General features: G+C 67.2%; 51 protein-coding genes and 1 pseudogene (1 of these 52 only partly in view). 33 read left to right on the top strand and 19 right to left on the bottom strand.

Going from position 1 to position 55983, the window contains the following annotated elements; all coding sequences use genetic code 11:
• The 4 genes in view from ACCD11_RS20010 to ACCD11_RS19995 are tightly spaced (at most 22 nt apart) and all read left to right on the top strand, a layout consistent with a single transcriptional unit that may run on beyond the window.
• On the top strand, window positions 1–940 hold the 3' portion of the coding sequence (locus ACCD11_RS20010; RefSeq protein WP_413315172.1) for a sugar ABC transporter substrate-binding protein. The gene continues 71 nt to the left of window position 1, outside the view; the window shows 940 of its 1011 coding nt (coding positions 72–1011); its start codon lies off the left edge, out of view; it ends in the stop codon at window positions 938–940.
• Window positions 941–962: 22 nt separating this feature from the next.
• A complete protein-coding gene (locus ACCD11_RS20005; protein WP_413315171.1) occupies window positions 963–1922 on the top strand; it encodes an ABC transporter permease in 960 nt (319 codons plus the stop codon).
• The gene (locus tag ACCD11_RS20000) at window positions 1922–2719 is read left to right on the top strand and encodes an ATP-binding cassette domain-containing protein (RefSeq protein ID WP_007828054.1); all 798 of its coding nucleotides are present in this window, start codon (window positions 1922–1924) and stop codon (window positions 2717–2719) included. Before ACCD11_RS20005 ends, ACCD11_RS20000 begins: the two co-directional genes overlap by 1 nt.
• Window positions 2712–3935 (top strand): ROK family transcriptional regulator, encoded by a 1224-nt coding sequence (locus ACCD11_RS19995; protein WP_413315170.1) that lies wholly within the window; start codon window positions 2712–2714, stop codon window positions 3933–3935. The genes ACCD11_RS20000 and ACCD11_RS19995 overlap by 8 nt, the downstream gene beginning before the upstream one ends.
• Before the next feature lie 16 nt (window positions 3936–3951).
• Here the strand turns inward: ACCD11_RS19995 and ACCD11_RS19990 are convergent, their stop codons facing one another.
• The 5 genes from ACCD11_RS19990 to ACCD11_RS19970 all read right to left on the bottom strand — a co-directional run bounded on the left by ACCD11_RS19990 (window position 3952) and on the right by ACCD11_RS19970 (window position 9013).
• On the bottom strand, window positions 3952–4959 hold the full coding sequence (locus tag ACCD11_RS19990) for a Bug family tripartite tricarboxylate transporter substrate binding protein (protein ID WP_413315179.1): 1008 nt from the start codon (window positions 4957–4959) through the stop codon (window positions 3952–3954).
• 19 nt (window positions 4960–4978) lie between these two features.
• On the bottom strand, window positions 4979–6400 hold the full coding sequence (locus ACCD11_RS19985; RefSeq protein ID WP_413315169.1) for a sensor histidine kinase: 1422 nt from the start codon (window positions 6398–6400) through the stop codon (window positions 4979–4981).
• 44 nt (window positions 6401–6444) lie between these two features.
• On the bottom strand, window positions 6445–7110 hold the full coding sequence (locus ACCD11_RS19980) for a response regulator (RefSeq protein ID WP_007828058.1): 666 nt from the start codon (window positions 7108–7110) through the stop codon (window positions 6445–6447).
• A gap of 25 nt (window positions 7111–7135) precedes the next feature.
• The gene (locus tag ACCD11_RS19975; protein ID WP_413315168.1) at window positions 7136–8146 is read right to left on the bottom strand and encodes a Bug family tripartite tricarboxylate transporter substrate binding protein; all 1011 of its coding nucleotides are present in this window, start codon (window positions 8144–8146) and stop codon (window positions 7136–7138) included.
• Between the two features lie 72 nt (window positions 8147–8218).
• Window positions 8219–9013 (bottom strand): IclR family transcriptional regulator C-terminal domain-containing protein, encoded by a 795-nt coding sequence (locus ACCD11_RS19970; protein WP_007828060.1) that lies wholly within the window; start codon window positions 9011–9013, stop codon window positions 8219–8221.
• 199 nt (window positions 9014–9212) lie between these two features.
• Between ACCD11_RS19970 and ACCD11_RS19965 the strand changes: the two genes are divergently transcribed.
• From ACCD11_RS19965 to ACCD11_RS19910, 12 genes are all read left to right on the top strand, one after another.
• The gene (locus tag ACCD11_RS19965; protein ID WP_413315167.1) at window positions 9213–10136 is read left to right on the top strand and encodes a shikimate dehydrogenase family protein; all 924 of its coding nucleotides are present in this window, start codon (window positions 9213–9215) and stop codon (window positions 10134–10136) included.
• A 29-nt stretch (window positions 10137–10165) separates the two neighbouring features.
• Window positions 10166–10999, top strand: coding sequence for a shikimate dehydrogenase family protein (locus ACCD11_RS19960; protein ID WP_413315166.1), 834 nt, complete (start codon window positions 10166–10168; stop codon window positions 10997–10999).
• Window positions 11000–11015: 16 nt separating this feature from the next.
• On the top strand, window positions 11016–12227 hold the full coding sequence (gene pcaB / locus ACCD11_RS19955) for a 3-carboxy-cis,cis-muconate cycloisomerase (protein ID WP_413315165.1): 1212 nt from the start codon (window positions 11016–11018) through the stop codon (window positions 12225–12227).
• Window positions 12224–12646 carry a carboxymuconolactone decarboxylase family protein gene (locus ACCD11_RS19950; protein WP_007828066.1) on the top strand — a complete coding sequence of 141 codons (423 nt, stop codon included), beginning with the start codon at window positions 12224–12226 and terminating at the stop codon, window positions 12644–12646. Before pcaB ends, ACCD11_RS19950 begins: the two co-directional genes overlap by 4 nt.
• Window positions 12647–12726: 80 nt before the next feature.
• On the top strand, window positions 12727–13866 hold the full coding sequence (locus ACCD11_RS19945; protein WP_237726028.1) for a multidrug effflux MFS transporter: 1140 nt from the start codon (window positions 12727–12729) through the stop codon (window positions 13864–13866).
• Window positions 13863–14627, top strand: a complete 765-nt coding sequence (locus tag ACCD11_RS19940) for an alpha/beta fold hydrolase (RefSeq protein WP_413315164.1) — start codon at window positions 13863–13865, stop codon at window positions 14625–14627. The genes ACCD11_RS19945 and ACCD11_RS19940 overlap by 4 nt, the downstream gene beginning before the upstream one ends.
• Window positions 14628–14760: 133 nt before the next feature.
• The gene (locus ACCD11_RS19935; RefSeq protein WP_413315163.1) at window positions 14761–16644 is read left to right on the top strand and encodes a bifunctional sugar phosphate isomerase/epimerase/4-hydroxyphenylpyruvate dioxygenase family protein; all 1884 of its coding nucleotides are present in this window, start codon (window positions 14761–14763) and stop codon (window positions 16642–16644) included.
• A gap of 28 nt (window positions 16645–16672) precedes the next feature.
• Window positions 16673–18082 carry an MFS transporter gene (locus tag ACCD11_RS19930; RefSeq protein WP_413315162.1) on the top strand — a complete coding sequence of 470 codons (1410 nt, stop codon included), beginning with the start codon at window positions 16673–16675 and terminating at the stop codon, window positions 18080–18082.
• Window positions 18083–18128: 46 nt separating this feature from the next.
• Window positions 18129–18812 (top strand): DsbA family oxidoreductase, encoded by a 684-nt coding sequence (locus ACCD11_RS19925; protein ID WP_007828076.1) that lies wholly within the window; start codon window positions 18129–18131, stop codon window positions 18810–18812.
• A 118-nt stretch (window positions 18813–18930) separates the two neighbouring features.
• The gene (locus tag ACCD11_RS19920) at window positions 18931–20493 is read left to right on the top strand and encodes a DUF1800 domain-containing protein (RefSeq protein WP_413315161.1); all 1563 of its coding nucleotides are present in this window, start codon (window positions 18931–18933) and stop codon (window positions 20491–20493) included.
• A 145-nt stretch (window positions 20494–20638) separates the two neighbouring features.
• Complete coding sequence (locus ACCD11_RS19915; RefSeq protein WP_007828080.1) at window positions 20639–21850, top strand: DUF1501 domain-containing protein; 1212 nt, start codon at window positions 20639–20641, stop codon at window positions 21848–21850.
• 73 nt (window positions 21851–21923) lie between these two features.
• Window positions 21924–23048, top strand: a complete 1125-nt coding sequence (locus ACCD11_RS19910; RefSeq protein ID WP_413315160.1) for a 3-deoxy-7-phosphoheptulonate synthase — start codon at window positions 21924–21926, stop codon at window positions 23046–23048.
• A 16-nt stretch (window positions 23049–23064) separates the two neighbouring features.
• Here ACCD11_RS19910 and ACCD11_RS19905 read toward each other — a convergent pair.
• Window positions 23065–23416: pseudogene (locus ACCD11_RS19905) on the bottom strand (tyrosine-type recombinase/integrase); the annotation flags it as partial.
• A gap of 224 nt (window positions 23417–23640) precedes the next feature.
• Between ACCD11_RS19905 and ACCD11_RS19900 the strand changes: the two are divergent.
• A complete protein-coding gene (locus ACCD11_RS19900; RefSeq protein ID WP_413315159.1) occupies window positions 23641–24333 on the top strand; it encodes a hypothetical protein in 693 nt (230 codons plus the stop codon).
• Window positions 24334–24910: 577 nt separating this feature from the next.
• On the opposite strand, the gene ACCD11_RS19895 is transcribed toward ACCD11_RS19900, so the two are convergent.
• Window positions 24911–26359, bottom strand: coding sequence for an IS1182 family transposase (locus ACCD11_RS19895; protein ID WP_413315158.1), 1449 nt, complete (start codon window positions 26357–26359; stop codon window positions 24911–24913).
• On the opposite strand from ACCD11_RS19895, the gene ACCD11_RS19890 reads away from it, so the two are divergent.
• Together ACCD11_RS19890 and ACCD11_RS19885 are read left to right on the top strand one after the other, a co-directional pair.
• A complete protein-coding gene (locus tag ACCD11_RS19890; protein WP_413315157.1) occupies window positions 26358–26906 on the top strand; it encodes a hypothetical protein in 549 nt (182 codons plus the stop codon). The genes ACCD11_RS19895 and ACCD11_RS19890 overlap by 2 nt on opposite strands.
• Before the next feature lie 97 nt (window positions 26907–27003).
• Entirely contained in the window at window positions 27004–28038 is a 1035-nt protein-coding gene (locus ACCD11_RS19885; protein ID WP_413315156.1) for an RNA methyltransferase, read from the top strand.
• Here ACCD11_RS19885 and ACCD11_RS19880 read toward each other — a convergent pair.
• Window positions 28035–28301, bottom strand: a complete 267-nt coding sequence (locus ACCD11_RS19880; RefSeq protein WP_042672889.1) for a helix-turn-helix domain-containing protein — start codon at window positions 28299–28301, stop codon at window positions 28035–28037. The genes ACCD11_RS19885 and ACCD11_RS19880 overlap by 4 nt on opposite strands.
• Window positions 28302–28331: 30 nt before the next feature.
• On the opposite strand from ACCD11_RS19880, the gene ACCD11_RS19875 reads away from it, so the two are divergent.
• Window positions 28332–29078 (top strand): tRNA-uridine aminocarboxypropyltransferase, encoded by a 747-nt coding sequence (locus tag ACCD11_RS19875; RefSeq protein ID WP_413315155.1) that lies wholly within the window; start codon window positions 28332–28334, stop codon window positions 29076–29078.
• Here ACCD11_RS19875 and ACCD11_RS19870 read toward each other — a convergent pair.
• Window positions 29073–29999, bottom strand: coding sequence for a LysR substrate-binding domain-containing protein (locus tag ACCD11_RS19870; protein ID WP_413315154.1), 927 nt, complete (start codon window positions 29997–29999; stop codon window positions 29073–29075). The two genes, ACCD11_RS19875 and ACCD11_RS19870, sit on opposite strands and share 6 nt — an antisense overlap.
• Before the next feature lie 131 nt (window positions 30000–30130).
• On the opposite strand from ACCD11_RS19870, the gene ACCD11_RS19865 reads away from it, so the two are divergent.
• Window positions 30131–30535: a RidA family protein gene (locus tag ACCD11_RS19865; RefSeq protein WP_413315153.1), complete on the top strand. Its 405-nt coding sequence runs from the start codon at window positions 30131–30133 to the stop codon at window positions 30533–30535.
• 47 nt (window positions 30536–30582) lie between these two features.
• On the opposite strand, the gene ACCD11_RS19860 is transcribed toward ACCD11_RS19865, so the two are convergent.
• The gene (locus ACCD11_RS19860; protein WP_413315152.1) at window positions 30583–31254 is read right to left on the bottom strand and encodes a TetR/AcrR family transcriptional regulator; all 672 of its coding nucleotides are present in this window, start codon (window positions 31252–31254) and stop codon (window positions 30583–30585) included.
• Window positions 31255–31380: 126 nt separating this feature from the next.
• On the opposite strand from ACCD11_RS19860, the gene ACCD11_RS19855 reads away from it, so the two are divergent.
• Both ACCD11_RS19855 and ACCD11_RS19850 read left to right on the top strand, forming a co-directional pair.
• The gene (locus ACCD11_RS19855; protein WP_007830036.1) at window positions 31381–31890 is read left to right on the top strand and encodes a DinB family protein; all 510 of its coding nucleotides are present in this window, start codon (window positions 31381–31383) and stop codon (window positions 31888–31890) included.
• Window positions 31891–31986: 96 nt separating this feature from the next.
• A complete protein-coding gene (locus ACCD11_RS19850) occupies window positions 31987–33624 on the top strand; it encodes an alpha-amylase family glycosyl hydrolase (RefSeq protein ID WP_413315151.1) in 1638 nt (545 codons plus the stop codon).
• 4 nt (window positions 33625–33628) lie between these two features.
• Here ACCD11_RS19850 and ACCD11_RS19845 read toward each other — a convergent pair whose 3' ends face one another.
• Genes ACCD11_RS19845 through ACCD11_RS19830 form a run of 4 tightly spaced genes read right to left on the bottom strand, consistent with a single transcriptional unit; the run spans window position 33629 to window position 40354 of the window.
• Window positions 33629–35920: a CocE/NonD family hydrolase gene (locus ACCD11_RS19845; protein WP_413315150.1), complete on the bottom strand. Its 2292-nt coding sequence runs from the start codon at window positions 35918–35920 to the stop codon at window positions 33629–33631.
• Window positions 35917–37677 (bottom strand): ABC transporter ATP-binding protein/permease, encoded by a 1761-nt coding sequence (locus tag ACCD11_RS19840; protein WP_007830041.1) that lies wholly within the window; start codon window positions 37675–37677, stop codon window positions 35917–35919. Before ACCD11_RS19840 ends, ACCD11_RS19845 begins: the two co-directional genes overlap by 4 nt.
• Before the next feature lie 2 nt (window positions 37678–37679).
• A complete protein-coding gene (locus tag ACCD11_RS19835) occupies window positions 37680–39050 on the bottom strand; it encodes a glycoside hydrolase family 15 protein (RefSeq protein WP_413315149.1) in 1371 nt (456 codons plus the stop codon).
• An 8-nt stretch (window positions 39051–39058) separates the two neighbouring features.
• Window positions 39059–40354 (bottom strand): glucoamylase family protein, encoded by a 1296-nt coding sequence (locus tag ACCD11_RS19830; protein WP_413315148.1) that lies wholly within the window; start codon window positions 40352–40354, stop codon window positions 39059–39061.
• 128 nt (window positions 40355–40482) lie between these two features.
• Between ACCD11_RS19830 and ACCD11_RS19825 the strand changes: the two genes are divergently transcribed.
• Window positions 40483–42630: a glycoside hydrolase family 3 N-terminal domain-containing protein gene (locus ACCD11_RS19825; protein ID WP_413315147.1), complete on the top strand. Its 2148-nt coding sequence runs from the start codon at window positions 40483–40485 to the stop codon at window positions 42628–42630.
• A 309-nt stretch (window positions 42631–42939) separates the two neighbouring features.
• Window positions 42940–43449 carry a DUF1993 domain-containing protein gene (locus ACCD11_RS19820; protein ID WP_413315146.1) on the top strand — a complete coding sequence of 170 codons (510 nt, stop codon included), beginning with the start codon at window positions 42940–42942 and terminating at the stop codon, window positions 43447–43449.
• 252 nt (window positions 43450–43701) lie between these two features.
• Here the strand turns inward: ACCD11_RS19820 and ACCD11_RS19815 are convergent, their stop codons facing one another.
• Window positions 43702–44265, bottom strand: a complete 564-nt coding sequence (locus tag ACCD11_RS19815; RefSeq protein ID WP_101488608.1) for a hypothetical protein — start codon at window positions 44263–44265, stop codon at window positions 43702–43704.
• A 355-nt stretch (window positions 44266–44620) separates the two neighbouring features.
• Between ACCD11_RS19815 and ACCD11_RS19810 the strand changes: the two genes are divergently transcribed.
• The 3 genes from ACCD11_RS19810 (at window position 44621) to ACCD11_RS19800 (ending at window position 46709) form a co-directional block, all read left to right on the top strand.
• Window positions 44621–45088: a hypothetical protein gene (locus ACCD11_RS19810; protein ID WP_413315145.1), complete on the top strand. Its 468-nt coding sequence runs from the start codon at window positions 44621–44623 to the stop codon at window positions 45086–45088.
• A gap of 20 nt (window positions 45089–45108) precedes the next feature.
• The gene (locus ACCD11_RS19805) at window positions 45109–45837 is read left to right on the top strand and encodes a DUF2625 domain-containing protein (protein ID WP_413315144.1); all 729 of its coding nucleotides are present in this window, start codon (window positions 45109–45111) and stop codon (window positions 45835–45837) included.
• A 365-nt stretch (window positions 45838–46202) separates the two neighbouring features.
• Complete coding sequence (locus ACCD11_RS19800; RefSeq protein ID WP_042673553.1) at window positions 46203–46709, top strand: O-acetyl-ADP-ribose deacetylase; 507 nt, start codon at window positions 46203–46205, stop codon at window positions 46707–46709.
• A gap of 64 nt (window positions 46710–46773) precedes the next feature.
• On the opposite strand, the gene ACCD11_RS19795 is transcribed toward ACCD11_RS19800, so the two are convergent.
• The 3 genes from ACCD11_RS19795 to ACCD11_RS19785 form a co-directional block, all read right to left on the bottom strand.
• Window positions 46774–47352: a dihydrofolate reductase family protein gene (locus ACCD11_RS19795; protein WP_413315143.1), complete on the bottom strand. Its 579-nt coding sequence runs from the start codon at window positions 47350–47352 to the stop codon at window positions 46774–46776.
• A gap of 88 nt (window positions 47353–47440) precedes the next feature.
• Window positions 47441–47620 carry a hypothetical protein gene (locus ACCD11_RS19790; protein ID WP_413315142.1) on the bottom strand — a complete coding sequence of 60 codons (180 nt, stop codon included), beginning with the start codon at window positions 47618–47620 and terminating at the stop codon, window positions 47441–47443.
• A gap of 191 nt (window positions 47621–47811) precedes the next feature.
• Window positions 47812–48225 (bottom strand): GFA family protein, encoded by a 414-nt coding sequence (locus ACCD11_RS19785; protein ID WP_413315141.1) that lies wholly within the window; start codon window positions 48223–48225, stop codon window positions 47812–47814.
• A 257-nt stretch (window positions 48226–48482) separates the two neighbouring features.
• Between ACCD11_RS19785 and ACCD11_RS19780 the strand changes: the two genes are divergently transcribed.
• The 5 genes from ACCD11_RS19780 to ACCD11_RS19760 all read left to right on the top strand — a co-directional run bounded on the left by ACCD11_RS19780 (window position 48483) and on the right by ACCD11_RS19760 (window position 53040).
• Window positions 48483–49784, top strand: coding sequence for a UDP-N-acetylglucosamine 1-carboxyvinyltransferase (locus ACCD11_RS19780; RefSeq protein WP_413315140.1), 1302 nt, complete (start codon window positions 48483–48485; stop codon window positions 49782–49784).
• An 88-nt stretch (window positions 49785–49872) separates the two neighbouring features.
• Entirely contained in the window at window positions 49873–50925 is a 1053-nt protein-coding gene (locus ACCD11_RS19775) for an NAD(P)H-dependent flavin oxidoreductase (protein WP_007834432.1), read from the top strand.
• 10 nt (window positions 50926–50935) lie between these two features.
• A complete protein-coding gene (locus tag ACCD11_RS19770) occupies window positions 50936–51613 on the top strand; it encodes an alpha/beta hydrolase (RefSeq protein ID WP_413315139.1) in 678 nt (225 codons plus the stop codon).
• Window positions 51614–51742: 129 nt separating this feature from the next.
• Window positions 51743–52663: a DUF3014 domain-containing protein gene (locus ACCD11_RS19765; protein ID WP_413315138.1), complete on the top strand. Its 921-nt coding sequence runs from the start codon at window positions 51743–51745 to the stop codon at window positions 52661–52663.
• A gap of 95 nt (window positions 52664–52758) precedes the next feature.
• Complete coding sequence (locus ACCD11_RS19760; protein WP_007834440.1) at window positions 52759–53040, top strand: hypothetical protein; 282 nt, start codon at window positions 52759–52761, stop codon at window positions 53038–53040.
• 18 nt (window positions 53041–53058) lie between these two features.
• Here the strand turns inward: ACCD11_RS19760 and gcvP are convergent, their stop codons facing one another.
• Complete coding sequence (gcvP, locus tag ACCD11_RS19755) at window positions 53059–55968, bottom strand: aminomethyl-transferring glycine dehydrogenase (protein ID WP_413315178.1); 2910 nt, start codon at window positions 55966–55968, stop codon at window positions 53059–53061.
• Window positions 55969–55983 lie beyond the last annotated feature (15 nt).

The raw sequence follows: 55983 nt of genomic DNA, 5'->3' as shown, positions 1-55983 counted from the left end.
CGCCGCCGACCAGCCCGTCATCGGCCTCGTCACCAAGACCGAAACCAACCCCTTCTTCGTCAAGATGAAGGAAGGCGCGCAGGAAGAGGCCAAGAAGCTCGGCGCCAAGCTGCTCTCGGGCGCTGGCAAGGCCGACGGCGACAACGCGGGCCAGATCACGGCGATGGAGAACATGATCGCCGCCGGTGCCAAGACCATCCTCATCACGCCGAGCGACGCCAAGGCGATCGTGCCCGCGATCAAGAAGGCGCGCGACAAGGGTGTGATGGTGATCGCGCTCGACAGCCCGGCCGATCCGCCGGATGCGACCGACGCGCTCTTCGCCACCAACAACTACACCGCCGGCGTGCTGATCGGCGAATACGCCAAGGCCGCGATGGCCGGCAAGCCCGCGAAGATCATCGCGCTCGACCTGCTGCCGGGCCACCCGGTGGGCGCGCAGCGCCACAACGGCTTCATGAAGGGCTTCGGGCTTGCCGCCAACGACGCCAAGTCGAACGAGCTGTCGAAGACGCCCGAGATCGTCTGCATGGCCGACAGCTACGGTGACCAGGCCAAGGCGCAGACGGTGATGGAAAACTGCCTGCAGAAGGCACCTGACGTGAACCTGGTCTACACCATCAACGAGCCCGCCGCGGCCGGTGCGTACAACGCGCTGAAGCGCGCTGGCAAGGAGAAGGGCGTGATGATCGTCTCGGTCGACGGCGGCTGCCAGGGCATCAAGGACACGGCCGCCGGCATCATCGCCGCGACCTCGCAGCAGTACCCGCTGAAGATGGCCGCCATGGGCGTGGCCGCGGGCGTGGAGTTCGCCAAGACGGGCAAGAAGGCCTCGGGCTACGTCGACACGGGTGTCACGCTGATCGCCGGCAAGAGCGTGGCCGGCGTCGACAGCAAGGACACCAAGACCGGCACCGAGCTGTGCTGGGGCAAGAAGTAATCGGAAGCATCAGGACGAAGCCATGGTGAAGTCTCCAACGCACCACATTCCGTGGGGCGCCCTCGGGCCGTGGCTGGCTCTTCTCGGCGCGTGCATCTTCTTTGCGACCCAGTCGGATCGCTTTCTCACCGGCGGCAATCTCTCGCTGATCCTGCAGCAGGTGATGGTGGTCGGCGTGATCGCCATCGGCCAGACGCTGATCATCCTCACGGCGGGCATCGACCTGTCGTGCGGCATGGTGATGGCGCTGGGCGGGATCATCATGAGCAAGTTCGCGACCGAACTGGGCATGCCCGCACCGGTGGCCATCCTTTGCGGCATCGGCGTGACGACGCTGTTCGGCCTGCTCAACGGGCTGCTGGTCACACGCATCAAGCTGCCGCCTTTCATCGTGACGCTGGGCACGCTGAACATCGCCTTTGCGATCACGCAGCTGTATTCGTCGTCGCAGACCATCACTGATTTGCCCGGCGGCCTCACGGGCCTGGGCACCACCTTCGCCATCGGCAATGCCGAAGTGGCATGGGGTTCGGTGCTGATGCTCGTGCTGTACCTGCTCGCGTGGTTCGTGCTGCGCGAGACGGGAGCCGGCCGGCACATCTATGCGGTGGGCAACAACGCCGAGGCCACGCGGCTGGTCGGCATTCCGACGCAGCGCGTGCTGCTGGGCGTGTACGTCGCGGCGGGCGTGCTGTACGGCGTTGCCTCGCTGCTGTCGGTGGCGCGCACCGGCGTGGGCGACCCGAACGCGGGGCAGACCGAGAACCTCGACGCCATCACGGCCGTGGTGCTCGGTGGCACCAGCCTGTTCGGTGGGCGCGGCATCGTGCTGGGCTCGCTGATCGGCGTGCTGATCGTGGGCGTGTTCCGCAACGGGCTCACGCTGATGGGCGTGTCGTCGATCTACCAGGTGCTGGTGACGGGCGTGCTCGTGATTCTTGCGGTAGCGGCCGACCAACTCTCGCGCAGGGGAGCCCGCTGATGAACATCATCGCCAACCCCAAGATCGTGATGCAGGCCAAGGGCCTGGTGAAGCGCTACGGCCAGGTCACGGCGCTCGACGGTGTCGACTTCGAGCTGCGCGAAGGAGAAATCCTCGCGGTGATCGGCGACAACGGCGCAGGCAAGTCCTCGCTCATCAAGGCGCTGTCGGGCGCGGTGGTGCCCGACGAAGGGCAGATCCTGCTCGACGGCAAGGCAGTGCATTTCCGCAATCCGCTGGATGCGCGCCGCGCCGGCATCGAGACGGTCTATCAAGATCTCGCCGTGGCCCCGGCCATGACCATCTACGAGAACCTGTTCCTCGGCCGCGAGCTGCGCCGCCCCGGCTTCCTGGGCAACGTGCTGCGCATGCTCGACAAGAAGCAGATGCTGAAGGAAAGCACCGCCCGCATGGCCGACCTGAAGGTCGGCATCCAGTCGATGACGCAGGCGGTCGAAACGCTCTCGGGCGGCCAGCGCCAATGTGTGGCCGTGGCGCGCAGCGCGGCCTTCGCGCGGCACGTGGTCATCATGGACGAACCGACCGCCGCGCTCGGCGTGAAGGAGGGCAACATGGTGCTGGAGCTGATCCGCCGCGTGCGCGATCGCGGCCTGCCCGTGGTGCTCATCAGCCACAACATGCCGCACGTGTTCGAGGTGGCCGACCGCATCCACGTGGCCCGCCTCGGCCGCCGCGCGGCCGTGCTCAACCCGAAGAAGATCAGCATGAGCGACACGGTCGCCGTGATGACCGGCGCCATGACGGCCGACCAGTTGCCCGCGGAGGCGCATGCCTGATGCGGACGTGCCTGCACGCACGCCCGACCTGTTGCGGCCCCGCGGCTCCAACCAGGTCGGCATGCGCCAGTTCAACGAGCGCACGGTGCTGCAGGCGCTGCGCGTCCACGGCAGCCTGCCCAAGGCCGACCTCGCGCGGCTGACGGGGCTCAGCGCGCAGACCATCGGGCTCATCACCGCGCGGCTCGAGGAAGACGGGCTCATCGTCAAGCAGAGCCGCGTGCGCGGACGCATCGGGCAGCCGTCGGTGCCGCTGGCGCTGAACCCCGACGGCGCCTTCGCCATCGGCATCAAGGTGGGGCGGCGCGGCGCCGAATGGCTGCTGATCGACTTCGCCGCGCAGGTGCGCGAGCGCCACGCGATCAGCTACGACTTTCCCGATGCGGACGAGCTGCTGCCCGCCATCGCGCAGCACATCCACCGGCTGCGCGACGGGCTGGGACCGCTGGCCGCGCGCAACGTGGGCGCGGGGCTGGCCGCGCCGTTCCAGCTCGGCGGCTGGCACCGCACGCTGGGGTTGTCGAAGGCGCAGTCCGACCTGTGGAACCAGATGGACCTGGCGGCCGAGGTGCGCGCGCGCACCGACGTGCCGGTGAGCTTCGCGCGCGACACGGTGGCCGCCTGCGTGGCCGAGCTGGTCGGCGGGCGAGGGCACGACCTGAAGAGCTTCCTGTACATCTTCGTCGACACCTTCGTGGGCGGCGGGCTGGTCATCAACTCGCACCTGCACACTGGTGCGCACGGCAACGCAGGCGCGCTCGCTTCATTGCCGATGCAGCCTCCGGGCAGCCGCGGTGCACTGCCGCCGCAGCTGGTTGCGCAGGCGTCGCTCTGGGAGCTGGAGCAGCGCCTGGCCGGCGAGGGCCTCGACGCCATGGCCGCATATGACGACCGCGCCCTTCAGCCGCCCTATGCCGCCACGACGCAAGCCTGGCTGGAAAGCGCCTCGCAGGCGCTGGCGCATGCCATCGTGAGCGGCACCGCCATGCTCGACCTGCCCGACGTGGTGGTGGACGGCTCGATGTCGCGCGCGCTGCTGCAGGCGCTGCTCGATCAGACCCGTGCCGCGCTGGACGGCTGCAACTGGGAAGGCCTCTGGCAGCCTCGGCTGCATGGCGGCAAGGCGGGTGCGCAAGCGTGTGCGCTGGGCGGCGCGATGCTGCCGCTGCACGCCAATTTCGCGCCCGACCATGACGTGTTCCTGAAGGCGGCCTGACAGGACCGCCCGGCGTTCAGGAAGGCCAGCGCCGCAGGCCCAGTTCGTCCGCCAGCCGCCGATAACTCTTGATCTGCGCCTGCACGTAGTCGTCGAGCGCGGCGCCGGTGAGCGCAAAGGGGTACAGGCCGTGCCGCTCGCGCAAGGCAGCGAAGCCGGACGCCGCGCTCGCCTCGCGAAACGCCGCGGTCCACGCGTGCACGGCCGATTCCGGCACGGCCGCGCTCAGGTAAAGGCCGCGTACGGTGGGCCACACCACATCGACGCCTTGTTCGCGCGCGGTCGGCACCCCGGTGAGTGCGCCGCCGAGCCGGTTCTCCGACAGCACGGCAAGCAGGCGCACGGCCGCGCCGCCGGCAATGGCCTGCAGCGCCTCGGCCGCGTCGCCCGGAAAGGCGTCGACATGCTTGCCCTGCAGCGCGCCGAGCGCATCGCCCCCGCCTTCGAACGACACGAAGCGCATGGCCTTGTGGTCGCGCCCCGCGGCGCGCACCAGCAGCGCGGCCTTCACCCAGTCCTGGCTGCCGACCGTGCCACCGGCGCCGAAGGCGATGCGCGACGGGTCCTGCCGCAGCGCCGCGACGAGGTCCTGCAGGCGCTTGTAGGGCGAATCGCGATGCACGGCGATCACGCCGTAGTCGGTTCCGAGCGTCGTGATCCAGCGCACAGCCGAGGGCGAATGCGGCCCGAAGCGGCCCTGCGCAAGGTTGAGCAGCGAGCCGCTCGAGAACGCCACCAGCGTGCCCGGGCCGCCGAGGCGGCCGGTGGCGATGCGGTCGAAGGCCACGGCGCCGATGCCGCCCGGCAGGTAGCGCTGGGCGAGCGGCGGGCGCGTGGGGCGCACGGCCTGCAGCGCATCGCGCGCGAGCGCGCAGGTCAGTGCGAAGCCGCCGCCGGCCTTGGCGGGGATCACACAGTCGGCAGCGTCTTCGGAGGGATCGTTGGCAGTAGCCTTCGCGCCCGCGCCCCAAGGCATCAGCAGCGCGGACAGCGTGCGAAGTGCGTGGCGGCGGGTAGGTCGCATGGGCATGGCGGCGGGCTTGTCAGGTGGCCGCCGCAGCTTGGGTGCGGGGCCACCAGATGATCGCATGCAGCCCCGTGCCTGCCTCGCGCGCTTCCAGCCGCAGCTCGCCCCGATGCCGCTGCGCGATGGAGCGCGCAATGGCCAGCCCGAGCCCGAAGCCGCCCTTGCCGGCGCGCGCGCCGCGCCGGAAGCGCTGGCCGAGCGCGGCGCGCTCCTCGTCGCCGATACCGGGGCCGTTGTCTTCCACGTTGAGGCTCCAGCCCGCCGCGTCGCCCGCGGCAAAGAGCGTGATCGTGCCTTCGGCGGGCGTGTAAGCGATCGCGTTGGCCACCAGGTTGCCCAGCGCCTCGCGCATCAGCGATCGATCCGCCACGGCAAGGAATTCAGGCACGGGCGAATGAATGCCCAGGTCGATGCGCTTGGCGCGCGCCAGCGGCAGCAGGTCGACCGCCACCTCGCGCAGCAATGCCGCCACGTCGAACTCGGCAGGCTCCACCGACACCGTGTCGCTGCGGCCCAGCGCCAACAGCTGCTGCGCGCTGCGCGTCGCGCGGCCGATCTCGATGCCGAGCGCGTCGAGCGCCACCTGCACCTGCGCCGGGTCCTGCTCGCGCCGCGCGTAGTCGGCCTGCATCTGCAGCGTGGTCAGGTGTGTGCGCAGCTGGTGCGAGGCATCGTCCAGGAACTGGCGCTGCTGCGTGACGAGTTCCTGCGTGCGCGACATCTGCTGGTTGACCGCGGCGACCAGCGGGCGCACCTCGGCGGGCAGGTCGGTTTCCGCAATGCGCGTGAGGTCGTCCGGCGTGCGCGCCTGGACTTCGCGCGCCAGCCGTGACAGCGGCCGCAGCGCCGCCGCCAGCGCAATGGCAGTGCCGCACAGCAGTATCGCCAGCACCAGCGCATCGCGCAGCGCCGCGCTGCGCACGAAGCGCGCGCTGAACTCCTGCCGCGAGCGAGTGCTCTCGCCCACCTGGATCAGCACGCTGCGCCCGGTGCTGCCGGCCGGCGCGCGATCGAGGTCGCGCCGGTAGGCCGCGAGCCGTACCGATTCTCCGAAGTAGGCCGCGTCGTAGAAGGCCGGCACGCCCATCGCCAGTTCGGCGGGCGGCGCGGGCAGGTCCGCGCTGCCGAGCTCGACCAGCCCGTCGGACGTGGACACGCGAAAGAACACCTGCCCGCTCGCCGTGAGCTCGAAGAACTCGAACATCGTGTACGGCAACTCGACCGACAGGCCGCCCGAGGCGGTCGAGATGTTGGCGTCGATGGATTTGAGCGCGCCCAGCAGCGAGCGGTCGTAGGCCGCGTTGGCGGCGGCGAGCGCGTCGTGCCGGGTCATCCACAGCTCGAGGCCGGTTACCACCAGCAGGGCGGGGAACAGCAGCAGCGCGAGCCGCTGCCACAAGCTGGTGCGGCGCAGGCGGTTGCGCAGGCGCGTCAACACGTCCACTCAGCCCGAAGTGCTCGAAGACTGGGAGTGAGCTTCATTCAGTCTGTTTCCAGCACGTAGCCAAGTCCGCGCAGCGTGACGATGCGAACCCCGGTGCCGTCGAGCCGCTTGCGCAACCGGTAGATGAAAACCTCGACCGCCTCGGGGTGCACGTCTTCGTCGTCGGAGAACACGCGCTCGAGGATCTGCTGCTTCGACAGTGGCTCGCCGCTGCGCTGCACCAGCACGCGCAGCACGGCCAGTTCGCGCGGCGAGAGCGCCAGCGCCTCGCCGTTCAGCGTGAAGTGCCGGCGCGCGCCGTCGTACACCAGCGGGCCGCAGGCCAGACGCGGATGCTCGATGCCGCGCGCACGCCGCACCAGCGCGTGCAGCCGCGCTTCGAGCTCGGCCAGCGCGAAGGGCTTGGCGAGGAAGTCGTCGGCGCCCGCGTTGAGCGAGGCGACACGCTCATTCAGCGAGTCGCGCGCCGTGAGGATCAGTGCCGGCAGCCGCTGGTCGCGTTCGCGCAGCCGCTGCAGCACCGTGTGCCCGTCGAGCCCGGGCAGGCCCAGGTCGAGCACCAGCGCGTCGTGGTCGCGCTGCTGCAGCGCCCGGTCGGCCAGGCGCCCGTCGTCCACCCATTCGACCTGGATGCCCGCGTGCTCCAGCGCCTTGCACAGCCAGGTGCCCAGGGTGTGTTCGTCTTCGGCGAGGAGGATGCGCATGGGCCGATGCTAGGGCCGGCAGGGCTCAATCCGGCTTGATGTTTGCCCTTGCAATCACCTTCTGCCAACGAGCTTGCTCGGAGGCGATGAACTGTGCGAACTGCTCGGGCGTGCCGCCCACCGCTTCGGCGGCATCGGCCGTCAGCCGCTGCATCGAATCGGGCGACTTCACGGCTTTCATCGTCTCGGCGGAAAGCTTGGCCAGGTTGGCAGGCGCGATGTTGGCCGGCGCCAGCATGCCGTACCACTGCGTCATCTCGAAACCTGGAAAGCCCTGCTCGGCCACGGTCGGCACGTCGGGCAACTGCGCGAGGCGCTTGGCCGAGCCGGTCGCGATGCAGCGCACCTTGCCCGCCTTGATGAACGGAATGATCGCCGCCGCGCCGATGGCCGAGGCGTCGAGCCGGCCCGAGAGCAGGTCGGTCACCATCGGGCCGGTGCCGCGGTAGGGCACGTGCAGCATGAACACCTCGGCCGTCATCTTCAGGTACTCGAAAGCCAGGTGGCCCGCGCTGCCGTTGCCCGCCGAGCCATAGCTGAGCTTGCCGGGCTTCGACTTGGCATACGCAATGAACTCCTTGAGGTTTTTCGCCGGCACGTCGGGGTGCACCACGTAGAGGCTGGGCACCTTGGCCAGCAGGCTCACGGGCTTGAAGTCCTTGTTCGCGTCGTAGGGCAGCTTGGCGAAGATGTACGGATTGACCGCCAGCGTGCCGATGTGGCCGAGGATGATCGTGTGCTGGTCGGTGCTGCGCGCTACCTCGCTCATGGCGATGTTGCCGGCGGCGCCCGGCTTGTTGTCGACGAACACGCTCTGGCCCAGCGTGCGCGAGAGCTCGGCGGCGGTCGAGCGCGCGACGATCTCCGAACTGCCGCCCGGCGCGAAGGGCACGACGAAGCGGATCGACTTGCTGGGCCAGGTGTCCTGCGCCGAGGCCAGGGAGGGGAGCAGGCCTCCGAGGGCCGCGGCGCCGCCGGCTTGCAGCAGGCCGCGGCGGCTCAGGCGGGTGTCGTCGGGAACGAAGAGGTCGGACATGGTGCTTGTCTCCAGCGCTTTTGGATTGAAAGTGCGCATGGTGCCCGACGGTTGCTGTCGGAAAGCTGTCAGTCAGATCAGGTTGCGCATCGCCTGCGCCGTTTCGCGCAGCACCGGCAGCACGCGCGCCACCGCGTCCTCCGAGCTTTCATGCCCCATCGGCATCGTGATGTTCAGCGCCCCGACCAGCGTGCCGTGCCGGTCGCGCAGCGGCACCGCAATGCCGCGCGAGTTCAGGTCGAGCTGCTGCTCGGAAAGGGCCCAGCCCTGGGCCCGGATGCGGGCGAGTTCGAGCTTCATGCGCTCCATGCTCGCAATCGTGTGCGAGGTGAACACCGTGAGCTGCCGAGTCGTCAGCCATTCGTTCAGCTCGGCATCGCTGCGCAGAGACAGCATCAGCATGCCCGAGGCCGTGACCTGCGCCGGCACGCGCGCGCCGAGCACATAACCGGTGCTCATGCTGCGATTGGGGCCGTTGCGCGCGATGTAGACCACCTCGTCGCCGTCCATCACGCTGAGGTAGGCGATCTCGTTGGTGCCGGCGGCCACCCGCTGCAGGAAGGGCTGCACCACGCGCGGCAGCCGCGCCGACTCCAGGTACGACTGGCCCAGCCGAAGCACGCGCGGCGTGAGCCAGAACAGCTTGCCGTCGCTCGCTACGTAGCCCATGTGCTGCAGGGTCAGCAGGTAGCGCCGCGCGGCGGTGCGGGTCATGTTCGTGCGCTGGCCGGCCTGGCTGGCGGTGAGGCGCGGGTTGGCGTCGTCGAACGCCTCGATGATGCTCACGCCGCGCTCCAGGCCGGCGATCCAGTCGCGCTTGTCCAGGCCGGGCGGGGGCGCGGAGTCGTCCTTGCTGTCCTTGCTCATGGCGGGAAGTGTGCCTTCGTGGGAGGGTTCGAGAGCTGCATTGAATGCAGGTGAAAACCCTTGAATTGAGCGATAAACGATCTTTAAAGTTCGATGATCGCTCGTTTGGCGGGTGAAAGAAGTGCGGGACTTCGGTGAAGCGACTATAAAGCTCGGCATCCGGTCTCGAAAAGAGCGATTGACGAACGGAAGCAAGCACATGAGCCATTCCATCCGCGGCAGCACCCAGGCTTACCTGATTCCCGGCGACCCGGTTCGCAACGTGCGGCTGCCGCGCATGTTTAACGCCGCCTTCGAGCGTTTCGGCATCGATGCCGTGCTGCTGCCCATGCAGGTGCCGGTGCGCGACTTCGCGGTGTTCTTCAAGTCGGCCTTTCTCGCGCGCAACCTGCGCGGCATGGTGATCGCGCCGCCGCACAAGCCGCTGGTGGTCGACCTGCTCGACGGCTGCGGCCTCTTCGGCCGTGTGGCCGGCTCGGTCAACGTGGTGCGCCGCACCGAGGGCGACCAGCTCGAAGGCGACCTGTTCGACGGCGAAGGCCTGATCGGCGCGCTCGACCACTGCAACATCCCGTTCCGCGGCAAGCGCGTGCTGATCCTCGGCGCGGGCGTGAGCGCCGCGGCCATCGGCGTGGCGCTGGCCGAGGGCGGCACGGTGAACGGCGCGGAGTACATCGCGTTCTACGACAGCGCCGCAGGCAAGGCGGCCGGCGTGGCGGCCAAGCTCGATGCGTTTTTCGACGCGACTGTCGCCTCGGTGGACAGCAACGCACCCGAAGGCTTCGACCTCGTGATCAACGCCACGCAGCTCGGGCTGGTCGATGGCGATGCATTGCCGGTCGACGTGGCGCGCATGGAAAGCCATGCGACGCTGTTCGACATTCTTCTGCGCAACCAGCCCACGCCGCTGGTGCGCGCGGCCCGCGACCGCGGGCTCAACGCGCAGGCGGGCTTCGAGATGCTGATCCAGCAGATGCCCCACTATTTCCGCTACTTCGGCCATCTGGACGCGGCCGCCGCGATGCAGGCCGACTCGAACTTCCTGCGCGAAATCATCTATCCGCCGGCGATGCACGCCGAAATCGCGCAGCCGCTGCGCTACCACTCCCCCAGCGTGGCCTGACCGCGCCTTCCTACAGAAACACGAACGACATGATTTCCGGCAAGACCACACTCATCGCCCACATCGGCTATCCCACCGAAGCCTTCAAGGCGCCGATGATCTACAACCCCTGGTTCGACAAGCACGGCATCGACGCCGTGGTCGTGCCCATGGGCGTCAAGCCCGAGGACTACGCGGCCTCGCTGCCGCAGATCTTCAGGTTCAGCAACATCCGCGGCGCGCTGGTGACCATGCCGCACAAGGTCACGACGATGTCGCTGGTCGACGAGGTGACGCCCACGGCGCGCGTCGCGGGCGCCTGCAACGCGATCCTCAAACGGCCCGACGGCACACTGCTGGGCGACCAGTTCGACGGCGCGGGCTTCGTGCGCGGCGTGGAGCGCAAGGGGCGCCTCTTCAAGGGCACGCGCGTGCTGGTGTCGGGCACTGGCGGCGTGGGCTCGGCCATTGCGGCGTCGATTGCCGCGGCAGGCGCTGCCGAACTGATGCTGTTCGACATGAGCGAGGCTTCGGCCGGCGCACTGGCCGCGCGGCTGCGCGAGCACTACCCGCAGATGAAGGTGGCCACCGGCTCGAAGGACCCGGCCGGCTACGACGTGGTCGTCAACGCCACGCCGCTCGGCATGAAGGAGGGCGATCCGCTGCCCTTCGACGTGGACCGCATCAACCCGAACACCTTCGTCGGCGAGGTCGTCATGAAGACCGAGTACACGCCGCTGCTGCAGGCGGCCAAGGCCAAGGGCTGCCAGGTGCAGGTCGGCACCGACATGCTGTTCGAGATGATTCCCGCGTACCTCGAGTTCTTCGGCTTCGGCACAGCCTCGCCGGAAGAGCTGCGCGCCGTGGCCCAACTGAAGTACTGAAAGGCCGGGTCGCCCCATGAGTATTTTCGAAGGCTTCCTCTCCACATCCGAAACGCTCGGCGCCTTCAGCGACCGCGCCTTCGTCGACGCCATGCTGCGCTTCGAGGCCGCGCTCGCGCGTGCGCAGGCGGCCGAAGGGCTGATCCCCGAAAGCGCCGCGCATTCGATCGTGAGCAGCTGCAAGGTCGAACTGTTCGACGTGGCCAAGATCGTGCGCGAGAGCGGGCGCGCGGGCAGCGTCGCGATTCCGCTGGTGAAGGCGCTGCGCGAAGCCGTGGGCCTCTTCAATGCCGAGGCCGCGCCCTTCGTGCACTTCGGCAGCACCAGCCAGGACGTGATCGACAGCGCGATGGCGCTGGTCACGCGCGAGGCGGTCGCGCTCGTCGAAGCCGATCTCGCCAAGGCCGCCGATGCACTGCTGCGCCTGGCCGTCGCGCACGCCGAAACGCCGATGCTCGCGCGCACGCTGATGCAGCCGGCCTCGGTCACCAGCTTCGGTTTCAAGTGCGCGGGCTGGGCCGCGCCGCTGGTGCGCAGCCGCATCCGCCTGCGCGACGCCGCGAGGCACGCGCTGCAGCTGCAGCTCGGCGGCGCCGTCGGCACGCTGGCGCAGATGAAGGGGCAGGGCGCGGCCGTACGCCAGCGCATGGCCAAGGAACTGGGACTGGGCGACCCCGGCGCGACATGGCACACGCAGCGCGACGAATGGGTCGCGCTCGGCTGCGAATTGGGCCTTGTCACCGGCAGCCTCGGCAAGATCGCGGTCGACATCGCGCTGCTCGGGCAGTACGAAGTCGGCGAAGTTGCAGAGCCCAGCGAGCCCGGCCGCGGCGGCTCGTCGGCGATGCCGCACAAGCGCAACCCGGTGGCCTCGATGGTCGCCATTGCCGCCGCGCACCGCGCACCGCAGCGCGTGGCCGCACTGCTCGGCGCCATGCCGCAACAGCACGAGCGCGCGCTCGGCGCCTGGCAGGCCGAGCTGGCCGAATGGCCGCAGCTGTTGATGTCGGCGCACGGCAGCGTGCGCGCAATGGCGGGCGCCTTGCCCGGCCTGCAGGTCGACGCTGCGCGCATGCGCGCCAACATCGACCGGCTGCGCGCCGAACTCCCGCGCGACGCGGCCGACGAATGGTTCGACCCCGCGCTCGCCCACAACGCCGGGCAGACCGCCCTCGCCGAAGTGAAGGCGCTGCAGGCCCGGCTCAACGACAAGGAACTCCCGCAATGACCGCCCCCGAAACTCCCGCCGAAGGCTACGAAGCCGGCCTCGTCAACCGCCGCCGCGTGCTCGGCGATGCCTGGGTCGACAAGTCGCTCGCCAACCGCAACGGCTTCAACGCCGAGTTCCAGGAACTGATCACGCGCCACGCCTGGAACGACATCTGGGGCCGCCCCGCGCTGGGCGACAAGACGCGCCGCTACATGGTGCTGTCGATGATGCTGGGCATCCATGCGTACGAAGAATTCGCCATGCACGTGCGCGCCGCGCTCGACGGGCCGCCCGAGTCGCGCCTCACGCCCGAGGACATCAAGGAAGTGATCATGATGGCCGCCATCTACTGCGGCGTGCCGGTGGCCAACCATGCCTTCGGCATCGCGGCCGGCATCCTGCGCGAGAAGGGCTTGCTGCCTGCGCTGCCCCAGTGAGCACGCCGGTCGCCAGGCGGACAGGCCGGTTCGACGCCAGCTTCACCTTGCTGCTGCCACTGCTGCTGGCGGCGCAGCCGATGGCCACCGACAGCTACCTGCCGGCGCTGCCGGCCATTGCGAAGGAACTCGGCTCCGCCAGCACCAGCCTCACGCTGTTCGTGCTGGCCTTCGGCTTCGCGCAGCTGCTGTGCGGCCCGCTGGCCGACCGCTTCGGGCGCCGACCGGTGCTGCTGGCGGGGCTCGGCTGCTACGTGCTCGCGGCATTGGGCGGCGCGCTCGCGGGCAGCGTGACGCTGCTTGCGGGCTGGCGCGCGCTGCAGGGCTTCTCGATGGCGGCGATCCTCGTGTGTTCGCGCGCGGCGGTGCGCGACCTGTACCCCGCGCACGAAGGTCCGCATGTGATGGCGCGCGGCCTGACCGGGCTGGGCGTGGTCGGCCTGACGGCGCCGCTGCTCGGCGCGTGGCTGGTGCAGGGCGCGGGCTGGCGCTGGGTGATGGTCGCGATGGCGGTGTATGCCTCGGTGCTGTTCGCGCTGTGCTGGCGCTCGTTCGGCGAAACGCGCAAGCCGCCGGGCGAGGGCGAGTCGTCCGCGCCGCGCGGCAGCACGCGTGCCGTGTTCGCAAGCCGGTCCTTCCGCGCCTGGGCCTCGCTGGCGGCGGCGACGTGGGGCGGGCTGTTCTGCTTCCTGCTGCTGTCGCCGATGGTCTACATCGGCTACCTGGGCTGGTCGCCCGCGTGGTACGGATGGATCCCGGCCGGCGGCTCGCTGGTCTACATCTTCAGCACCACCATGTGCCGCACGCTGCTCCGGCGCTATGGACCGGTGCGCACCGTGCGGCTGGGCGCTTCGCTGAGCCTGGCAGGGGCGCTCGTCCAGGCGCTCGGCTGCTGGCTGATGCCGCTGAGTGCCGTGCCGCTGCTGCTCGGCCATGCCGTGTATTGCCTCGGCCATGGCATCCACCAGCCCTGCGGACAGGCGGGCGCGGTGGGTGATTTGCCGCATCTGGCGGGCCGGGCCGTATCGTGGTCCGGCTTCGGCATGATGATGGTCGCGTTCTGCGTGGGCCAGGCGGCCTCGCATTTCGTCGACGCCGATTTTTCCCATGGCGCCTGGCCGATGGTCGTGCCCATGCTGCTGGCCGGCAGCGTGCTGGTGGCCATCGCGTTCCTCTGGCTGCCGCGTCTTCAACACCCGAAAAAGGAAACCACACCATGACCCGTCTGAATGTCGTCCGCGAAGGCGATGGTCCCATCGTCGTGCTCAGCCATGCGCTCGGCTGCGACCTGAGCATGTGGAACGGCGTGGCCGCCCAGCTCGCGCGCGCCCACACGGTGCTGCGCTACGACCATCGCAACCACGGCGCGTCGGAAGTGGTGCCAGGCGCGCTGCGCGTCGAGACACTGGCGCAGGACGTGGCCGAGCTCATCGAGCGCGAGGCGGGCGGCGAGCCGGTGCACTTCGTCGGCCTATCGATGGGCGGCATGACGGCGCAGGCGCTGGCGGTGCGGCATCCCGAATTGCTGAAGACGGTGGTGATCGCCAATTCGGCCGCGCACTACCCCGATCAGTCCCCCTGGCGCGCGCGCGTCGAGACGGTGGCCGCCAAGGGTGTGGCCGCCATTGCCCCGGGCGCCGTGGCGCGCTGGCTCACGCCGGCCTACGCGGGCACGCCCGAGGGCGCGGCCGCCGCGAAGGCGCTGCACGACGTGCTGGTGCGCACCGACGTGCAGGGCTACATCGAGAGCTGCAACGCCGTCGCGGCCATCGATTTCCGCGAGAGCAACCACCGCATGGCGGTGCCCACGCTGGTGATCGGCGGACTGCAGGACGAGGCCACGCCGATGGCGATGTCGCAGGCCATGGCCGGTGCCATTCCGGGCGCGCGCCTCGTCACCATCGACGCCGCGCACCTGAGCGCCGTCGAACGCCCGCTGGAGTTCACGCAGCTGCTGATCGATTTCTGGCGCAGCCTTTGAAGGCCGCCAGCCGGGCCTGGAGCCTAGGTGTATCCCGTATTTCGTGCGAATGATGAACGCATGTGATCGATCATCGATCAGTCGGCCTCGGAATTGATTGTGGCGAGGGCTGGGTATTCCTAAAGTCCACCCCATGCACCGCTCCATCGCCACCGTCTCGCTCAGCGGCACGCTCCGCCAGAAGCTCGAAGCCGTCGCTGCCGCCGGCTTCGACGGCATCGAGCTGTTCGAGGCCGACTTCATCAACTTCAAGGGCACGGCGGCAGAGCTGGGCCGCATTGCAGGCGACCTTGGCCTGAGCATCGACCTGTACCAGCCGTTCCGCGATTTCGAGGGCATGCCCGAGCCGCAGTTCCGCCGCAGCCTGGAGCGAGCCGAGCGCAAGTTCGACCTGATGGAAGCCATGGGCGCGCCGACGGTGCTGTGCTGCTCGAACACCTCGCCGCTGTCGGTGAACGACCCGGCGCTTGCCGCCGCGCAGCTGCACGAACTGGCCGAGCGCGCCGCGCGCCGCAACCTGCGCGTGGGCTTCGAGGCACTGGCCTGGGGCCGCCACACCTCGCTGTACGGCCAGGCCTGGGACATCGTGCGGCGCGCCGATCATCCGCACCTGGGCCTGATCCTCGACAGCTTCCACACGCTCTCGCTGAAGGACGACCCGACCGGCATCGCCGCCATTCCGGGCGACAAGATCTTCTTCCTGCAGATGGCCGATGCGCCGCTGCTGTCGATGGACGTGCTGCAGTGGGCGCGCCACCACCGCTCGTTCCCGGGGCAGGGCGACTTCGACGTGGTCGGCTTCTTCGAGCAGGTGCTGCGCGCGGGCTACACCGGGCCGCTGTCGCTCGAGATCTTCAACGACATCTTCCGCGAGACGCCGAACCGCCGCACCGCGGTGGACGCCATGCGCTCGCTGCTGTACCTCGAAAGCGAAGCGCGCGGGCGGTTGGTTGCCGAAGCCCCGATGCAGCCACTGCAGGTGGAGCTGTTCAACCCGCCGCCGGTGTCCGCGCTGTCGGGCCTGTCGTTCATCGAGTTCGCGGCCGACGAGGCTTCGGCCGCAACGCTGGACACGCTGGTGAAGCAGCTCGGCTTCCGCCGCATCGGCAAGCATCGCTCCAAGGCCGTGACGCTGTACCGCCAGGGCGAGATCAACCTGATCGTCAACGCACAGCCCGATTCGTTCGCGCGCGGCCGCTTCGAGGCGCATGGCACCTCGGTGTGCGCGCTGGGCGTGCGCTGCGGCGACCCGCTCGCGGCCGTGGACCGCGCCACCGCCATGCGTTCGCAGCGGCACGACAGCCCGGTCGGTCCCCACGAACTGCACGTGCCCGCCATCGTCGCGCCGGGCGGCAACCTCATTCACTTCGTGCCCGAGGCGCTGGGTGCCAACGGCCTGTACGAGGCCGACTTCGTCCTGCAGGACGAGGGCGCCGATGCCAACGACGCCGGCCTGCAGCGCATCGACCACGTGGCCCTGGGCCTGGCGGTCGACCAGCTCGACACCTGGGTGCTGTTCACACGCGCCGTGCTCGGCCTGGAACCCGGCGAAAGCCTGGAGCTGGCCGATCCCTTCGGCCTGATCCGCAGCCGCGGCGTCGCCAACGCGGACCGCAGTGTGCGGCTGGTGCTCAACGTGTCGCTGAGCCAGCGCACCCGCACCGCGCGCACGCTGAGCGTGACCGGCGGCGGCGCGGTGCACCACATCGCGCTGGGCTGCGCGGACATCTTCGACTCGGCCGCGAAACTGCGCGCCAACGGCACGCGCTTCGTGCCCATCTCCGACAACTACTACGACGACCTGGCTACGCGCATCGACATCGCGCCCGAACTGCTGGCGCGCATGCGCGAAGCGGGCGTGCTGTTCGACCGTTCGCCGGCCGGCGACTACTTGCACATCTACACCGAGAACATCGAAGGCGGACTGTTCTTCGAACTGGCACAGCGCACCGCAGGCTACGACGCCTACGGCGCGCTCAACGCACCCGCGCGCATGGCATCGCAGGCGCAGGAATAGATTTTTTTCGTCAACCCGGAGACAAACCATGGCAACCACCACGGCCCACGAGCCGAAAGGCAAGCACCAGTCGAAGAAGGCCACCGCGAGCGGCTGGATCGGCTCGGCGCTGGAGTACTACGACTTCTTCATCTACGCCACCGCGGCGGCGCTGATCTTTCCGCAGATCTTCTTTCCGAAGGGCGATCCGCAGATCGCGATCATCGCGTCGCTCGCGACGTACGGCGTGGGCTACGTCGCACGACCGATCGGCGCAGTGCTGCTGGGCCACTGGGGCGACACGCACGGCCGCAAGAACGTGCTCATCCTGTGCATGTTCCTGATGGGCCTTTCCACCGTTGCCGTCGGCCTGCTGCCGACATATGACCAGGTCGGCCTGTGGGCGCCCGCGCTGCTGGTGCTGCTGCGCCTGATCCAGGGCTTCGCGGTGGCCGGCGAGATTTCCGGCGCGAGTTCGATGATCCTGGAGCACGCGCCATTCGGGCGTCGCGGCTTCTTCGCGAGCTTCACGCTGCAGGGCGTGCAGGCCGGCCAGATCATGGCGGCCGCGGTGTTCCTGCCGCTCGCGCACTACATGGACAAGGAGGCCTTCAACTCCTGGGGCTGGCGCATTCCGTTCCTGCTGAGCTTCATCGTCATCGTGGCCGGCTACATCATCCGCAAGGAAGTGGAAGAGACACCCGCTTTCGCCGAAGTCGACAAGAGCGCGGCTGTGCCGAAGGCGCCGGTGATCCAGGCCGTGACCGAAAGCTGGCCCGACATGCTGCGCGTGCTGCTGTGCTCCCTGATGAACGTGATCCCGGTGGTCGCGACCATCTTCGGCGCCGCCTACGCGGTGCAGCCCGGCTACGGCATCAACTTCGAGAAGGACATCTACCTCTGGATTCCGGTGATGGGCAACATCGTGGCCGTGATCGTGATCCCGTTCGTCGGCACCCTGTCGGACAAGATCGGCCGCCGCCTGCCGATCGCCATCGGTGCCCTCGGTTCGGGCCTGCTGTCGTTCGGCTACCTGTACGCCATCAGCATCCACAACGTGCCGCTGGCCATCGTGATGTCGCTCCTGATGTGGGGCGTGGTCTACCAGGGCTACAACGCCGTGTTCCCGAGCTTCTACCCGGAGATGTTCCCCACGCGCACCCGCGTCTCTGGCATGGCGATCTCGCAGAACATCGGTACCGCGATCACCGCGCTGCTGCCGGCGCTGTTCGTGGCGGTCGCGCCCCCCGGCGCCACCAACATCCCGCTGACCGTCGGTGCCATCACGCTGGCGATCTGCGCCATCGCCGCGGTCTCGGCCTGGACTGCCCGCGAAACCTACCGCGTGCACATGAACGACCTGGGCAAGCCCGACGCGATCCCGGTCGACAAGGCCGAGTACGACCTCCTGCGCGAGAAGACGCTGGCGGAAGCGCGCATGGCCAAGGCCGCGGCCTGAAGACCTTTCGCATGCCAGGGGTTGTGGCGCCATGAAGAATGGCGCCATGACTACCTCTTCTTCCCACCTCAAGATCGACTTCGTCTCCGATGTGTCCTGTCCCTGGTGCGCCGTCGGCCTGAGCTCGCTCGAGGCGGCGCTCAGGAACGTGGCGCCCGGGGTCACCGCGGAACTGCACTTCCAGCCCTTCGAGTTGAACCCGCAGATGCCGCCCGAAGGCCAGGACACCTTCGAGCACCTGAACCAGAAGTACGGCTCCACGCGCGAGCAACAAGCCCAGTCGCGCGAGATGATCCGCCAGCGCGGCGCTGCCGTCGGATTCGAGTTCAGCCCCGGAGGCCGGCCGCGCGTCTACAACACCTTCAACGCGCACCGGCTGCTGCACTGGGCCGAGCTCGAGAGCCCGGCACGGCAGGCGGCACTCAAGAAGCTGCTGCTGAAGGCCTACTTCACCGACAGCCAGAACCCGTCGGACCCCGAAGTGCTGGTGCGCGCGGCGACCGAAGCGGGGCTCGACCCGGTGCGTGCGCGCCAGATCCTGGACAGCGACGAATTCGCGCAGGAAACGCGCGAACGCGAGCGCATGTACACCGACGCCGGCATCCACTCGGTGCCCGCAATCATCATCAACGACCAGCACCTCATTTCGGGCGGCCAACCCGTCGAGGTGTTCGAGCGCGCGCTGCGGCAGATTGCCGGCGCTGCGCCGCCGAGCGTGTCGGTAGCCTGACTTAGCTGACGCTTAGGCGCCTCCTGGCGCAGCGCTGCGAAGGTAAAGAGCGTCAACGCGCAGCGGGGCGCAGTGGTTGAGAGGAGCATCCTCTTCACGCTCACGCCCAGGAGTTCCGATGAATAAGAAAAGCCTACTCGGCGCCTGTGTGGTGGCGCTGCTCGCGGCCTGCGCGAGCGCGCCGGGAGACCATCGGCCACTGGTATCGGTATCGCTGCCCTCCGCTCCGGTGAACGAAGCCACGCGCCTGCGCTGGCTCGACCGCGTGAGCTGGGGCGCCAACGCGAGCGGCGACGCACGGCTGGCGAAGCGCGGCCTGTCGCTGTGGATGCGCGACCAGCTCAACCCGCGGCCCGCGCCGCTGCCGCCGGCCGCGCAGGCGCAGATCGATGCGATGGCCATCTCGCGCACGCCGCTCGATCAGCTCGTCTCCGAACTCGACGCGCAGCGCAAGGCCGCCGATGCGCTGCCCGACGAAGAGCAGAAAAAGGCCGCGCGGCAGGCTTACCAGCAGCAACTCAACCAGCTCGCTCGCGAGGCGCAGCAGCGCTTCGTGCTGCGCGCGCTGTACTCGCCCAACCAGCTGCAGGAGCAGATGACGTGGTTCTGGATGAATCACTTCAACGTCAACCTGCGCAAGGACAACATCCGTGCGATGGTGGGCGACTACGAAGAGAACGCCATCCGCCCGCACGCGCTCGGCAGGTTCCGCGACCTGCTCGGCGCCACGCTGCACCACCCCGCGATGCTGCGCTACCTCGACAACGCGCAGAACGGCGCCAACCGCATCAACGAGAACTACGCGCGCGAGCTGATGGAGCTGCACACGCTGGGCGTGGGGGGCGGCTATTCGCAGGCCGACGTGCAAGAGCTGGCGCGCGTGCTCACCGGCGTGGGCGTGAGCTACCAGCCGCTCGATGCGCCACCGCCCAATGTGCGGCCGCCCGTGCGTGCCGACTACGTGCGCAAGGGCCTGTTCGAGTTCAACCCGAACCGGCACGACTACGGGCCGAAGACGCTGCTGGGCCAACCCATCCAGAGCCGTGGATTGGCCGAGGCCGACGAGGCGCTCGACCGCCTCGCGCGCGCGCCGGCCACCGCGCGCTTCATCTCGCGCAAGCTCGCCGTGTACTTCGTGTCGGACGATCCACCGCCCGCGCTGGTCGACCGCATGGCCGCGGCCTTCACGCGCAGCGACGGCGACATCGCCATCACACTGAAGTCGCTGTTCGAATCGCCCGAGTTCTCTGCATCGCTGGGTCGCAAGTTCCGCGACCCGGTGCACTACGTGATGGCCGGCGTGCGGCTCGCATACGACGGCCGTGTCGCGTCGGACGTGAACCCCGTGCTCAACTGGATCAACCGCATGGGCGAGCAGCTGTACGGCCACGAGACGCCCGATGGCTATCCGCTCAATGAAGCCGCATGGGCCAGTGCGGGGCAGATGAACACGCGCTTCGAGATCGCGCGTGCCATCGGTGCGAACGGCGCGGTGCTGTTCCGCACGGACGACAAGGCGCCGCTGGAGAAGCCCGCCTTTCCGCCGCTGGCCGAATCGCCAGCGGTTCGCGCGATGCAGGGCGGCCTGAGTGCGGATACGCGCGAGGCGCTGGCGCAGGCGAAGAATCCGCAGGAATGGAATACCTTCCTGCTGGCGTCGCCCGAGCTGATGCGCCGCTGATGTTTTTCTCCCTCCCCGCTGGGGAGGGCAGGGGTGGGGGCAAGCGGCGCTGGTTCCGCTTCGGTGTTTGATCGAGTGCCGCTTGCCCCCATCCCAACCTTCCCCCAGAGGGGGAAGGAGCAAGGCAAAAGAAAGGACAACCGTCATGCAACGTCGAGAACTCTTGAAGCTCATCGCCGCCGCCCCGTTCGCAGGCGCCGCCGGCCAGCTGATGGCCGCGCCCGCCGCCGAAGGCACCAAGCTGCTGGTCGTGTTCCTGCGCGGCGCGTACGACTGCAGCAACCTGCTCGTGCCGACCAGCAGCGACTTCTACTACGCCTCGCGGCCCAACATCGCCATCGCGCGCCCCGGCACACCCAACGGCGCGCTTCCGATCGACGGCAACTGGGGCCTGCACCCGGCGCTCGCGCAAACCGTGATGCCACTGTTCCAGCAGAAGCAGGCGTCCTTCATCGCCTTCGCCGGCACCGACGACCTCACGCGCAGCCACTTCGAGACGCAGGACTCCATCGAACTCGGCCAGGCGCTCGACAAGCGCCGCGACTACCGCTCGGGCTTTCTCAACCGGCTGGCCGGCGTGCTCGGCGCGGGGCCCGCCACCGACGTGTCGCCCATCGCCTTCACCGACCAGCTACCGATCTCGCTGCGCGGCAACGCCAAGGCCGCCAACATGGCGCTCGCGGGCAATGCGCGCTCGGCCCTCGACGCGCGGCAGAGCCAGGTCATCGCGGCCATGTACCGCAACACCGCACTCGCGCAGCCCGTGGCCGAGGGCTTCCAGGTGCGCGATGAAGTCATGCGCGCCGTGCAGGCCGAGATGGACGCGGCCAGCCGCAACGCCATGAGCGCCAAGGGCTTCGAGCTCGTGGCGCGCCGCATGGCGCTGCTGATGCGCGACCGCTTCGACCTGGGCTTCGTCGACGTCGGCGGCTGGGACACGCACGTGGGGCAGGGCGGTGCCACCGGCTACCTTGCCAACCGTTTTGAAGAACTGGGCCGCGGCGTGGCCGGCTTCGCGCAGGAGATGGGCGAGGATGCATGGCGCCAGACCGTGGTCGTCGTCATCAGCGAGTTCGGCCGCACCTTCCGCGAGAACGGCAACCGCGGCACCGACCACGGGCACGGCACCGTGTACTGGGTGCTCGGCGGCGGGCTGTCGGCACAGGCGGGCGGGCGCGTCGTCGGCGAGCAGCAGGCGCTGACGCAGGCGACGCTGTTCGAGAACCGGGACTATCCGGTGCTCAATGAATACCGGGCGGTGTTCGGCGGGTTGTTCAGGCGGATGTATGGCTTGTCGCCGGCGCAGCTGGCGAAGGTGTTCGATGGGGTGGCGCCGAAGGATCTGCAGCTGGTCTGACGGGCGGATCGGCCATGGGGCCTTCGAGTGGACAATCGAGGAAGCTCCATTCGAAACCACAGCCAAGACCACCATGCCCCGCCTCGACGACCCCCTCCACGACGCCGAAGTCGGCTCCCGCGACAGCACGCTCGACACCACGCGCATCGACGACGTGCGCATCGGCGCCGTCCGTCCGCTCATCACCCCCGCGCTGCTGCAGGAACGCGTGCCCGTGCGCGACAACACGCTGGCGCTGGTCGAGCGCAGCCGCGCGGAAATTGCCGACGTGCTGCACGGCCGCGACGACCGGCTGGTGGTCGTGGTCGGCCCGTGCTCCATCCATGACCACGACCAGGCCATCGAATACGCACAGCGCCTGAAGATCGTCTCCGATTCGCTGCAGGACGACCTGCTCATCGTGATGCGTGCCTACTTCGAGAAGCCGCGCACCACCGTGGGCTGGAAGGGCTACATCAACGACCCGCACCTGGACGGCAGCTTCGCGATCAACGAAGGGCTGGAGCGCGCGCGGCGCCTGCTGCTCGAACTGACCACCCTGGGCCTGCCGACCGGCACCGAGTTCCTCGACCTGTTGAGCCCGCAGTTCATTGCCGACCTGATCGCCTGGGGTGCCATCGGCGCCCGCACCACCGAGAGCCAGAGCCACCGGCAGCTGGCGTCGGGCCTGAGCTGCCCGGTCGGCTTCAAGAACGGCACCGACGGCAGCGTCAAGGTTGCGGCCGACGCCATCCTCGCGGCCCGCGCGCCGCATGCCTTCATGGGCATGACCAAGATGGGCATGGCGGCGATCTTCGAGACCCGCGGCAACGACGACTGCCACGTGATCCTGCGCGGCGGCAAGGCCCCCAACTATTCGGCCGCGGATGTCGCGGCCAGCTGCGAGGCGCTGCTGGCGAATGGCCTGCGGCCGCAGGTGATGATCGATGTCTCGCACGGCAACAGCAGCAAGCAGCACCAGCGGCAGATCGTGGTCGCCGAAGACGTGGCAGCGCAGATCGCGGCGGGCGAGCGGCGCATCACGGGCATCATGATCGAGAGCCATCTGGAGGAAGGACGGCAGGACCTGAAGCCCGGGGTTGCGCTGAAGCATGGGGTTTCGATCACCGATGCCTGCATCGGCTTTGCGCAGACGGTGCCGGTGCTTGAGGGGCTGGCTTCGGCGGTGAAGGAGCGGCGGCGGGTGTCGAAGGGGTGAGGCTGGAGGGGGCCTGCTCAAGCTTGGAGTGGCCGAGCAGCAACTGCACCGCACGGAGGTTCCTCGTCCGCCGGTAGATCAGGGTCGCCTTCGTCCGTCGCATCGAGTGCCAAGCTCTCTGACCCAGCCACCAAGAATCCGGGCGTACTGCCGGGTGCCGAGGTGCGGCGAGTCGTGCATTCGGCTCGGGAACAGGACGTCGTCCGATCGCAGCCCGGCGTGCTGAATCCACGCCTGCACAGGCTCGCGGGTTCCGGGCGTGAGCTCGAACTGCACCGGACGCTGCGTCTTGCGCTGCATCACTGTTGCCTTTGCTCTCCGTGGCAAACGTCCCTGACCTTCAGGCTGACAAGATGCGCGGGCCGGACTGCAGCTGTCCTTGGTGCCGCGCCTGCTTCGCTGGATTGGGCATCGGCTTTCGCGGCTATGTTTTGACCTGCGGCAGCAAGGGGCACAATCGGCCAGGACCGGCCTCTAGCATTTGCACAGAATCCACCGAAGACAGACGCTGGGACATTGGTCACTTTGTCCGTGGCGTCCAATAGATCCCACAAATCCCTATCGAATCCATTGCTCCGAGGAGCCATTTCTGGTGCTGACGCAGACGCTGCAAGACAACGGTGATTCATTTGAGGTGTCAGTTCGCAAAGCTGCCACAGGTTCGCCAGTCGTTCTTTTCTCAGTCGGATCGGGCGGTCAGCCGGAACGGCTTTCTACGCTTCTGGACGCCTTGACTGAATCTGGTTGGACGGTTGTTGCCCCACATTTCGAGCGACTTGCTTCGACTACCCCAACAGAGGAGGAACTGGCCCTCCGGGCAAGACGCCTCGCCCTTGCCCTGGACGCATTCGTTGAGCCCTCCGCAAAAGCAATGGGCGTGGGGCATTCGATCGGTGCTGCCATCCTCGTTGCAATGGCCGGCGCTCAACTGTGGTTGGGGCCAGGTCGGCGCGTCAGCATTGCACCGGACCGTCGCTTGGCTCGTCTGGCCCTTTTGGCGCCGCCAACCGGTTTCTTTCAAGCTCCGGCCGCACTTGATGCCGTGCGAATTCCAGTTCTGGCGTGGGTGGGGTCGGCAGACAGCATCACGCCGCCAATCCAAACAGAATGGCTTGCAAGTGCCATGCACGATCGGAACATCGTGGATGTCCGCATCACCGAAGGGGCTGGGCATTTCTCGTTCATGGACGTCCCACCGCCGCACAGTACGGAGCCACTTCCCAACAAGCAAGCGTTTCTGCGAGAGTATTCGCATGAGATCTGCAAGTTCGTGAGGGCCGCCTAGAGAGCGAACTAGCAGCAGTGGCGTTTGCCTCTGCGGCCTGCGCCCTCCGTCGAGCACAAGAGTCGCATTGGTGCCTTGGCTGACTCGAAAGACGGCGATGAACCCGAAGTTCCGGCCGTCGCAACCGGCTACATTCGGCCACAACCGGCCGTTTGCAGCGCCGGGCAAAGTAGGCCGAGAACGGAAGTTCGCCGGCGCCTCCCGGTTTTCCAATCGGGGCGCGCTTGCCTCACGTCGCTTTCAATACAGTGAACCGAAAATGACGCCTGCCATTGCGGCCGTCGCAGCGTTGGCTGGCATCCCGGGGTTGCAGTCACTTGTACTCGCGCGACGCGCCTTGACCGAAGGTCAGCGCAACGAGCTCGATCGATTGGGCCCTAAGATTGTCGAGGTGGACGATTAGGGCTCATTGCGGCCGAGGCTGTGTGGAAACGCCCTCATCGCGCCCAGTATGCCGGACCCTCGCGTTAGCGAGTGTCCTGATGGGTCTCGATGCCCCCAGCAAGCGAATTGTCGCGAGTGACCTCGTTTGCACGTGCTGAGGCGCCGCATATCGGTAAGGCCGCATTTGAGAGGCTCACGGCCCCACCAACCGCATCGCCTTCATCGTCTTCGCCATCCCCAGAATCCGCATCACCCGCTTGAGGTTGTACGCCAGCACGTGCAGGCTCATCTCGGTGCTTACGTGCTCCAGCGTCTTCGTCAGGAAGTGGGTGGACCCCATCCAGTGTTTCAGCGTACCGAACACGTGCTCCACAGTGCGTCGTCGCAGGGTCATGGCGTCAAGTTTCCTGTCCAGCCGCCGCTGGACGCGCTCCAGAACCTGTTCGTGCTCCCATCGACGGATGCGCCGGTAGTCGCTGGTTGTGCACTCATCTTTCATGGAGCAACGAGGGCAAGCACTGGTCCAGTAGACGCGTGCGTTCAGGCCATTCCTCTCGATCGTGTTGAACCGATAGATTGCGCGTTCGCCTGCTGGGCACTGGTACTGGTCATCCCTGGCGATGTAGATGAAGTCGCTCTTGTCGAAGCGCCCCTGGGCCTTGGCGCCCGAGGTCATCGGCTTGGGCACGTAAGTCGCGATGCCCGTGTCTTCACAGGCCTTGAGCTCAGTGCCGTTGAAGTACCCACGGTCAGCGAAGACGCGCAGCCTGCTTTTACCCATCGCCTCGCGCGCGGCCTGCGCCATCTTGCTCAGCTGGGCTCGGTCATTGCCGATGTTCGTCACCTCGTGGGCAATGATCAGATGGTGCTTGGCATCGACTGCCGCTTGCACGTTGTAGCCCACCAGGCCCGAGCCCTTGGCCTGCGAGTTCATCGAGCGTGAGTCGGGATCGGTGGTGGAGCGCTGGCCGTCGGGCTCGTGCTGCAGTTGCTCCTTGGTCTCATCGAGCTGGCGCATCTGCTCGCGCAACCTCTTGATCTTGTCCTGCAGTCGCTCGGTCTTGGCCTCGACCTCCGCGGGCTGCGTACGGTCGGCGGTCTCCAGCGCGTCGAGGTAGCGCTGGATGCTCTGCTCGATCTGCCGCTGGCGCGCATCGATCTTGGCTGGCGTGACGTTGCGGTCCCGGCTGTTGACCGCCTTGAATTTGCTGCCATCAATGGCCACGATGGCCTGCGTGAACAGCTTGAGCTCCCGACACATGCCCACGAAACGCTTGCAGACGTTGCGGATGCCCGCGCCGTTGTCGTGACGGAAGTCGGCAATGGTCTTGAAGTCCGGGGCAAGCCGGCCAGTGAGCCACATCAACTCGACGTTGCGTTGGGCCTCGCGTTCCAGGCGTCGGCTGGACTGGATGCGGTTCAGGTAGCCGTAGATGTAGAGCTTGAGAAGCACCGCCGGGTGGTACGCAGGCCGACCGGTGGCAGCTGGGTCCGCGCCTTTGAAGCCGAGTGCCTGAAGATCCAGTTCCTCGACGAAGGCGTCGACCACTCGCACCGGGTTGTCTTCGCCGATATAGTCATCAAGACATTCCGGCAACAGCGCGACCTGCTGTCGATCTTCGCCTTCGATGAATCGCTTCATGGGCACCTCGCTTGAAACGGGTGCATCGATTTTATTTTTTGAAGGGCGGGACTGGAAGTCTTTTCACACAGCCTCGGCCACAACCGGACATTCCGATCCACCTTCCAGTAGGACCATGCAACGACACACCCTGTATGCGTACGTAGACGACTCTGACCTAGAAGACGTCGCCGCGCTCATCGAGGAAAGGCTTGTCGAGCTTGCCGAAGCGCCAGGCTGGGTCACATCAAGGCCGACCGTGGTAAATCAGAAGACAAACCTGTCCGGCAGCCACCCTGATGATTTGCCCGACTGGGACCTTGGCATCAATTTGGCACTACCGAACCTAGGCGACGAGCCTGCTAGATGGTTCGGCGACGTTGTGCGCGTTGTCGGGTATTTGGCAAAGCTGCGCTCGGCGTTCGACCGCGAGTTCGTCATCGGCATTGCCGACAACGTCACCGGCGTGACTGAGGACCTCTTCTTCATCGAATCCGACACGCCGGACCTTGATAGGCTGCAGAGCGCCGTCGGCGTTCGCGGCGGCGACCTGCCGCAGGCCTCCTGAGGTGCTTCGGTTGCACGCCGACTTCCTGAGCAAGGCGCTTGCGTTCCTTGCGCGATGACCGGCAGCGGACTGCCTGCCGTGCACAATCTGCCCCAGCATGCGAATCCACGAACTGAAACGCCGACTGCGCGAAGCCGGAGCCGGCCCCAGCCACGAACAACGCATCCTGCGGCTGTGGTCCCATGCGCTGCCCCGGGACAGCGGCAGGCGTAAACCGTCGAGCTTCTTTCCGTCGTCGCTGATGGCTGTCCTGCCGTCGATCGAAGCCGAGCTTGCGGGGCTGGCGCGCATCCATGCGGTGCATCCCGGTGCCGATGGTTCAGAGCGGCTGCTCGTAGCCCTCGCGGACGGCCAGACCGTGGAGAGCGTGCTTCTGCCCCGTGATGGCCTGTGCGTCTCCTCGCAGGTCGGATGCGCCGTCGGGTGCCACTTCTGCATGACCGGCCGCGAAGGCTTGCTGCGCCAGGTGGGAAGCGCCGAGATCATTGCCCAGGTCGCCCTCGCGCGCATGCGGCGGCCGGTGCGCAAGGTGGTGTTCATGGGCATGGGTGAACCGGCCCACAACCTGGACAACGTGATGGAGGCGATCGACCTGCTCGGCACGGTGGGCAACGTTGGCCACAAGAACCTGGTGTTCTCGACCGTGGGCGATCCACGCGCGTTCGAGAGGCTGCACCAGGAACGCGTGAAGCCTGCGCTGGCGCTCTCGTTGCACACGACCAAGGCCGATCTGCGCCGCAAGCTCCTGCCGCGTGCGCCGAACATGACGCCCGAGGAACTGGTCGCCGCAGGCGAGCGCTATGCGCGTGCCACCGGCTACCCGATCCAGTACCAGTGGACGCTGTTGGAAGGCATCAACGACGGGCAGGATGAGATCGAAGGCATCGTCCAGCTGCTCTCCGGCAAGTACGGCGTGCTGAACATGATTCCCTTCAACGCGGTCGACGGCGTGGCGTTCAGCCGCCCGTCGTGGGAGCGTTGCGAACAGATGGCTCGCACGCTGCACGAGCGGGGCATCCTGACGAAGCTGCGCAATTCAGCCGGTCAGGATGTCGACGGCGGATGCGGCCAGTTGAGGGCGCGCGCAGCCGAAGTGCAGGTGCTGTTTCGAAAGACCGAAGACCGGCGTTAGGTCGACCCGCCCGCGTCCGGGTGCTGCAGCTTCACCGAGATCCCGTAAAGAGCCAGCATGCCGAGCACATGCCCGATGGCGACGCCTGGCTCGCCTGATTCGATCCGTGCGATGGTCTGGACGTGAACGCCCAGGCGTGCGGCAGCGGCGGCCTGGCCCTCGCCGGCACTGGTGCGCGCCAGCTTGGCGGCGGCGCCCAGCTCCTTGATCGCCAGAATGGCGTCGCCCCCGATGTCTGCGGAAATTCGTTTGCCTTTGGCCATTTCCGCATTGTCACCGCAGAGAATCCCCGCATGCCCCACGCCGTTTCCCTCCTTCGCGCCGCGCGCCTGGCGCGAAGCGCCAAACCCTTTCTGGCCCGCGGGGGCTTCAAGCGCGAGCGCTGCGCCGGCTGCCGGCTGGTGCCCAGCCACTGCATGTGCGCAGTGCGCCCGTCGGTGGCAACACGCGCTGGGGTGTGCCTGCTCATGGCCGACATCGAGCCGCTCAAGCCGACCAACACGGGTTGGCTGATTGCCGACGTGGTGGCCGATACCTTCGCCTTCGGCTGGATGCGCACCGACACCGACCCCGCGCTGCTGGCCTTGCTGAGCGACCCGCAGTGGCAACCGTACGTGGTGTTCCCGGGGCAGTACGCGGCGCCCGAGCGGGTGGTCGCCAGTGTCTCGTCGCCCGACCCAACCCGTGCCGGCACTGCCAAACGCCCGCTCTTCATCCTGTTCGACGGGACCTGGGCCGAGGCGCGCAAGATGTTCAGCAGGAGCCCTTACCTCGACCTGCTGCCCGTGCTGAGCCTGCAGCCGGAGCGGATCACGCAATACAAGCTGCGCCGCTCCGGCCGCGACGACCATTTCTGCACGAGCGAGGTGGCCGCGCTGTGCATGAACCTGGCAGGTGAACACGCCGCCGAGCAAACGCTGGAGGCCTATCTCGCGGTCTTCACGCACCACTACCTGAGTGCGAAGAAGCAGCAGCCCATTGCATGGGATGGGGCTGCGCATCAGCGGCTGCGCGAGCTGTCCGCTCTCCCGCTTTCATGAACCGCGCCGGCCGCTGATGGGCGCATGCAGCGCCATCAGCCCGGCCACCCAGTCGATGAACACGCGCAGCTTGGCGCTGACGTGCCGGTTCGGCGGAAACGCGATGTACAGCGGCATCGGGTCGAGCTGCCAGCCCTCGAACAGAGGTACCAGTTCCCCGTTCGCCACGTGCGCCTTGGCCAAGTAGTCGGGTAGCCAAAGGATGCCGAGTCCGGCCAGACCAGCCGCGAGGTAGGCATTGCCGTCGTCGACCGACAGCACGTAGCGGCCCTGCACCCCGATGTGCTCGCCATCGCGGCGCATGGTGTACGGAAAAGTCTTGCCGTTGCGCGACCACAGGAAGCCCACGATGCGGTGATGCGTGTCTTCCAGGTCCTGAGGGTGCGAGGGCGTGCCGGCGAGTTCCAGGTAGCTCGGCGCCGCATACACGCCGAGCTGCAGATCGCCCACGCGGCGTGCCATGAGCGACTGGTCGGTGAGTTCGCCGCCGCGCACCACGCAGTCCACGTTCTCGCCGATCAGGTCCACCATGCGATCGCTCACGCCCATGTCGAGCTGGATGTCGGGGTAGCGCGCGTGGAACGCCGGCAGCGCCGGCACCAGGATCGTGCGCGCCAGCGGGCTGGGCACGTCCACGCGCAGCCGGCCCCTGGGCGATGCCGAGGCGCCCGAGAGGCTGGTCTCGGCATCGTCCATGTCGGCCAGCAGGCGCACCACGCGCTCGTAGTAGGCCGCGCCGTCGGCAGTGACGTTGACCTTGCGCGTCGTGCGGTTGAGCAGCTTCACGCGCAGCCTCGCTTCGAGCTGCTGCACCAGCTGCGTCACGCTGGTCTTGCTCATGTGAAGCGTCTCGGCCGCCTTGGTGAAGCTGCCTGCTTCCACCACGCGGGCGAATGCCTGCATTGCATCGAAACGGTCCATGGTGCTGCTCCTGCGGATGCGCGGATTGTTTGGGTTCTGCAAACAGTGATTGTTGGCCTTGCCCGTTTATCCGGGAGGCGCGGCTCCCTAAAGTCCCTTCATCGTTATTTCTTCGGGAAGGCCATCCATCCATGATTCAGCGCGACGTCGTTTTTCCACCCCGGCGCCAGGCGCTCTACGAAAAGAATCGCTACTCGCCGGCGATCCGGTCCAACGGCTTCCTGTTCGTGTCGGGGCAGGTCGGCAGCCGCCCCGATGGCTCGCCGGAGCCCGATCTGGAGGCGCAGGTCCGGCGGGCGTTCGAGAACCTGAATGCGATCCTTGCGGCGGCGAACTGCACGTTCGACGACGTGGTCGACGTCACGGTGTTCATCGTCGATCCGGAGTCGAATTTCGAGACGGTCTGGAAGGTGGTGCCGGAGTACTGGGGCGGAGCGCCGCACCCGACGCTGACGGGGATCGGGGTGACGTGGCTCTACGGATTCCAGTTCGAGATCAAGGTGATTGCGAGGCTGCCGGAGAACAATGAGGGCTGAGCCCTGCGCTCGCCACGGGCCGCCCGGCCGCCTGCATGGGAGCGATCTCAGCGGATGGGCTTATGGTGACCTGCGCGGAGCTGGCTTGCGCGCTGGCCTTTCAGGTAGCCGGTCACGAGGCGCGCACCCTCGTCGATGAGCGCTTCCATCCGATCGTCGGTCAGAACCCTGGAGTGGTGCAGCACCGCGTTGTGCGTCAACGCCTCGATCGTGGTGACACATACAAACGATGCGAGCTCCAGGTCGTCGACGCCGAGTTCGTCCCGGGCTCCTTCTAGATAGGTACTGAACAGGCTGAAATTTTCACGACTGAAGGTTTCCAGCTTCTCCAGCTTTCCCACGCGCGGGATCTGTTCGGCGAGCACCCGATGCAGTTGGGGGTCGAGACGGTGGGCCTCTACCGCGACAGCGACGAACCTGCGCATCACCTGGTCCAGCGGCTGGCTCGAGACCTCGCTCAGCTCGCTGCGCACCATCTGCATGATCTGCTGCTGGTGGCGCTCGATCACGGCGGCGACGAGTGCCTCCTTGCTGGGGAAATATTGATAGAGCGAGCCGATGCTCACCCCCGCAACCTCCGCGATGCGGTTGGTGCTGGCCTTGTCGAAACCATCCTTGACCAGAATGCGAGCAGTTGCCTCGATCAGGTTGTCCACGGTCGCGCGCGATCGCTCCTGAATGGCGGTTTTCCTGGGCCGGATGACTGGTTTTCTCGTCATTTTCAGATGCCATCAATGCGAGTATGAAAAGCGAATGATCGCTCATATTCTGAGTGGGCGCGGACAGGCAGCGCAACTTCCTGCATGTAAGACCCGTGGCGCGCAAACCCCTCAGGAGACCATGACATGGACGACACACTGCATCACCTCTTCAGATACAAGGCTTGGGCAAACGACCAGCTGTTGACCGCGCTGGCCCGGCTTGGCGACAGCTCCTCGATCACCGCATTGGCCATCAAGGCCTTGAGCCACACCTACGTGGTCGACCGGATATTCGCCGCCCACATCAGGCGGGAAGCTCACGGGTACGCATCGGCCAACTTGAGCGAGATGCCAACGCTGGAAGATCTGTCCACCGATCTCCGGAGAAGCGATCAGGAATACATCGACTATGTGTCGACGCTCGATCTCGACCAACTGGCCGAACGAATCGACTTCGCGTTCACCGACGGCGCACAGGGGCGCATGTCCCGCGAGGAGATGCTCATGCATGTTGTCACGCACGGAGCAGGCCATCGTGGACAGGTGAGCGCGGTGATGCTGCTCAATTCGGTTCCACCGGCCAGGGATGGCTTCACGACGTACCTGCACGAGGCCCAGGCGTCGACGAGAGGGCGGGTCGCCGCTCGAGCGTAGTCGGGTTGCTACGTCCGCTCCGGGCCTGCTTGACGATGCCCCGCACGGTTTCTGGAGACAATGACCCCGCTCGAAGCCAAGCATGAGGGGATCAAGATGTCAGCTGACGACTGGTGGAAGTGCGGAATCGTCTATCAGGTCTACCCGCGTTCGTTCCAGGACAGCAACGGCGATGGCATCGGAGACCTCGACGGAATCCGCGCCCGGCTGGATCATCTGGTCTCGCTCGGCGTCGATGCCGTCTGGATCTCGCCGATCTATCCCTCGCCGATGGCCGACTTCGGCTACGACATCTCCGATTTCTGCGACATCGATCCGTGCTTCGGCACGCTCGATGGCTTCGATGCGCTGGTGCAGGAGGCCCATGCGAAGGGGCTCAAGCTCATCCTGGATTTCGTGCCCAACCACACGTCGGACCGGCATCCGTGGTTCGTGCAAAGCCGCAGCGCGCGCAGTGATGCGCGGCGCAACTGGTACATCTGGCGCGACCCGGGGCCCGACGGCGGGCCGCCCAATAACTGGCTCGGCAATTTCGGCGGCCCGGCCTGGAGCTTCGATGCGGCCACCGGGCAGTACTATGCCCATTCGTTCCTGAAGGAGCAGCCCGACCTCAACTGGCGCAACCCCGAAGTGCGCGCCGCGATGTATGAGGTGCTGCGCTTCTGGCTCCGGCGCGGCGTCGACGGATTCCGCGTCGACGTGCTCTCCCAGATCGTCAAGGACGCGCAGTTCCGCGACAACCCGCCGAATCCGGATTTCGTCGAAGGGCAGGACCCGTTTCTGCGCTTGACGATGCTTCACAACACGGACCTGCCGGAGGTGCAGCCGATCGTGGCCGAAATGCGCCGCGTGGTCGATGAGTTCAGCGATGCACGCTCGTCGCGCGTGCTGATCGGCGAGCTCTACCTGCCGCTCGCGCGCCTGGTCGCCTACTACGGCCTCAACGCCCAGGGCGTGCTCGAAGGTGTGCAGCTGCCCTTCAACTTCCAGCTGATCGCGACCGAGTGGCAGGCGGCGCGCATCGACCGCCTGGTGCGCGACTACGAAGCCGCCTTGCCCGCCGGCGCCCAGCCGAACTGGGTGCTGGGCAATCACGACAGATCCCGCATTGCAAGCCGCGTCGGGCCACGGATGGCGCGGCTCGCGGCCATGCTGCTGCTCACGCTGCGCGGCACGCCCACGCTCTACTACGGCGACGAGATCGGCATGACGGACGTCCCCATTCCTGCCGACGAAGTGCAGGACCCGTTCGAGAAGAACAAGCCCGGCATGGGCCTGGGCCGAGACCCGGAGAGAACGCCCATGCAGTGGAGCGCCGAAGCGCACGCCGGCTTCACGACGGGAATTCCGTGGCTGCGCCTCGCATCCGACTGGCACATGCACAACGTCGAAGTGCAGTCGCGCGATCCGGGCTCCATGCTGGCGCTCTACAAGCGCCTCATCGCGTTGCGCCGCGCGCAGCCTGCGCTGCACCGGGGCAGCTACGAAGCGCTTGAAGCCGGGGACGAGATGCTCGCCTATGCGCGCGAGAGCGACGGACAGCGGCTGGTGGTGATATTGAACTTCGGCGCCACCTCGGCGCCGGTATCGCCGGCGCTGTTGCCGCGCCAGCCGATCGTGCTGGCATCGACCGATCCTGCGCGCGCCGGATCGATCGAAGGGCCCCTGGTGCTGGCGCCTTGCGAAGGTGTCCTCATCGGCGCGGTGAGCGACAAGGGCCCGACGACACGATGAGGGATCAAGGCTTGCCGGTCGGGATCTCGACGTAGCTGCGCGCATGCCAGCGCACGCGCACGGGCCATTTCGCGTCGGCAATGGTTTCCGAGTTCACGTCCTTGCCGCTGCCGTAATTGACCTGCCGGTCGGGGCGCCTGTTGAGGCCGATCACCAGCACGATGCGGCTGCCCGCCGCGAGCCTGCAAGCGGTGACCCGCTCGGTGGTGAAGGCCAGCAGCTGGCGCTCGCCGGCCCGAAGAAGCCGGCGGCGCACGCGATGGCCGGCGTAGCTCGCGCGGAAGTCGTAGGGGTCGAACAGCAGCTGGTATTCGCCGCTCGCCGTCTGCTCGTACAGCGAGATGTGGAAGTCCACGTCCTGCCGCGAGGGTGTGATGTCGAACACGCCGCGCAGGCTGCCGGCGATCTCGGTGTCCGAAGGCAGCGGGTCACTGGCAAAGCTGATGCCGTTGCGCGCCGGCACTTCCTTCACGCGCAGCGCGTCGGGCCACGGCATGCCCACGTCGCGCCGATCGGCGAGATCGACCGAGAGCCGCGCGCTGCCACCGCCTTCGGACGGCGACGGCAACAGGCGGTGCGGGTCGTCGCGCCCATTGGTGTCGAGATAGAGGCGCAGCGGCGCGCGCTCCTGCGCGTCCAGCATCGGCACATGGCGCCACTGGTCCGCGCCCATCACCTGGTAGTTGATGCGATCCAGCAGCAGGGAAGGCTTGTTCGCGCCCTTCAGGATGTGGTCGAGCCATTGGTAGCGCAGCTCGGGCAGGTCGACGCGCGCGACGGGGTCCAGCGTGTAGCCGCGCAGCGTCGGCGCCGTGCCGCGGCGGATCGAGGTCGCGTCGTAGGGGCCAAGCAGCAGCGTCGTGTCGGCCTGCGGCCGGTTGCGAAGATGCTCGTGGTGGAAGTAGAGCGCGCCGGCGTCGGCGCCGTAGTAGCCGGCGAAGCTGAGCACCGGGATGTCGATGCGCGCGAACTGCTCCGCCGACGGCAGGAACTTCTGCCAGTAGCGGTCGTGGCTCGGGTGCGTCAGCCAGGCGTGGATCAGCCTGCTGCGCCTGCCCAGCAGGACGCGGTCCACGTCCCAGTAGGGGCGATTGCCGCGATGCCAGCGCGCGTCGAGTGCCTGCCATACCGCGTCCGGGCCGGCGTCGGCGTCGATGCCGGCCTGCAGGGGCTCGGCATCCGCGTGCTCCTGCGCCCAGCGGACCATGGCGTTGCGGAAGATCTGTCCGGCCATCGGGAAGTCGATGCCCGGCGCCATCGGCGCGATGGTGGCGATGGCCTTGAGCGCCGCCGGCCTCTTGCGCGCGGCGGCCCAGGCGGCGTAGCCGGAGTAGCCGTCGCCGAGCATGGCAACGCGGCCGTCGCTCCACGCCTGCCGGGCGATCCAGTCGATGACGGCGGCGGCATCTTCGCCGTCGCGAATGAAGGGCCACACGGCGCCCTTGCCGTCGTGCGTGCGTCCGCGCACGTATGCCGTGACGCCGATGTAGCCCCTGGCGGCGCTGCGCCTGGCGTCGTCCTCGGCCGGGTCGAGCGTGAAGCGCAGCAGCGTCGACAGCGCGCCGTCCATGCGGCCGGGCCGGACCACGCTGGCATGGATGACGCCGCCCCGCACGGGAATCCTGACGTCGGCCTCCGCCACGTAGCGGCTGCCGTTTTGCGCGGCGAACAATTCGGGCAGCAGCGCACTGAAGCTGCGGCGCGACTGGAACGAGAGCCAGGTTCGCACGAGCGCCAATGCCTCGGCCTCCGGGAGGCTGCCCTTCGCGCGCCAGAGATCGAAGGCCTGGCGCAGCGGCTCCCTGTATGTAGCCGGCGGAATCTCGAGCCGCGCCATGACGGCCTGGGCCTGCGCGTTGTCGAGAGGCGACACCAGCTCATGGAACGAGCGCGAGTAGGCTTCGGCGAAGCCGAGGCGCCCGTCCGCCTCGAGCATGCGCGCATTCGCATAGATGCCATCGAGGATCGCACGCTCGACCAGGCCGTCGAAGGGCTTGCCCTGGCGCCGGTCGCGCAGGGAGCGGCTGCTGTCGTAGGCTGCACGGTAGGCGCCGCTGACGATCTGCAGGGCGGTGACGTTGGCCAGGAAGGAATCGGTGTCCGCGTCCTGGTACACCGGCAGGATGCGCTCGGCCAAGTCCCGCATCAGGTCCGCAGCGGCGGCATCGTCCGGGTCGCGCGGCGGCCGGAAGCCGAAATCAGCCGCCCGGGACCCGGTGGGCCAGGCAGGGAGCGCAAGAGCCAGCCGCATGAGGGCGCGGCGCGCACGGCTGACGGTTGGCAGGGGGCGTCTCATGGTCGCTGCTCCTCGGGCACGGCGTGCGGCGCTTTGACCAGATGAACCACCTGCGTGAACAGCCGGTCGTGCGCCTCGCCGGCTGAGCCTATGTGAATGATGCCCGTGTGGGTGAGCTTGCCAAGCACGCCGATGATGAGTTCGAGCGTGTCGTCGTCGAATGCGCTGAAGGCCTCGTCCATCACCAGCCAGGGCGGCGCCTGCAGCACCACGCGGGCGAAGCCCAGCCGCAGTTGCTCGTCCATGCTGAGCTCGCTTTCCCAGCGGCCCTTCCTGTCAAGCAAGGGTTCCAGGCGCTGGAGGCCCACGCTTGCCAGCGCGGCCACCATGGCATCTCTGGGATAGGTCGTCGGCTCCATCGCATACGACAGCACTTCGGCCAGCGTGCCGCGGGGAATGTAGGGCGTGCCGCGCGGCATGTAGTGGATCGTCTCGCCTCCCGGCCGGCGCACCGTGCCGGAGCCCCAGGGCCACAGGCCCGCAAGCGAGCGGAACAGCAGCGTCTTCTCGGCACCCGGCGTGCCGAGGATCAGCACGCGCTGGCCGCGGTGCACGACCAGGCCCGAAACGTCCAGCCGATCGTGGCCGCTCCAGGAGCGAACTTCCAGCGCTTCGATCGCGAGCGTTCCGCCTTCGCCTTCCTCGTAGGCGATGCGACTGCCGCTCGCCCGTGCCTCCAGATCGGACGCCAGCATCCGGCGCAGGTCGGTCACGCGCAGCAGCGTGGCGCGCCAGTCGGCAATGATGCTGAAGTTGTCGACGAACCAGCGCAGCGACGACTGCGCCTGCGTGAAGGCCGCGGCAGCCATCATCAGGCCGCCGAACGAAACCTTCCCCGAGAAATACAGCGGTGCGGCCACCAGCGTCGGCGCGATGATGGTGATCCAGCCGAAGCCCGCGGTGACCCAGGTCAGGTTGGTCAGCCCGAGCACCACGCGCGACGTGGCGCGCAGCACGTCGCCGAAATGCATGGCGACGCGACGCTTCTCGTCGGCCTCGCCACCGGCCAGGGAGATGCCGTCCAGATGCTCGTTGATGCGCGTCAGCGAGAAGCGCAATTCGCCTTCGCGCGCGTAGCGCTCGGCGTTGCGCGAGATCAGGCCGTTGCCGACCCAGTAGGTGACCAGCGACCCGGCCACCGCATAGACAATCGCCGCCCACAACATGAAGCCCGGCAACACATGGTCCTGGCCGTCGAAGAAGATGCTGAAGTCCTTGGAGAGCACCCACAGCACGCTCGCGAAGCTGCCGAACAGCATCGTGGCCTGCAGCAGGCCCACGCCGAGGGTGACCGACAGATCGCACAGCTTCAGCGTGTCGTCGTGCATGCGCTGATCCGGGTGGGCACCCATCGGGCCGCTGGCCTGGAGCCAGAACGCCCGGCGCGGCTGCAGCCACAGCCCCACCAGGTCGTTGACCACTGCCTTTCGCAGCTTCAGTTGCAAGGTTTCGCCGAGCCACCGCTGCGCGACGTTCAAGACCAGCAGCGCGCCCGCAATCACCGCGAAGACGCCGACCTGCACGATGAATTCGCTCAGGTCGCGGCGCGAGATCGCGTCGTAGAACGGCTTGTTCCAGCTGTTGAGCTCGATCTGCCCATACGCCGTGAGCGCGACGACCACGACGATCGCGCCCATCAGCGCGACAAGCGTTTTCGCGACCGGGGATACGCGCAAGGCGCCGAGCAGCTCGCCGACCTGGCGGAAGACGCCGGTCCTTGCAGCCGGCTCGGCAGGGTCGCCTGGCCTTGCGCTCATCGTTACCGCGATGCCTGAGAGGCGGCGGCCGCGATGCGGCGCGCGAAGACACACGAAATGAACGCGGCGTGGCTCCAGGCCAATTGCTTCGCCGAGGTCTGCGCGCCGCTGTGCTGATCGAACTGCTCCGACAGATCACCGCCGGCCGGCGTGTATGTGCGTACGGTGGCCAGGTAGGCGTCGCCGCGCTCCATCCACTGGTTCCCATGGCATGCATCGCCGCCCAGCGCCGCGGCGCGGAAACAGAACTCGGCGGCACCGAGCGTCGAGAAGTAGTACGCGCCGCCTGAGCAGTACACGTCGCCGGCGTACCGGCCCATCGCCGTGCCACGGCCTGCGGCACGGCCGTGGTTGATCGGATAGGCAGCGTCGAACAGTGCGTCGAGCCGCGCCAGCGTGGCCTGCATGCGCAGATCGGCCGGGCTGTGCGAGGCCTCGGTGCCGAGGCTGTGGATCGCCGACAGGATCACCGCGATGTCCAGCGCCTTCGGACTGGGCCGGCCGTCGGCCAGCACGCGCGAACGGTAGTAGCCGTGCGTCGCGCCTTCCTCATCGACCCAGTAGCCATCGAGCAGGCGCAGCACGGCCTGCGACTCCTCCCGGCAGCGCTGCGCCTGCGCCGCGTCGCCCAGGCCCTCCAGCCATGCCGCGCCTTCGGCCAGCGCTGCTGCCGAGACGCGCAGCGTGTAGTAGTGATGGCCGCTTTCCTCCTCCCAGATGTCGAACGACGGCTCGCGCCAGTGGCGCAGCGTGAAGCCGAGGTCGAAGCGGATCAGCGGCGCGACCTCGGCCAGCAGGGCCGCGTCGAGGTGCCCGCCGGCCACCCAGCGCAGCAGCGCCAGCGCTCGCAGCGGCGGCCCGTCGTGCTGGGGGCGCGCCCAACGCAGGACATCGAGCGTGCCGTCGGGGTTCACCCGCGTCTCGGCGGCGACGGCATCGCCGTGGACGCCCGCGAGCTCATGGTCCTCGCGCAGGTACTGCAGCAATTCGGGAGCCACGCGCGTCCTGCGGTCCTGCACCGCGGCAATCGCGCGGCCGTCGAGTGCGTTCAAGGCAAGACTGAAGCGGATGAAGTCGCGCAGATGCTGCAGGGCTTCGGCGCCGATGCGTCGCTCGACGTAGAGCAGGCGCAGCGCATCGATGACGACGGCGGAATCCCGGAACCAATGGAAGAAGTAGTCCGGGTCAGGGTCGTAGTTGCCGAGCACCGGCGAGGCGACGATGGCACCGGCGACCGGCCGTATGGTCTGGCCGAAGCCTGGGCGATGCTTGACGATCGACACCGGCGAGACGCTGGACAGCATCGCGCTCGCCGAATGGGAGAGCTGTCCGTCGAGCCAGGACTCGAACGCCGGGTCTTGATGACTCGCCACGCCGAATGTCACAGTGCCGGTGACCCGAGGTGCGGGCTGCTGAAGTCCAGGCGGTGCAGCCCGGCCTGCACCTCGGGCACGCTCATGAACAGTTTCCAGAGCAGGCCTGTGCGATGGTTCTCCATCATCACGACGATCGGGCCCTGGTCGATGGCGAGAAAAGTCTCTGCGAACCAATCGCGCCGTTCGCAGAACGCATCGACGAAGCCGTAGTCCTTCCACAAGCGCGTGCCATGCACGGTGAGGAAATGCCGCAGAACCTGCATCACCTCGGTGGGCGCATACGGCAGGCTGGCCAATGCGGCCGTCGGCGAAATGGTGCCGTTGTCGACGTCCGGGGCGTGCGCGAGGTAGCCGTCGGGGTCGTCGCTGGCGGTCAGGCCCCAGCACGATTCGCCGTAGCCCGGGTGGCCATGAGGATTGGCGATGCAGTGTGCACGGTTGATCTGCAGGTGGCGGCAGTTGAGATCCCAGTAATCGGCGTAGCGATCCTTCAGGCCGTGCGGATCGAGGCCGCAGAACGAGTAGTGCGTGAAGAACAGCGGGCCGCCATACGGCATGCCCAGCGGTATCTCGATGCCGTAGTACGACCGGCCGTTGAGGAAACCAGCCCCCGCCGCAAAGCCGCGGTGGTACACCCGCGGATCGATCGCATGGCGCGGCGCGGCCGCCGCCAGCAGATAGGTGATGAGGCACTCGTTCCAGCCGCGCACTTCATGGTTCATCGCCCAGCCGTGGTTCGGGCTCCAGTGCCAATACAACACGTCCCGTCCGCCCTGGGTGAACCAGTTCCATTCGACCTCGTGCCACAGTGTGTCGATGTCACTGCGCAACCGGCGCGCCGCGGCCGTGTTCTCGCTGAAATACTGGCGCGCACAGAGCAGGCCCATGCAGAGGAACGAGGTCTCGACCAGATCGCCCGCGTCGTCCTTGGGGCTCATCGGGATCGTCGCGCCGCTTGCTGCGTCCATGAAGTGGGGGAAGGCACCGTGGTAGCGCCTGGCGCGGAAGAGGGCGTCGCGCATGCGCCCCAGGCGCTCCAGCGCTGCGTCCCGCGTGACCCAGCCGCGTTCCACCGCGACGATCATGGCCATGATGCCGAAGCCCGTGCCGCCGATCGCGACCCTCTCGTCGGCCAGGTCTTCGCCCGTGGCGCTGACGAGCGTGCGGCGGTCGAGTGCCAGGCCGCTGGCGGCATCCGCACCGTCCCAGAAATAGCGGAAGGTCTGCCGCTGTACGGCGTCGATCAAGGCTTCATCGGGCAGGGCAGCCAGTGCCCTCGGGTTCCTGTCATCCTTCTGCACGAACGGTTCCTTTCGTTGTCGTCCCGGGTGTCACGGTTGGTTTTCATCGAATCATCGGCGTCACGCGGCCGACGGCTCCCCCGCAGCATGCCATCATTAGGTCCCCTGGGTTCTATTCGAAATCCCTGATGATGAGTCGCATCGATTCCCTCATGGCCCGGATGACGCTGGCCGAAAAACTGGGTCAACTGACGATGACCGCCTCCAGCTACACGGTCACCGGGCCGGTGCTCGCGGGAGACTCCACGCAGTCGATCATCGACGGCACCGTCGGCAATCTGCTGAACATGGTCGGTGCCGGTCCCACGCGCGAGATGCAGCGGCTGGCCGTCGAGAAGTCCCGGCTCGGCATTCCGCTGCTGATCGGCCTGGACATCATTCATGGCCATCGCACGCTCTTTCCGATCCCGCTCGCGGAGGCCGGCGCCTTCGACGACAAGCTCTGGGAGCGCACCGCGCGCGAGGCCGCGCGCGAAGGCGCGGCCGACGGACTGGCGATGACCTTCGCGCCGATGCTCGACGTGTCGCGCGATCCCCGCTGGGGCCGCACCGCGGAAGGACCCGGCGAAGACCCCTGGCTCAACGCGCGCATCGCGCAGGCCAAGGTGCGCGGTTTCCAGGGCGCCGACCTGTCGTCGGCCGAATCGCTGGCCGCCTGCGCGAAGCATTTCGTCGCGTACGGCGGGGTCGCCGCGGGGCGCGAGTACGCCGCCGTCGACATCTCCGAGCGCACTTTGCGCGAAGTGCATCTGCCGGGCTTCGCGGCGGCCGTGCGCACCGGCGTCGCGACGCTGATGCCCGCCTTCACCGATCTCAATGGCGTGCCGATGACGGCGCACATTCCCTTGCTGCGCGACTGGCTGCGCGGCGAGATGGGCTTCGATGGCGTCATCGTCAGCGACTACAACGCGATCGCGGAATTGATCAAGCACGGCGTTGCCGCCGATCTCGTCGATGCCGCGGTACTGGCGCTGAAGGCCGGCGTCGACATCGACATGATGGCCGACGCATACCGCAAGGGCCTGCCGGTCGCGCTCGAGCAGGGGCGCGTGACGATCGAGGAGATCGACGCCAGCGTGCGCCGCGTGTTGCGGCTCAAGGAACAGCTCGGACTGTTCGACGACCCCTACCGCCGCGGCGCGACACCGGAGCCCGCGGCGGTTGTCGCCGAGCGGCGCGCGGTGGCGCGCGACGCCGCGCGCAGGGCCATCGTCATGCTGAAGAACGAGCGTGACACCTTGCCCTTGCCCGCGGCGGCCAAGGCACTGTGCGTCATCGGCCCGCTGGCCGACGCGAGCACCGAGATGAAAGGCCCGTGGTGGGGTGCCGGCGAACACGAGCCGGCCGTCAGCGTGCTTGCCGGCTTGCGCGCCGCGCTGCCGCAGACCGACATACGCCACGCGCCGGGCGTTGCCATCGAGAGCGACGACGACAGCGGCATCGAAGCTGCTGTCGCGCTGTGCGAGGGCGCCGACGCCGTTCTGCTGTGCCTGGGCGAGCGCGCCACGATGAGCGGCGAGGCGGCCAGCCGCGCCACACCCGCGCTTCCCGGTCGACAGCAGGCTCTGGCCGAAGCGGTGACGGCCCGTGCACGTGCGCTAGGCATCCCCGTCGTCGCGATCCTGTTTTCGGGCCGTCCGCTCGTCGTTCCCTGGCTTTCCGAACACGCCGATGCGCTGCTGGCTGCGTGGTTCCTCGGCGTCGAAGCGGGCCATGCGATCGCCGACGTGGTCACAGGCCGGGCATCGCCCTGCGGCCGCACGCCGATGAGCTGGCCGCGCGCCGTCGGACAGGTGCCGATCCACTTCGGCCAGCGTCCCACCGGCCGGCCGATGAATCCCGCCGACTACTTCACGAGCAAGTACCAGGACGTCGACAACACGCCGCTGTATGCCTTCGGCCACGGACTGACCTACGGCCGGTTCAGCTACGACGAACTCCAGGTCGAGCCGCGGCGCGTGCGCGAGCAGGACGCGCTGAAGATCAGCGTCAGGCTGCGCAACGTTGGCGTGCGCGAGGCTGAAGAGACCGTCTTCCTGTTCGTGCGCGGAAAGGTGAGCCGTGTCACCCGGCCGCTGCTGGAACTCAAGGGCTACGCGAAGCTGCGATTGATGCCCGGCGAAGCCGGCGCGGTCGAGCTGGAGTTACCGGCGTCCGAGTTGCGTTACCTCGGACCGGACCTGCTGCCCTTGTTCGAGGCGGGCGAGGTGGAGATCCTTGTCGGGCCGAGTGCCGAGCAATCGGGGTTGCTGCGTCGGACCATTGAATTGGGTTGAAACCTTGGCGCTGAAGGAGACCGGCCGTTTGTGAGCGGGGCGTGGGTAAGGGCAGCCAGCCTGAAGCGGGCATCCTCGAAGGGCGGTTACGCAGCGATCGCGGTCTGTCGTGCGTCTGCAATTGACGTCCGCGTCTTGCTAATGAACTGCCCGTCAACGCGGCTGCTCCGACTACCAGCGGGAAGAAAAGCTGGCCACAAAAGCCGGGGCGATTCAGTTCGCCCTGTGCTGTTAGCCTTGCATGGTCGGCAGGGCCTCTGCCACGCCAACTCCGGCCATCGTGCCAAAAATTTTAGAAGTGAACTCACCATGACCAGCCCGCTGTACAACGCCTCCGTTCCCGTCATGCAGCAGATGCTGCGCGCCCTGTCCGACGTGCTCAAGAAGGCCGAAGACCAGGCGACGCAGAAAAATATCGATCCGAATGCGCTGCTGCAGGCGCGGCTGTTCCCTGACATGTTTCCGCTGGTACGTCAGGTACAGATCGCCGCAGACTTCTCCAAGGGCATTGCCTCCCGCCTGGCTGGTGCCGAGGTGCCGTCCTGGCCCGACACCGAGGTCAGCTTCGCCGACCTGCAAGCGTTGATCGCCAAAGCTTTGGCCCATATCGGCTCCTTCAAGCCTGAGCAATTTGATTCAAGCGAGAACCGCGAGATCGTATTGCGCCCCGGCACCCCCAAGGAAAAGAAGCTGACTGCAGGCGCATATCTTCTGCACTATGGACTGCCGCAGTTTTTCTTCCACGTGACCACCACCTATGCCATCTTGCGTCACAACGGTGTTGAGATCGGCAAGCGCGACTACATGGGTGCCTACTGACCCAAGACAGACAGGCGTTCAGCCACTCTGACCACTGCCGCTCGAAGTGCAAGCGTGCACGGCAACCCCAATGTGTTGACGCGCGACATCGGCACCTCATCGCTGGCGCAGGGTTGCGCGGGGCAACGCACTGCGGTGCAGGTCGCGCGCTACGACGGCGTGCTGCCACCGATTCGCGCCTTTGAGCCGCCAATGACGGTCCTTGAAGGCGCCGCCCTAGAGCCTGGGCCTGCCGGCACTCGAACGCGGTGTTCAACGGCCAGCGTACGGCAGCGACGAGTGATGCACGACGATGCGCAGCTTGCCGGCACCGTCCTTCACGAAAGTCCAGGTCTTGTCGACCGTGGTGACCTTGCCGTCCGGGTCAGTGAACAGCACGTTACCCAGCGTGCTGGCCACGTCGCCGTGGATGAGCACGGCACTGTTGGCAATCTCGCATTTGGTCCAGCCCTTCAGGGCGAAGCCGGTGTCGTTGGGAAAGGCAGGGTTGCCGCCCACGAAGTACGCCAGCGCGCCGTCGCGAGCGGTGCGGAAGGTCTGCGGCGATGTCGTGAGCGTCGGCTTGAACAGCACTGCGCCCAGCTGGTAGGCGTAGGCGCTGTCGATGACCTTCTCGGCCAGCGCCCTGGCGGCCGGCTGCCCTGCGCTGGAATTCGCAGCACTGATGTCGACCAGCGCCTTGCACCAGGCCTGCTGGGCCCCCAGGACTTCCGCTTCCGTGATGCTCCGGTCGACGACTTTCTCCTTGGCGGCGGCCGGCAAGATTGCCCCGGCGATCAGGAGGCTGGCGATGGCGCTGGGAATGAATTTTTTCATTTGGGTCTCCAATTGAAGTAGTTGGATACCGGAGCGGCCGGGTGGGTCGAGCCGAGACCCAAAGTGCATCGATACGACATGCACAAGGCATGATGCGCCGGCTGATTTGCTCTGAGTAAAAGATGCAAATGAAATGAATCGTTGTCCATTTGCGAGGTAGCCAGGCGTGCAGGCCTGTCTCGCAACAGTCTAAAGCGGGCGCACACGAAGGACGGCCATGCAGCGACTGCCAGCCTTCGAAAGGCTCGCTCGAATAGGTACTATCGGCCACAACCAGTCATTTGGCCTTTTGCCAGTTACTTTGAAGCTATCCCTATCTCTGGCTTACCTGCCAGAGAGGCGTGGAGATTGAACCATGTCCCAACCCACACAAACCTCGCTTCGGGCGCGACTGGATGCGATTCCTTGGAGCGATTTCAAGACCTGCCTCGGCCCAGCGGACAAGATGGGGGAAGTACTGGAACGCCTCGCAAGTACGGATTCGGCCGCCGCACTCGCTGCAAGCCGCGAACTCTGGTGCGATTTGGTTTCGAGTGGTAGCGGCCCTCCGTCAGTAGCGATTCATGCGCTCCCGTTTGTTCTCGACGTCTTGCCTCAAGCCGATGAAGAACTGACGACTGAACTCCTCGAGCTTGTCTGGCGCTGCGTTCACTTCGACCGACCAGATGAGACGGCAACTTTTCAAGAACTGCGGCGTATGGTCATCGCGCAGCGCCCGCGACTGTTCGGGTACACCGCCGGCCCCAATCAGGAAATAGCGGAGTTGGCGAAGGACATCCTTGCCGATATAGGTGAGAGGACCGTCAGCAGTAAGCCCGCTTAAGAGCGGGTGGAGTATCTGTTGTGGGCCCACTGACGGCGGCGCGTCTACGGCAGAATGCGGCCACAACCGGTCAGTCGCGCCGTGGGGCAAAATTCGGCCACAACCGGACACTGAGGGAAACGTTTGTGCGTTCACTAAATGAATTGCTCGAAATCCAAGAACCTGCAATGGCGCTCATTGAGCAATGGGCTCGGGAGGCCGAACTCCCCGTTGAGATACTTCCTCCTTCCACAAGTAGCGGCGATGTCCTCGTTGAACTTCAGGTGACCACTCGATCGGTGCTCGGAGCCGTGGCATACGGGACGGGTGGCATCTTGATAGACGGGGGATGGCTAAGGATGCTTGGCTCGGGACACCCCAGGTTGACTCGCGACATCGCGGCTTGGAACGCAGGGCGGTCGAACGGGTTTTGTCTTGTGGCGGATGATGCGGTCGGTGGATTCTTCGCGCTCAATGGCGGCGCTTTCGGTGACGACCAAGGGGTTGTGTACTACCTCGCACCGGACACGCTCAAGTGGGAGAGCCTGGGAGTTGGTCATGCTGCATTCACGCAATGGGCGTTTACCAAACGGCTTCACACCTTCTACGATCAGATGCGCTGGGTCGGATGGGAGCATGAAGTGAGCAACCTACCTGGGGACCAGTGCTTCAACTTCTACCCCTTCCTCCATACTGAGCAGGGCTCGACGCAGAGCAGCTCACGGCGTCCAGTCCCGATCTCCGAGCAATACGCACTCAACACCGAATAGATTGTCGCGAACGCTACTTGAGCCGGCGGCCAGCGGCCGCTTTGGAGCAAGTCGTACAGCCGGTATGGGCCCTTTCGCGACGGTAGCGCGACCAGCTACAGTCGGCCAGGAGCCATAAACTGCCACGCCAAGGGAGGTCCGATGTCACAAGCAAACCAACTGCGCCCGTTTTCGTTCGTGCTGGCTGTGCCGGACCTTGAGCGAAACACCGCCTACTTCAGGGATGCCTGGGCTTTAAGGCTGAATACGCGCACCGACTTTTGCCGGAACTGTTTCATCCAGAGGGCTAACGCCAGCCCGATCGGGCGACCGCTCCGGCAGAATTCAGCCACAGTAGCGGACGGTCGGGCCTTCCAGCACATCTCATGAAAACAAGACTTCATGCTATTCGAGCCGACATCACTGGGCTGTCGGTCGATGCCATCGTCAATGCAGCCAATTCGTCATTGCTTGGCGGGGGCGGTGTCGATGGAGCAATCCACCGCGCCGCAGGTCCTGAGCTGGTACATGAGTGCCGCTTGCTGGGGGGATGCAAAACAGGTGATGCAAAGATCACAAAAGGCTATCGGCTACCGGCCCGCTTCATCATTCATACGGTCGGTCCGGTCTGGAGGGGAGGGGTAAACGGCGAGGCGGACCTGCTGGCGTCCTGCTACCGAAAATCGCTGATGCTCGCAAACGAATACGGGGCGCGAACGGTGGCGTTTCCGAGCATCAGTACGGGCATCTATGGCTACCCGATCGAACGGGCTGCGCAGGTGGCCGTTGATGCGGTCCGCGCTGCGTTGGAAGAAACTTCGGTCATTGCAGAGGTCACGTTCTGCTGTTTTTCAGACGAAGACTTGGCAATTTACAGGTCTGTTCTTGGATAAGGTGGGTGTAGGCTCCTTCTCACCATGGCAGACACTGAGGCCCGCCGCCGCGCTGTCCAACGGCCTAAGCCGGCCTCAACGGCGCGGCGAACCTGTAGGTATTGAGGACAAGGCCGGACGGCGTCGTCTTCGTGCTGGCGAGCTCGAAGGAACACCCCGGGGTCCCCTCGGCGAAGAAGCGCTTGCCCGTGCCCACCAGCACCGGATAGAGGATCAGCATGACTTCGTCCGCAAGTCCGTGCTCCAGCAGCGTCGATGTCAGCGTGGAACTGCCCCACAGAACCAGGTCCGGGCCAGCCTGCGACTTGATGCGCCGCACACCCTCGACCGGGTCCGGCCCGACGCCCTCGAATGGCCCCCACGCGAGGCTTTCCGGGCGATGGGTGACGACGAACTTGGTGGCCGCATTCAAGCCATCAGCCATCGGACTGGCCGGCACCTTCGGCCAGTAGTCCGACCACATGTCGTAGGTGCGCCGGCCCAGCAGCAGGTCGAAGCGCCCGCCGTGCGCGGCGAGCACCTCGTCCCGGCCGGCGGGAGTCCGGTAGGGCGCCGTCCAGTCGGCATACGGGAAGCCGTCTTCGCCGGAGGACTGGATCACGCCGTCCAGCGACACGTGCTCCATGATCTTGAGCTTTCTCATTCGGGTCTCCGTGTTTGGTTGTTGGGCTTGGAGGGGATGAGGATGCTGAACCGCTCTCGGTCTTCGCGCAACTCCGCCGGCCTAGGAATCAGGCGTTGCTCGCGCGCGCCATCTGTGGCTCATCGAAGCGCTCGGGAGTCTGAGGCGAGCCGGCCAGGTCCGCGCGGGCGAGCTGGGAGCAGTCTGTTCCGGCGGGAAGCTCGATCTCTCCCAACAGAGGCAAGCCGTCTTCCTGAATGACGCCCGCGACGTAGTGCAAGGCGCGCAAACGCTCGTCCAGTTGTTCGCCTGGGACGAAGACCAGCGCGATGCCGGCTCATCCGACCCAGACCCCGCGCCGCTCTTCGACGCATGCCAGCGCGCCTCGCTGCAGCGACTTCTCTCGGCAACGCCGGGCCTCCTTCACGCGCGGATCGAGTCCAGTGCGAGGCGCTGGCGGGGCAGGGCCTCGCCTTCCTTTCACATCGGCGGCATCCTGTCGAACTTGGCCAATGCCGGGTCCAGAAAATCCCATCGATGTCCGCGCACGGCATACGTGACCGCCTGTGGCTTGTACCGGCCAGGGTCGTCGAGGCTCGCGGCGTGCACCGTGAAGATGTCGGGCATCGCCGCAAAGGTCATGTACACGGGCGAGCCGCAGTGCGGGCAGAACGCCCGGGTCTTGACGTTGCCGCTGTCGCCGACCATGTCCCACAGCGTGGCCTGGCCGCTGTGCTTCACGCCGCCACGCGGGAAGGTGAGGTACGAGCCATGGCCGGTGCCGCTCTTGCGTTGGCAGTCGCGGCACTGGCAGTCGTTCTGGAAGATGGGCTCGGCTGAAATCTCGTAGCGGACTGCGCCGCATGCGCAGCCGCCGGTGTAGGCGTGGGTCATTTCCTGGTTCCTTCGAGGTGTGCTTTCCGGCGCTCTGGCCGAGTGCTGCCAATCTAGCGGGGGCACGCGTGTCGCGGGGAGTAACAAGTTCGTCGCGAGTCGCTTCGCCGAGCCGGCTGGATGCCAGGGCCGCCATTTGAAGTGCTTACAACTTCGGCGCCATCCAGGCTGCTGCCAGACGGTAAAGTTCCCGTCTCCGGTTTCGGATCGTCCGCGGCCCTTTTTTCCACCGCCTCCCGCTTTTCCGCTCGCCCCCCATGTCCAACCTCATCGTGCACGGCGGAACGCCGCTGCGTGGCCGCGTCACCCCCTCCGCCAACAAGAACGCCGTGCTGCCGGTGCTCTGTGCCACCTTGCTCACCTGGGAGCCGCTGCGCCTGCACGGCGTGCCCGACATCACCGACGTGCGCAAGATCCTCGACATCTTCCGCACCCTGGGCAGCGACGTGCGCATGGACCACGAGACCGGCACGCTCGAGCTGCACCATCGCGAGACTGCCTTCGACGCATCGCGCCACCGGCTGCCGGAGGAGATGCGCTCGTCGATCATGCTGGTGCCGCCGCTTTTGGCGCGCTTCGGCGTGGCGCGGCTCGAGGACAACGTGAAGGGCTGCACGCTCGGTGTGCGCGAGATCGATCCGCACGTGGAGGTGTTCCAGCGCTTCGGCGGCGAGGTGGAGCGCACCGAAGGCTCGCTGCTGGTGCGCAGCGCGGGCCGCCTCACGCCCACGGACCACTGGCTGGACTACGCCTCCGTCACGACCACCGAGAATTTCGTGCTGTGCGCAGCCGCAGCGGGCGGTACTTCGACGTTGACCAATGCGGCGTCGGAGCCGCACGTGCAGGAGTTCTGCCGCTTCATGGCGATGATCGGCGTGCGCATCGAAGGCATGGGTACCTCGCGGCTCACTGTGCACGGCGGCGGCACGCTCAAGGGCGGTGAGTTCCGCTTCGACGAAGACTTCCACGAGATCACGACCTTCCTGGCGCTGGGCGCCATCACCGGCGGCGACGTGGTCGTGCGCAACAGCGCACCCGAAAACTTTCCGCTGCTCGACCGCACGTTCGCGAAGTTCGGCGTGCAGATCGTGCATGAAGACGGCTGGTCGCGCGCCATCCGCAGCGGCCCGCTGAAGGTGCAGACGCCTTTCACGAGCAACGTGCTGACCAAGGTGGAGGCGGCGCCGTGGCCTTACTTTCCGGTCGACCTGCTGCCGATCTTCATCGCGCTGGGCGTGCGCGCGCAGGGCAATGCGATGTTCTGGAACAAGGTGTACGACGGGGCGCTGGGCTGGACGGGCGAGTTGTCGAAGTTCGGCGCGCACGTGTTCTCTTCGGACCCGCACCGGCTCATCACCTTCGGCGGCAATCCGCTGACACCGGCCGTGGTCGAAAGCCCGTACATCATCCGCGTGGCGATCGCCTTGTTCATGGTGGCGGCGAGCATCGAAGGGCGTTCCGAGATCCGCAACGCCACGCCCATTCGCCGCGCCCATCCGCGCTTCGTCGAGAACCTGCGCAGCCTTGGCGTGCAGGTGGAGTGGACGAGCGAGGAGTGAGCTGATCCACGGGCGATGGCCCTGTTGCGGGAGGCAACTCCGCCTTGGCGGGAGAATTGGCGGTATCCGACACAAAAGGAGCGCCTTCATGACCACGCTGCAGCAGATTCTCGGCACCGAACTCCCGTTGATCCAGGCCCCGATGGCCGGCATTCAGGGCAGCGCGATGGCCATCGCGGTGAGCAACGCAGGCGGCCTCGGTTCGCTGCCTTGCGCCATGCTGAGCCCCGAGGCCATGCGCAGCGAGCTCGCCGCGATCCGCGCGGGCACCGACAAGCCCTTCAACGTCAACTTCTTCTGCCATACGCCGCCCGTGCCGAGCGCCGAGCGCGAGGCGGCGTGGCGCGCCGCGCTGGCGCCTTACTACGCCGAGTTCGGCATCGATGCGGCCGGGATTCCGACCGGGCCGGGCCGCAACCCCTTCAGCGCCGAGGTGGCCGAGCTGCTGGCCGAATTCGCACCGCCGGTGGTGAGCTTTCATTTCGGACTGCCGTCCGAGGCGCTGCTGGCGCGGGTGCACGGCTGGGGCGCGAAGGTGCTTGCCTCGGCCACCACGGTGGAAGAGGCGCTGTGGCTCGAAGCGCGCGGCGCCGATGCCGTCATCGCCCAAGGACTGGAGGCCGGCGGGCATCGCGGCCATTTCCTCTCGCACGACCTGACGAGGCAGCTCGGCACTTTTGCGCTGGTGCCGCAGGTAGTGCATGCGGTGAAGGTGCCGGTGATCGCGGCCGGCGGCATCGCGGATGCGGGCGGCGTGGCCGCGGCCATGGCGCTGGGCGCTGCAGGCGTGCAAGTGGGCACGGCCTACATGCTGACGCCCGAGGCGACGACCAGCGCGCTGCACCGCGAGGCGCTCAAGGGCAGGGCCGCGCGGCACACGGCGCTGACCAATCTCTTTACCGGCCGACCGGCCCGCGGCATCGTGAACCGTGTGATGCGCGACCTGGGGCCCATCGGCGAGGCCGCGCCGGAGTTTCCGCTGGCCACCTCGGGCATTGCGCCGCTGCGGGCCAAGGCCGAGGCGCAGGGCAGCGGCGATTTCTCTCCGCTGTGGTCGGGGCAGAACGCAACCGGCTGCCGCGAGGTGCCGGCGGCCGAAGTTACCCGCGCGCTCGCGCAAGGCTTTCACGCAACCGTCTGAAGATCCATCGATGCCTCAACTTCACTTGCCCCTCAAATTCCTCGAACACGCGGCCCGGCCCGAGGCCCGCGAACCCTGGCTGCTGGTGCTGATGCACGGCGTGGGCAGCAACGAGCAGGACCTGTTCGGCCTCGCGCGGCTGATGCCGCCGCAGTTCCACGTGCTGAGCCTGCGCGCGCCGTATGTGCTGTCGCCCGGTGCCTACGCGTGGTTCGAGTTCCAGGTGCTGCCGAACGGCGAGCGGCAGATCAACGAAGAGCAGGAGCGCGAAAGCCGCTTCCTCGTCGGCGAGATGATCGCCTCGGCCTCGCAGCAGCTCGGCGTGCCGGCCGAGCGGGTGGTGGTTGGCGGCTTCAGCCAGGGCGGCATCATGTCGCTGTCGCAGCTGCTTACCAAGCCGCAGAGCGTGCGTGCCGCGATGGTGTGGCACAGCCGGCTGCTCTCGCAGGTGGTGCCACACATCGCGCCGCCGGAGGCCTTCGAGGGCAAGGCGCTGTGGGTGAGCCATGGCAGCGCCGACAACGTGATTCCGCCGAGCGCCGCGCAGGCCACGCGCGAGCTGGCGCGCGGCTTGCCGCTGGCGCTGTCGGGCTCGGACTTTCCGGGCGCGCACGAGATCCGCCCGGCCGAGCTGCAGGGGTCGATTGCCTGGCTGCAATCGCTGAGCGGGCCCACCGACGCGGCCTGATTGCGCAGCTTGCGCGGCACGGGGCGACACAGGGCGTTACGCGGCCGTGGTGCCATGGAGCGCCCGATTGGTGCAACATGACCGGTCTCTCCGCATCACACACAGCCTTAGCAGAAGGAAAGTGCCGCCATGTCCGACCGAGATACCCCCGGCTCCGGGGACGATTCCCCCGAATTCCGGCCACGCCGCGAAATGCCCATAGGCGCCATCGTCGCCTTCATGCTGGTGGTGCTCGGGACGGCCTTCGTCGGCTGGCGCTGGTATCAGCAGCAGCAACAACTACCCGAGGCCCCGCCGGTGGCCGCGGCGCCGAACGACGGGCTCGCGCCCGCGCCGGCGCCCGTGCCCGCGCCCGAGTCCCTGGAGCCGCGCAACCCCATCGACGCGATTGCCGTGCCCGACACGGGGCTGCCTACCGTCACCGATTCCGATACGCGCGTGATGAAGGCGCTCGTCGACCTGCTCGGCAGCAAGAACGTGGCCGACTTCCTGAAGTTCGACGGTGTCGTGCGCCGCTTCGTGGCAACGGTCGACAACCTCGCGCGCGAGCAGGCGCCAGCGAGTGCGTGGCCGGTGCAGCCGGCCAGGCAGCGCTTCACCACCGCAGGGCAGGGCGAGAAACAGGTCATCGCGCCCAACAACGCCGCGCGCTACAACGCCATCGTGCTGTTTGCCGAATCGGTCGATCCTGCGAAGGCGGCCAAGACGTATGCCCGCCTCTACCCGCTGTTCCAGCAAGCCTATGAAGAACTCGGCTATCCGGGGCGCTACTTCAACGACCGGCTCATCGCCGTGATCGACCACCTGCTGCAGGCGCCGGAGCCCGCCGGCCCGGTGCAGGTGCGGCTGGTCGAGGTGAAGGGCAATGTTCCTTCGCAGCGGCCCTGGGTGCGCTACGAATACGCCGATCCGCAGTTGGAGTCGCTTTCTTCCGGCCAGAAGATCATGGTGCGGGTGGGGCTCGAAAACGAACGCAGGCTGAAGGCCAGCCTGCGCGGCTTCCGCGAGCAGATCGCCACGGCCGGCCTGGCGAAGAAGAAACAGCCCTGACGCGCACGGTGCGCCGTGTAGGCGCGGACCGATTGCATGCCGCGCAGATGCCGCAGATGATTTGTTCCCAAGACCAAGATCTCGAGGACAAACGTATGAACCCGATGAGCGTCGACCTCTACCAGAGTGCCACCGATCCGGAGAAATTCCTCGCGCTTCCCGCGGGCGCCGATCCTGCCGAACTCATGGGCCCGATGACCTTCGACCAGGACTACGCGCAGGTCAAGCGATACCAGGAGGCATTCCAGTTCAACCCGTCCGAGGCCTATGCGGGCGTCAACGCGGCCAAGATCGCCGCGGACATCCTGACTGTGAAGTGGGCCATCTATCGCCGCGAATCCCCACCGAAGAAGGGCGCCGCGGCGCGGCGCGGCTGAGCCCGCCTGCGGGCCTTCTCAGGCCTCTTCGGTTTCCTGGTATTCGCCCACCGGCACGCAACTGCAGAACAGGTTGCGGTCGCCGTACACGTTGTCGACGCGGCCGATCGGCGGCCAGTACTTGGCCTGCTTGAGTTCGGCCAGCGGGAACGCGCCGAGTTCGCGCGAGTAGGGGTGCGGCCATTCGGTGCCGAGCAGGCTCGCGGCCGTGTGCGGCGCGTGCTTGAGCGGGTTGTCGTCCTTCGGCCAGACGCCTTCCTCCACGCGGCGGATCTCGCCGCGGATGGCGATCATCGCGTCGACGAAGCGGTCGAGCTCGGCCAGAGGCTCGCTCTCGGTCGGCTCGACCATCAGCGTACCCGGCACCGGGAAGCTCAGCGTGGGCGCGTGGAAGCCGTAGTCGATCAGGCGCTTGGCCACGTCCTCGGCGGTGACGCCGCTGGTGTCCTTGAGCGGGCGCAGGTCAAGGATGCACTCGTGCGCGACGTGGCCGTTCGGGCTTGCGTACAGCGTCGGGTAATGGTCCTTCAGGCGCGCGCTGATGTAGTTGGCGCTGAGGATGGCCGTTTCGGTCGCGGCCTGCAGGCCCTTGGCGCCCATCATGCGGCAGTACATCCAGCTGATCGGCAGCACGGCCGCATTGCCAAGCGGCGCGGCCGACACGGCGCCGACGCCGTTCGATGCGATGCCGGCCGTGGCATGGCCCGGCAGGTAGGGCACGAGGTCTTCGACCACGCAGACCGGGCCCACGCCCGGGCCGCCGCCGCCGTGCGGAATGCAGAAGGTCTTGTGCAGGTTCAGGTGGCTCACGTCGCCGCCGAATTCGCCCGGCGCGGCCACGCCGACCAGTGCGTTCATGTTGGCGCCGTCGACGTACACGCGCCCGCCGTGCTCGTGCACGAGCTCGCACAGTTCCTTCACGCGCGTCTCGAACACGCCGTGCGTGCTCGGGTAGGTGATCATCACTGCGGCGAGGTGGGCGCTGTGCTTCTCGCAGGCGCGCTTGAGGTCGTCCATGTCGACGTTGCCCTGTGCGTCGCAGGCCGTCACCACCACCTGCAGGCCCACCATCTGTGCGCTGGCCGGGTTGGTGCCGTGCGCCGACGACGGAATCAGGCAGATGTTGCGGTGGCCCTGGCCCTTGGCCTCATGGAAGGACTTGATGGCCAGCAGGCCCGCGTACTCGCCCTGCGAGCCGGCGTTGGGCTGCAGGCTGATGCCGGCATAGCCGGTGGCCTCGCACAGCCATGCGCGCAGCTGCGCGTCGAGCTGCGCATAGCCCTGCTGCTGCTCGGCCGGCGCGAAGGGGTGGATGTTGGCGAACTCGGGCCAGGTGATGGGGATCATCTCGCTGGTCGCGTTGAGCTTCATGGTGCAGCTGCCCAGCGGGATCATGCTGCGGTCGAGCGCGAGGTCCTTGTCCGACAGGCTGCGGATGTAGCGCAGCATCGCGGTCTCGCTCTTGTGGGTGTTGAATACCGGGTGCGTGAGAAAGGCGCTGGTGCGGCGCAGGTCTTCGGGAATGAGCGGCGCGGTGTTGGCGGCCAGGTCGTCGAAGCGCGGCATCGGGGTGCCGGCGGGCACGAACAGGGCCCACAGGGTTTCGATGTCGGCGCGCGTGGTGGTTTCGTCGAGCGAGATGCCCAGGTGCTGTTGCAGGCGCTGGCGCAGGTTGACGCCGCCAGCCTGCGCGCGTTCGATGATCGCGGCCGTGTCATCGCCGGTGCGGATCGTCAGCGAGTCGAAGGCCGTGGTGTTGACCAGCTCGCGGCCCATCTGCGACAGGCCCCGGGCGAGGATGGCGGTGAGCGCCGCCACGCGCTGCGCGATGCGCGTGAGCCCGTCGGGCCCGTGGTACACGGCGTACATGCTGGCCACCACGGCCGGCAGCACCTGTGCGGTGCAGATGTTGGAGGTGGCCTTCTCGCGACGGATGTGCTGCTCGCGCGTCTGCAGAGCGAGTCGGTAGGCGGGCCGGCCGTGCGCGTCGACGCTCACACCCACCAGGCGGCCCGGCAGCGAGCGCTTGAACGAATCGCGGCAGGCCAGGTAGGCGGCGTGCGGGCCGCCGTTGCACAGCGGCATGCCGAAGCGCTGCGTGGTGCCGCAGACGATGTCGGCATCGAACTCGCCGGGCGCGACCAGCAGCGTCAGCGCCAGCAGGTCGGCCGCGACGATGAGGGCGGCGTCGCACTGGTGCGCGTGGCCCGCGAGCGGGCGCAGGTCGTGCACGTGGCCGGTGGTGGCGGGGTATTGCGCAAGCACGCCGAAGAATTCGCCGCTCACCATCAGGTGCGGCAGCGTTTCCGACACGGTGCTCACCTTCACCTCGATGCCCAGCGGCGCAGCGCGCGTCCTGATGACTTCGATGGTCTGCGGATGGCAGTCGCCCGACACCAGGAACACGTTGCTCTTGCTCTTGACGCTGCGCTTGGCGAGCGTCATGGCTTCGGCCGCGGCCGTGGCTTCGTCGAGCATCGATGCGTTGGCGATGGCCATGCCCGTGAGGTCGCACACCATCGTCTGGAAGTTGAGCAGGGCTTCCATGCGGCCCTGCGAAATCTCGGCCTGGTAGGGCGTGTAGGCGGTGTACCAGGCGGGGTTCTCGAGCACGTTGCGCAAGATGACGCCCGGCGTGTGCGTGCCGTAGTAGCCCTGGCCGATGAAATTGCGGAACACCTTGTTCTTCGACGCCATCACCTTCAGCTCGGCCAGCGCATCGGCTTCGGTCGCCGGTGCGGGCAGCCGCATCGGCTTCGCGCGGCGAATGGCCGCGGGCACAATGCCGTCGATGAGCTCAGCCCGCGTCTCCGAGCCGATGACGGGCAGCATGCGCGCCTCGTCCGCCGCATCGATGCCGATGTGGCGGGCGAGGAATTCTTCGGCGTTCTCTAGTTGTTGCAGGGAGGGGAGGGCGTGGCTTGACATGGCAGAGAGGTAGGG

The sequence above is a fragment of the Variovorax sp. Varisp36 genome, assembly GCF_047304235.1.
Lineage (GTDB): Bacteria > Pseudomonadota > Gammaproteobacteria > Burkholderiales > Burkholderiaceae_C > Variovorax.
Note: the sequence above shows the minus strand (reverse complement) of the source record. Positions and strands in the feature narration are given on the sequence as shown.

Excerpts from the sequence above, each read along its gene's own strand:
- ACCD11_RS19925 (WP_007828076.1), top strand. The coding sequence starts at position 18,129 with ATGACTACCTCTTCTTCCCACCTCAAGATCGACTTCGTCTCCGATGTG.
- ACCD11_RS19870 (WP_413315154.1), bottom strand. The coding sequence starts at position 29,999 with ATGGACCGTTTCGATGCAATGCAGGCATTCGCCCGCGTGGTGGAAGCA.
- ACCD11_RS19765 (WP_413315138.1), top strand. The coding sequence starts at position 51,743 with ATGTCCGACCGAGATACCCCCGGCTCCGGGGACGATTCCCCCGAATTC.
- ACCD11_RS19960 (WP_413315166.1), top strand. The coding sequence starts at position 10,166 with ATGATTTCCGGCAAGACCACACTCATCGCCCACATCGGCTATCCCACC.
- ACCD11_RS19945 (WP_237726028.1), top strand. The coding sequence starts at position 12,727 with ATGGCCACCGACAGCTACCTGCCGGCGCTGCCGGCCATTGCGAAGGAA.
- ACCD11_RS19785 (WP_413315141.1), bottom strand. The coding sequence starts at position 48,225 with ATGACCCACGCCTACACCGGCGGCTGCGCATGCGGCGCAGTCCGCTAC.
- ACCD11_RS19815 (WP_101488608.1), bottom strand. The coding sequence starts at position 44,265 with ATGAAAAAATTCATTCCCAGCGCCATCGCCAGCCTCCTGATCGCCGGG.
- ACCD11_RS19855 (WP_007830036.1), top strand. The coding sequence starts at position 31,381 with ATGGACGACACACTGCATCACCTCTTCAGATACAAGGCTTGGGCAAAC.
- ACCD11_RS19820 (WP_413315146.1), top strand. The coding sequence starts at position 42,940 with ATGACCAGCCCGCTGTACAACGCCTCCGTTCCCGTCATGCAGCAGATG.
- ACCD11_RS19920 (WP_413315161.1), top strand. The coding sequence starts at position 18,931 with ATGAATAAGAAAAGCCTACTCGGCGCCTGTGTGGTGGCGCTGCTCGCG.
- ACCD11_RS20000 (WP_007828054.1), top strand. The coding sequence starts at position 1,922 with ATGAACATCATCGCCAACCCCAAGATCGTGATGCAGGCCAAGGGCCTG.
- ACCD11_RS19980 (WP_007828058.1), bottom strand. The coding sequence starts at position 7,110 with ATGCGCATCCTCCTCGCCGAAGACGAACACACCCTGGGCACCTGGCTG.
- ACCD11_RS19880 (WP_042672889.1), bottom strand. The coding sequence starts at position 28,301 with ATGGCCAAAGGCAAACGAATTTCCGCAGACATCGGGGGCGACGCCATT.
- ACCD11_RS19800 (WP_042673553.1), top strand. The coding sequence starts at position 46,203 with ATGAAAACAAGACTTCATGCTATTCGAGCCGACATCACTGGGCTGTCG.
- ACCD11_RS19825 (WP_413315147.1), top strand. The coding sequence starts at position 40,483 with ATGATGAGTCGCATCGATTCCCTCATGGCCCGGATGACGCTGGCCGAA.
- ACCD11_RS19950 (WP_007828066.1), top strand. The coding sequence starts at position 12,224 with ATGACCGCCCCCGAAACTCCCGCCGAAGGCTACGAAGCCGGCCTCGTC.
- ACCD11_RS19915 (WP_007828080.1), top strand. The coding sequence starts at position 20,639 with ATGCAACGTCGAGAACTCTTGAAGCTCATCGCCGCCGCCCCGTTCGCA.
- ACCD11_RS19975 (WP_413315168.1), bottom strand. The coding sequence starts at position 8,146 with ATGTCCGACCTCTTCGTTCCCGACGACACCCGCCTGAGCCGCCGCGGC.
- ACCD11_RS19965 (WP_413315167.1), top strand. The coding sequence starts at position 9,213 with ATGAGCCATTCCATCCGCGGCAGCACCCAGGCTTACCTGATTCCCGGC.
- ACCD11_RS19795 (WP_413315143.1), bottom strand. The coding sequence starts at position 47,352 with ATGAGAAAGCTCAAGATCATGGAGCACGTGTCGCTGGACGGCGTGATC.
- ACCD11_RS19990 (WP_413315179.1), bottom strand. The coding sequence starts at position 4,959 with ATGCGACCTACCCGCCGCCACGCACTTCGCACGCTGTCCGCGCTGCTG.
- ACCD11_RS19860 (WP_413315152.1), bottom strand. The coding sequence starts at position 31,254 with ATGACGAGAAAACCAGTCATCCGGCCCAGGAAAACCGCCATTCAGGAG.
- pcaB (WP_413315165.1), top strand. The coding sequence starts at position 11,016 with ATGAGTATTTTCGAAGGCTTCCTCTCCACATCCGAAACGCTCGGCGCC.
- ACCD11_RS19865 (WP_413315153.1), top strand. The coding sequence starts at position 30,131 with ATGATTCAGCGCGACGTCGTTTTTCCACCCCGGCGCCAGGCGCTCTAC.
- ACCD11_RS19995 (WP_413315170.1), top strand. The coding sequence starts at position 2,712 with ATGCCTGATGCGGACGTGCCTGCACGCACGCCCGACCTGTTGCGGCCC.
- gcvP (WP_413315178.1), bottom strand. The coding sequence starts at position 55,968 with ATGTCAAGCCACGCCCTCCCCTCCCTGCAACAACTAGAGAACGCCGAA.
- ACCD11_RS19895 (WP_413315158.1), bottom strand. The coding sequence starts at position 26,359 with ATGAAGCGATTCATCGAAGGCGAAGATCGACAGCAGGTCGCGCTGTTG.
- ACCD11_RS19875 (WP_413315155.1), top strand. The coding sequence starts at position 28,332 with ATGCCCCACGCCGTTTCCCTCCTTCGCGCCGCGCGCCTGGCGCGAAGC.
- ACCD11_RS19780 (WP_413315140.1), top strand. The coding sequence starts at position 48,483 with ATGTCCAACCTCATCGTGCACGGCGGAACGCCGCTGCGTGGCCGCGTC.
- ACCD11_RS19760 (WP_007834440.1), top strand. The coding sequence starts at position 52,759 with ATGAACCCGATGAGCGTCGACCTCTACCAGAGTGCCACCGATCCGGAG.
- ACCD11_RS19910 (WP_413315160.1), top strand. The coding sequence starts at position 21,924 with ATGCCCCGCCTCGACGACCCCCTCCACGACGCCGAAGTCGGCTCCCGC.
- ACCD11_RS19890 (WP_413315157.1), top strand. The coding sequence starts at position 26,358 with ATGGGCACCTCGCTTGAAACGGGTGCATCGATTTTATTTTTTGAAGGG.
- ACCD11_RS19885 (WP_413315156.1), top strand. The coding sequence starts at position 27,004 with ATGCGAATCCACGAACTGAAACGCCGACTGCGCGAAGCCGGAGCCGGC.
- ACCD11_RS19840 (WP_007830041.1), bottom strand. The coding sequence starts at position 37,677 with ATGAGCGCAAGGCCAGGCGACCCTGCCGAGCCGGCTGCAAGGACCGGC.
- ACCD11_RS19970 (WP_007828060.1), bottom strand. The coding sequence starts at position 9,013 with ATGAGCAAGGACAGCAAGGACGACTCCGCGCCCCCGCCCGGCCTGGAC.
- ACCD11_RS19845 (WP_413315150.1), bottom strand. The coding sequence starts at position 35,920 with ATGAGACGCCCCCTGCCAACCGTCAGCCGTGCGCGCCGCGCCCTCATG.
- ACCD11_RS20005 (WP_413315171.1), top strand. The coding sequence starts at position 963 with ATGGTGAAGTCTCCAACGCACCACATTCCGTGGGGCGCCCTCGGGCCG.
- ACCD11_RS19940 (WP_413315164.1), top strand. The coding sequence starts at position 13,863 with ATGACCCGTCTGAATGTCGTCCGCGAAGGCGATGGTCCCATCGTCGTG.
- ACCD11_RS19930 (WP_413315162.1), top strand. The coding sequence starts at position 16,673 with ATGGCAACCACCACGGCCCACGAGCCGAAAGGCAAGCACCAGTCGAAG.
- ACCD11_RS19850 (WP_413315151.1), top strand. The coding sequence starts at position 31,987 with ATGTCAGCTGACGACTGGTGGAAGTGCGGAATCGTCTATCAGGTCTAC.
- ACCD11_RS19770 (WP_413315139.1), top strand. The coding sequence starts at position 50,936 with ATGCCTCAACTTCACTTGCCCCTCAAATTCCTCGAACACGCGGCCCGG.
- ACCD11_RS19810 (WP_413315145.1), top strand. The coding sequence starts at position 44,621 with ATGTCCCAACCCACACAAACCTCGCTTCGGGCGCGACTGGATGCGATT.
- ACCD11_RS19935 (WP_413315163.1), top strand. The coding sequence starts at position 14,761 with ATGCACCGCTCCATCGCCACCGTCTCGCTCAGCGGCACGCTCCGCCAG.
- ACCD11_RS19775 (WP_007834432.1), top strand. The coding sequence starts at position 49,873 with ATGACCACGCTGCAGCAGATTCTCGGCACCGAACTCCCGTTGATCCAG.